The following is a 45,518-nucleotide window of genomic DNA, read 5'->3' as shown; positions in this document are numbered from 1 at the left end:
GGCACCCGGGCCACGCGGTCCCCCGGGGGGGGGCGGGCTCCGACGACTTGCGTGGTGGTGCTGGCGACTACATCCTCAATGGCGGCGCGGGCCGCGACCGGCTGGCCGGCGAGGGGGGCAGGGATGTCTTCGTGTTCGACGCAATTGGGCCGGCGAACTACGACAGGATAGAAGACTTCAATGCGCTCGACGATGTGTTCTGGCTGGACAGCTTCGCATTCGTCGGGCTGTCGGCCGGTTCGCTTTCCGCTGCGGTTTTCGTCGTCGGCAAGCACGCCATCGATGACAACGACAACATCATTTACGACAAGGAGACCGGCGATCTGCTGTTCGATGTGGACGGGGCAGGAGGAGTGGCGACTGTCAAGTTTGCCGCCCTGGACCCGAGCACATTCCTCACAGTGGACGACTTCTTCGTGTTATAGGCGCGCATGGTGGGGGCAGCTACATAGACCGAACGTGATCGCGCCCATGCGCAGGATTTCCTCCCCGATTGCGCAGTAAGGGGCGTCAGGGCTCATCCGAGACCTTGATGACCCGACTGGCTGGTGTCTGCAACGGTGAGGCATGATTTCGACGAACGCGGCTATCTTTTCATCCGCATTGAAAAACCTTGCATTTGACGGATGCAGTGGTGCCACGCGGCAATCCATCGTCGTGAGCCAGCCGATGCTATTGTGCTCGTTTCGCCGCACTGCGGGTGGCCATATCATCCAAGACAGCATGAAGAAGCGTTCCGACTTCCTGTTTCGCAAGCCCGGGTGCAATTCCTGATTCGGCTAATTGAACGAGAATTGTCTTGGCGGTGTTGCGCCAGAAGGCGTTCGCGTCCTCCCCGTTCTTGGACTCCAGGACCAGGGCGATCCCTTGGACCAATTTCCGCCGCCGATGCAGCGGAAATGCGCTTATGTTTGAATCGCACATCGATCACCTCACCTCTTCAGTCGCGCGAATAAGCATTGGCGGGTTAGAAAATTTGGTTAACAGCGCTCTTTTTGACGGTGGTCAGCCATGGAACAAAGCGTCCGCTGGGCTCGATGGTCGGTGCCGCGAATAGCGGCTGGACGCAGCGGCATGGCGAGTTCGAGTCCCTGTTGCAGTATTACTGGCCTAGGCCTGACGGCGCAGGAGTCCGGCATGAGTGCCAGCATGCGGCTCAGCTGACGGCCGATCGACGCCTGAGGCTTACCGGATCGGCGTCTCGCCGCGAAACAGCGGCTGGTGCGCCCTCATCAAGGCGGTAATCCGGTCGGCGACTTTTCGCACCGGCGGCGCGTGACGTTCCTCGTGATGGGTGACGATCCATTGGTCGGTTTCGAGTTCGGGGATAGGCTGAGCGACGCGAACCAGCCGCTGATCGCTGTCACCGACGAAGCACGGGAAGATCGAAAGGCCGGCGCCGGCGGCCACCAGTTCGCGCACCGAATGGGTGTTGTTGCCGCGCACGGCGATGCGGTCGCCGTGATGGGCTTGCAGCCAGCGCGCCGAGGCAATGTTTGCCGCTTCGCCGGTGACGCCGACGAACAACCCGGCGGCGATGCCGTTGATCAGGCGGCGTCCGGAATAAATGGCGTAGGCGACCTTGCCGCTCTGACGGCCGGCCAGCCACTGCTCGGTCGGGCGCTCGCTGCGTATGCCGATGTCGGCGGCACGGCGGCCGATGTCGACACGGTCGGTGGTGGTGACGAGCTCCACCCTTATGCCGTCATCGACCGTCCAGATCTCGCCGATATGGGCGGAAACGAAGGCTGAGGTCCATGGCCCGGCCGAGACGCGGACAATGCGGTCGGGCAGGTTTCCCTCGCGCCAGCGGGTCAGCGACTGCATTGCTGCCTCGACGTCTTCGGCGCGCCGCAGCAGTTCTTCACCGATCGGGGTCAGCCGGTAGCCTGTCTGCTGGCGCACGAACAGCGGTTCGCCGATCTGCTTTTCGAGCGCGGTGACGCGTCGTCCAAGGGTGGCTGCGCTGAGGCGCGTCGTTCCCGTCGCTGCGCTCAAGCCACCCAGCCGCGCAACGTCGAGAAACAGCCTCAGATCGTTCCAGTCGATATCCATTTTGCAGAAATGAAAAACTCCTTGCGAGCGTGGCTGTAGCGCGAAGCGGGCATCACGCGCAAGTATGGAGGCATTGGAGGCGTTGGACAATCCTGCTTGGAGCGACAGTGACAAGCGCCTCTGCTGGCCAAGAAGTCAGCGCAACCCTTGCGAAACGCGCATGCGTTTCGCGCAGATGCTTTGCGTTTTCGACCAACCCAGGCGCGCGGGCTTTCTGTGCGCCAAAGGAGACGATCATGTTGTATAGACTTCGACACCGTTTCGCCCGCTGGCTTGCCTATCGCCAGACGCTTGCGAGCTTGAGGCAGGCCCCAGACAGCACACTGGCCGATGCTGGCATTTCTCGCGAAGAGATCCGCGAGCAGGCCCGCCACGCCAGCCTGCGTCGTTGAGGAGGCGGGGCATGCAGATGATGACGCCCCAGACGGGGCTAACCAACTTCTAACTCACAGCGATGCGCAGGCCTGTGTCATCGAAAAGATGCAGATGGCTGGTATCGAACTTCAGATCCACCGTGTCGCCGGAAGCCACCGGATATTGTCCGGCGACGACCGCAAGCATGGTCTGGCCGCCGCTTGTCTTGGTGTGGACGATTGTCTCGGAGCCGAGGGCTTCCACCAGCGCGACGCGGGCCGCAACGTCTCCGTTGCCGGAATCGGCGAGGCTGATGTGATGCGGCCGCAGCCCGAGCGTCACGTCGCCATTGGCCGCGCTGACGTTCCCGTCGATCTCGAATCCAGCTGAACCGTCCAGCGTGAGGCTTGACCGGCCAGTGCCCCCGGGCGCCACCTTTACCGGCAGGAAGTTCATACGCGGTGCACCGATGAACCCGGCGACGAACAGATTGGCCGGATGATTGTAGAGCTCGAGCGGCGTGCCAATCTGCTCGATGCGGCCGGCGCGCAGCACGACGATGCGGTCGGCAAGCGTCATCGCCTCGATCTGGTCGTGCGTGACATAGACCATCGTCGCCGACAGCCGCTCGTGCAGCGCGGCCAGTTCGGCGCGTGTCGAGATGCGCAGTTCGGCGTCGAGATTGGACAGCGGCTCGTCAAGCAGGAAAGCGGTTGGATTGCGCACGATGGCGCGGCCGATCGCGACGCGCTGGCGCTGGCCGCCGGAGAGCTGGCCGGGGCGCCGGTCGAGATATGGCGCGATTTCCAGCATCCGCGCGGCTTCGGCGATGCGCGCATCGATTTCGGCGCGCGCCATACGGGCGTTCTCCAGTCCGAAGGCCAGATTCTGGCGCACGCTCATGTGCGGGTACAGCGCGTAGGATTGGAACACCATCGCCAATCCCCTGTCGGCGGCCGGAACGGTGGTCACGTCCTTGCCGTCGATCGCAATGACGCCGCCTGTCGGCCGGTCAAGCCCGGCGATGAGCCGCAGCAGCGTGGACTTGCCGCAGCCGGAGGGGCCGACGAAGACGATCAGCTCGCCGTCAAGGATGTCGAGATTTATGTCGTGCAGCACGCCGACCTTGCCGAAAGCCCTCGATACGCCGGTGAGTGTGATCTGGCTCATGGTAGCCTCTATTTCAGACCGGAGCCGGCAATGCCGGTGGTGATGAAGCGCTGAAGGAAAATGAACACCAGCACGACCGGGATCATGGTGACGACGGTCATGGCCAGGATGTAATGCCATTGCACGTTGAGTTGGCCGGCATAGGTGTTGAGACCGACCTGCAGCGTATAGACCTCCTTGCGCGACAGGACGATCAGTGGCCAGAGGAAGTCGTTCCAGCGCCAGACGACGGAAAAGATCGCCAGCACCGCCAGCGCTGGGGCGGTCAGCGGCAGGATGATGCGCCAGTAGATCTGCCATTCCGACGCCTTGTCCATGCGCGCTGCATCGATCAACTCGTCGGGGATCGTCAGCATGTACTGGCGTAGCATGAAGACGCCCGTGGGCGTCGCCACTGTGGGCAGGATCACGCCCCATAGCGAATTGAACAGTCCCATCGCCGAGATCACCGAATAGAGCGGCACCAGAATGACGGAGAGCGGCACCATCAGCGTCGCGACGATGAGCATCATCACGGCAGAGCGTCCCCGAAAATTGTACTTCGACAGTGCGAATGCAGCCATCGAATTGGTCAGGAGCGTAATCAGGGTGGCGACCACGGTGACGAAGACCGAGTTGCGCAGATAGAGAAAGAAGTCAAAGGCGAGGAAAGGCTGGACATAATTGTCGAGCGCGAACGCAATGCTGCGCTTGGGTGTACGGTCCCGGATGTTGACGCGTATGATCTCGCCCGGGTTGGCGGGATCGACCATCTGCGCGACGGTGCCGAGGCGGCGCACTTCGGCGAGCACGCGCGCGCTGCCGTCGTCATTGCGCACTTCGAAGAGCTGCAGCGGCTCCTCGTATCCTTCCACGACAGCTTCGGCGGTGACATACGGCAAAACAGTCGGCGGGAACTCCGCCAGCGCCGCAGGCGTCTTGAACGAGGAGTTGACCAGCCAGAGCGCCGGGCCGAACATGACGAGCAGCCCGCCGATCAGCCAGAACCAGGTGAAAACGTCGGTCCAGTGCCAGCCGGCGCCGCCGCGCCGGCGGAACAGAAATTCCGCAACCCTGCTCATCGCATTTTGCCCCGCTGCTCGTTGCGCCTTGCGATGCCCAGCTGGATCAAGGTCAGCACGACCAGCACCGCTCCCATGAGGATCGAGGCCGCGGAGGCGAGCCCCGGATTGCGCAGCATCGAGGCGAAGCCGACCTCGTAGATGTACTGCGTGAGGAACAGCGTGCTGGTCCCGGGACCGCCGCCGGTCAGCACATAGACTTCATCGAATATCTGCACGGCGCGGATGAGTGTCAGCACCAGCACCACCAGGAGGTTGGGCGCCAGCAAGGGCAGCGTTATGCGCCAGAAGACGCGCATGGGCCGCGTGCCGTCCATCTCGGCGGCCTCATAGAGGTCTTTCGGAATGGCCTGAAGGCCGGCGAGAAGGATCAGCGCATAGAAGCCGACATGGGCCCAGACCGACACCATGATCGTCGCCGCGAAGGCCCAGTTGCGCTCCACCAGCCAGTTGACCGGGGTTCCGCCCGCCTCGAACACCATCAGGTTGAGCAATCCCTGCCGCTGCAGGATCCAGCGCCAGATGAGACCGACCACGACCGGCGACAAAAGCACAGGGAAGAAGAACACGGCGCGCCAGAAACTGCGCGCACGCAACTCACGGTTGAGCACGAGTGCGGTGACAAGCGCCACGGCGACCATCATCGCCACTTGCAGCACGACGAAGGCCAGGGTGTTCCAAACCGCGATCCAGAACAGGTCCTCGGTGCAGCTCTTCGGATCGAGATAGCTGCCGCAACTGAACAGCCGCCCATACTGATCGGCGCCGACGAAGGTGCGCTCGCCGAGGAACAGCGCCCCGCCACCGGTCATCGAATAGAGGATGTTGATGACCAGCGGAAACAGCACGAAAATGCCGAACACCAGCATGTTCGGCGCCAGGAAGAACACGGCCATGCCATTGCTGCCCGTGCGCCGTTGCAACATGCGCAGTGGCGCATCGAAAACATTCGCAAGCCAGCCGACCGGCGCCAGGATCATGGCGCCGGCGCGGGTTGCTATGCTGTTTCGGACGTCTGCCATGACACTGCCGCGACGCTACTTCGAGGCCTCGGCCACCTGTGCCTTGATGTCCTCGTCGATGCGGACGAAAGCCTCGTCGAGCTTCAGCTCGCCGGCCATGACCTGACTGATGCGGGTCACCAGCGCGCCATAGACCGGAGTTCCCCATTTCCATGCCGGCAGGGCGGCGGCATTCGGCGCGATCTTGCCCGATGCCTTCAGGAAGGCTTCGAGCGACGCCTTGACGTTCTCGTCATCGGTCTTGTAATCGATCTTGCCGGCGAGAACGCCCTTATGTGCAGGCAGGAACAGGGTGCGCTCGGTGAATTCGCGCATGATGTCCTCGCGGCCCAGGAAGTCCATCACCTTGCCGACTTCAGCGGCGTTCTTCGTGTATTTGACGGCGACCAGCGCGGCGCCGCCCGGCATGCCGGTGCAGGCGGCGGTGCCGCACGGCGAGCCCGTCGCCACCCAGTCGAAGTTCTTGCCGATCTTGCTGGCCAGGTTGGCAACCTGCCAACTGCCCGAATAATAGTAGGCAATTTGCCCATTGATGAAGTCGTCGGCCCCGGCGCGATAGGTGGTGCCCGACGCCGACACCCAGATTTCCTTGTTCATGCGGCCGTCGGCAACCCAATTGACCAGCTTTTCGGCGAAGGCTTTCGTGCCGGCGTCGATCGGCGCCGGCAGTCGATCACCGCCGATGTAGTTGGCGCCATAAGAAATGTTCGCCGCCGAGATACGATGGCCGCTGCGGTCGATGGCAAAGGCTGCGTTGAGCTGCTGGCTCTGCTGCACCTTGCCGGCGGCATCGACCCATTCGTCCCAGGTTGCGGTGTCGGCCGGGATCGGCACGCCGGCCTGTTCGAAAAGCGTCTTGTTGACGAAGCCGCCGGTCAGCGTGATCTGGGTCATGAAGCCCGGAATGATCTTGGAACCGTCCGGGCGCATCCAGTCGAACTGGTCGCCGAAATTCGTCTGCCAGTATGCTGGATCGGCAACCACAGGCGTCAGGTCGAGCCAATGATCGGCGAGTTCCTTGATGTTGGTGACGCGGGCGATATCGGGACCCCGTCCTGCCTCGAGTTCGACCGGAAGCTGCTCCTGGACAACCTTGTAGGCGACATTGTCGAGAATGACGTTGATGTCCGGATTGTCTTTCATGAAGCGGTTGAGCAGGTCCTGTATAACCTCACCCTCGACGCCGTCCGAGTACCACATCACGCGAACGTCGCCTGCGAACGCGGTCGACGACAGAAGGCCCGCCGAAAGGCCCAGGATTATCGAATTCATTCTCATGGTTCACTCTCCTCCGCTTTTGCGGTCTTCACCGCTTGATTGTCGCTGTCCGAGCTGCTGCTTGTCGGGCTCCTTTCGATCCAATCCTCACCTGGTTGCGATGGCGTCGGCTGTGAAGAACGTGGCTTCGCCGCTGACCTGCCAGTCGGCCGGATCGACGACACGGCCCTCAGCCTCCATGCGGCCATCCGGATGGAACAGCACGTCGCCGTATTCCGGGTCATTGACATGCAGAAGGCCGTTTTTTCCGTGGCCGAGCGCGAGCTGAGAAAACTGCGCCTCGAATTCCTCCAGCGACCCATATTGCCGGCGCCGGCCCAAGCGGATGATCCATACGGTTTGATGGCCCGGCACGCGCAATTCGTTTCCGGCGGTCGGCCCGCGGCCGACGAGCTCGAAGGCGCTGTCGGCCTTCAGCATCGCGAGCCCATCGTCGCCGCGCGCCGAAGAGACGTTTTCCTTGACCCACGCTTCGTCGAACGCGCTCTGTGGGAACCAGGCATGGGTAAAGTCGGGCTGCTCGGCAGCGCAGCTGAACAGCACAACTGCCAGGTCGCGGTATTGATGCACGCGCGGCAGAGATCCGGAGCCGCCCCAGTAGGACGGCCGGCCATAGCCCGAATGAATCGTCTCGCCCGGATGGTTGATCCATATCTGCGCGTCGGGATTGCCGCCGAGGCGAAGGTGCAGCACCGTTTCCTGATAACCCCATTCGTTCCAGCGATAGGCTGCTGCGCTTCCCATGGCGAAATCGCGGGTCTTGTAGTGGTAGAGCTTGGCGATCCGGTTCTGGCCCTGCGCGAAGCACCATTCCTGCGCGTCGTCGCCCGCCATGCAAGCGATGCCGGTCAGTTCTTGCGGGACGTGGAGCCCATGGTCGCGCAGGCAGAGCGCAAGCTGCGGCAGGGCGTGGAAGCGCATGCCGTAGAAACCTTTACCCCACAGCATGCGTGCAATGCCGGAAAGTTCCAGCGAACGGGCGGCGCGCAGCGTGTGTTCGTAGGAGCGGCCCTGCGCGCCGGTAAGCATGCCCTGCTGAGCCGAGCGGGCGACGATCTCGAGCAGGCGGTTGATCGCAGCCCCGGCACGCCGGCGCACATCGGCGTCTGGCCCAAGCGCGTATAGGATCGTCAATCCCTTGAGATCGATCGGGAAATAAGGGGCGGAATTGAATTCCGCCATTTCCCATGCCTCGAAATGATCGAGCCAGGCGCGCACCCGCGCAAGGCCCACGGTCGACTGCTCCGCGCCGGTGCGCCCGGAGCGGACAAAGCGGGCGTCGGGCAAGAGATGACCGCCGAGATAAGCCGCGGTGTGAAACAGAAGCGCATGGTTTTCGGAGAAGTACCACTGCACGTCGTTACCCGGCTCATCCATCCAATAGCGGTAATTGAGGATCGCCTCGTCAATGCGGTGATGCAGATCGACCGCAATCCTGTCGCCATAGGCACAACGACACCAGAGCAGTGGAACCAGGATGAAATCGGCGCAATCGTGGCAATCTTCGATCGCCGGCAGTGCAGCAGCAATGATGGCGTCGGTTTCGGCGCCGCCGCGGCCGGTCGCCAGCCGCGCCAGCGCCCGCACGGTATCGGCCTCGGCGAAGTTGGAGACCTGTTCCAGGGCTTCGCCGATCCTGTCGGCAAGGATGGCAGGAGCGCGGCCCTGACGCGCCGCATGACAGATCTCGACGCCGAAGACCCGCCGGGCAACAAAGCCTGAAGATGAGAGCGATACGGCAAAATGCCGGAAGTCGGCCGGAAGGTCTTCCGTGGCGGCGATAGTGATGCGTCTTGCCCCCGCTTCGATGTGGCGGCGGAAGATCACGGGCGCCTCGATCGACATGAAGTCGCCCTCGATCACGATCGCTACATCCACCGCAACCGGCAGCGCGACATCCGTCACCAGCGCCACTTCGCCGCCGGAATAAAATGGACGCTCGAAATGCATGGCGTCGAGAGCGGCTTCCATGGCCGCCGCGACGTCGCCTTTGACGGTGGTGGGCAAGACCTGTTCGGCAGCTGGGCCCGACAAATAGTCGAGTTGGAAGAAGTAGCGTGCGTCACGCTCGGCGAGATCGTCGAGCCAGATGCTGATCTCGTTGGCGCCGGCGACGAGATCGACCTCGAAATCCTGGGAAGCCTCGAGATTGCGCCCGTAGGGCGCCATCCAGCCGGCCTCTATTCCGTTGACGAACAAAACGGCGCCGCCGCAGGTGCGCAGCCGCAGCCGCGCCCGGCCGTCCGAGCCTGCGTCGAGCACGGTACTTGCCCAGGTGGCGACCACGGTCGGGCGGAACCAGAAGCCCGACAGGTCGACGCGCGGCGAGCCGAACGGAAGCCAAACACGGTCCGGCTCGAACACGCCCTGCGGCTTGGGCCGTTTCCCGCGGCGTTCGGCGGCAAACTCGGTTCGGCAGGGATATTCGTGCGGGATGAAATTCTTGTGCTTGGTCAGGAAGAAGAAGGGATCCATCTCCCCTTGCATCGGCTGATCCGCAACATCGTAGCGCTGCTCAGACGTCGGGCCGACGAGCCAGTAAACGACAGGGCCGCCGAGCGCGAGCGGCCGGCGCAGCGCAAGATCGTGCGTGATCGGTTCCACGGTGTTCATCGCAGCGTCTCAACGGGCACGGGCGACACGTCGTTATAGGCCTGGTTCTCGCCCGTCATGCCCCAGACGAAGGCGTAGGGGCCGGTTCCGCTGCCCATATGGATCGACCAGGCCGGCGAGATGACACAGTCGCCATTGGCCACGATCAGATGGCGGGTATTGTCCGGCCGTCCCATCAAATGGACCACCCGATCTTCCGCCGCGAGATCGAAATAGAGATAGGCTTCCATGCGCCGCTCATGCAGGTGAGGGGGCATGGTGTTCCAGACGCTGCCCGCAGCGAGATCCGTGATGCCCATCAGCAGCAGACAGGAAGGCGCGACTTCCGGATGAATGTACATGCGCAGTGTGCGCTTGTTGGCGCGTCGCTCCTCGCCGAGTTCGAGCGGCTTCGCCTCGGATTTCGTGATCAGCCGATGCTTGATGTCTGCGCCGGCCGGAACCGAGTTCATATAGAACCAGGCGGGGTGCGCGGCGCTGTCGCTTTCCAGCGTTACTTGTTTAGCACCGCGCCCGACATAGAGCACATCGCGGTTGGCGAGTGCGAAGCGCTGCTGGTCGACGCTCACCGTTCCTGCGCCGCCGAGATTGGCGATGCCCATCTCGCGCGCGGTGAACAGATGAGGCGTGCCGACGTCCGCGCCATCGCCGAAACTCAGCGGCTCTCCGGTTGGGCACGCGCCGCCGACGATCATGCGGTCGACATGGATGTAAGCGAAGGCGATGCGGCCGGGCTCGAACAGCCGCTCCACCAGGAATTCGGCGCGTAGTCGCTCCGTCCCGTAGCCATCGATGTCGCCCGGACCGGCGCCGAAGAGAACGCGCATCGTCATGCCGCCGCCTCGGCAGCTTCGGCATGGATCATCCCCTCGGTGAGGCAGAGGATCGCCAGGGCCTGGCCGTAGCCGGTTGGCTGGATCGGGATGTCGCGGTAGAATTGGAGATCATGGCCCATGCGGGTGCCATACGAAACGTTTCCGAGCACGCCGTTCTCGTCGATGCTGGCCAGCACCGCGTCGAGTGCGCGCCGGCCCGCTGGACCGCACGCCTTGGGCCCGAAGCCCAGGCGCGCAGCTTTCATGAGACCATAGCCGATGCCGGCGGTGGCCGACATCTCCTCATAGGAGGTCGGGTCATCGAGCAAAGTGTGCCATGCTCCCGATGGCGCCTGCAGGCGCAGCAGCGCTTCGATCTGCGCTTCCAGCACGCCGAGCAGATAGGCTTCGACTGGCTTGCCGACACCGCCATTTTCGATCAGGTCGAGGATGCCGACCGTGATCCAGGCGTTGCCGCGGGCCCAGAGAGCGCGGGCAAAATTATGTCGGCCGGCAAATGTCCAGCCATGGAACCACAAGCCGGTTTTCGGGTCGGCGAGATAGCGAGCATGGACGAGGAACTGGCGAACAGCTTCGTCGATGCAAGATTGCCGGCCGGCCGCGCGGCCGTGGAAAGCGAGGAACAGGCCGGCCATGAACAACGTGTCGTCCCACAATTCGTCGTCGTTGATCTTGTCTGAGACATTGTGCTGGAACCCGCCCTCGGGCGTGCGAGGCATGTCGCCAAGCAGCCTTTCGGCCCATTGGCAGAGAGGCGTTTCCCAGCGCGGATCGCGTGTCTCGCCCCAGAGCAATGCCAGCGCCATCATCGGAGCGGTGGTGTTGATGTTCATCGGCGGCAGGCCCGCCCTTAAATGGCGCTCGTACCAGTCTTCGATTGTCTGCAAAAGCTTCGGGTCGCGATTGTGCCGCCAGAGGCAAACGAGGCCGTAGAGGCCCACACCCTGCGGCCATTCCCAGGAATCGAAGCTGATGTAGTCGCCGGCCGTGCCGTCGAGGTTGGGCTCGTCGAAACGGCCGTCATGGCGCAGGCCGGTCATGCCGCGCACGAGCAGGTCGAGCTTTGAGCGCATATCTCTCATGGACGACGCCACTACTCCTCCCAAGTTTGCGCGATGTCGGGCAAATGGGTGCCACAGGAATTTTTATTGCGCAATCTGAAATTTTTTTGCAGCATGAAGGTCTGGTGAGGAAACAGCCGATGGTCGTCAAGGTCGAAAGCGGGAAGCGCGGCACGCCCAGCCGGCGCGTGCGGCTCGAAGACATCGCCGCGCGCTGTGGCGTTTCCGTCAGCACGGCGTCGCGGGCGCTTGCCGGCGGCAAGGGCGTGCGCGGCGACCTTCGGTCGACGATCATCGAAACCGCCAGGAAGTTGAACTACACGATCCCCACGTCGATCGCCGGCCGCAAGGTGATCCTCGCCGCAAGCAACGCTGCGAGGATCGACTATGGCCGCAACCAGTTCACCTTCTATGTGCTCGACGGACTGAACGAGCGCGCAAAAACTCTCGGTGTCGAGCTGGTGTCGCGCTCGATCGCCCACTCCGATGAGCAGATCGCGCTGCTCAATGAGGCAAGCCAGGACAAGAGCGTCGTCGGTTGCCTGTTTCTGACGCTTGACGACGAGGCGGTGCTGACGCTGACCGGCGGTTTCGGCAAGCCGATCGTGCTCATAAACGGCGACGACCCGGCGATGCACCATTCGAGCCTGACGCCATGCAACCGCTCGGCGGCGCATCTCGCGACGGAGCACCTGCTCGACCTCGGCCACCGGCGCATCCTGTTCCTGATGCGACGCGGGCGGCGCACGATCGAGCGTCGCTTCGAGGGCTGGCAGGATGCACTGCGAGAGCGCGGCCTGGCGGCCGGCGACCTGGCCGTGGAGGTGGCGGATTGGCTGCCGGACCTTGCGGCGGAAGCGATTGCGCGGCGCATCGAGGCGCGTGGCCTCGATTTCACAGCTGTGCTCGCCGCGGGCGATAGCCTCGCTATCGGCGCGATGACGGCGATCCGGAAGTCGGGTTACGAGGTGCCTGCCGACGTGTCGGTCATGGGCATGGATGACCTTCCGCAGGCGGCTTTCCAAAACCCGCCGCTCACGACGATGCATATCCCGATGCGCGAGATCGGCGCGGCGTCGCTCGACCTCCTGCTCGCCGATCTCGGCGGGGACCTGCCGCCGCGCCGTATCGAATTCGCCTGCCATATCGTGCAACGCCAGTCGACCGGCCCGGTTCGCGCCTGAGACGTATGGTTCACACCGCTGTCCGGGCCAAGCCATCACTACATCGAAGGGGTCGCGTTCGAACCATCTTCGAAGCGTCCGTAACCTCCGCCGAAGAAAAGCAGAGGTTCGCCGTCTCGCAAGGTCGCGGCGGTTACGCGGGCAACGACGATCAAATGGTCACCGCCCTCATGCCCGGAGATCCGCACGCATTCGAATCGCGACAGGCAGCCACCCAGCAGCGGCACGCCGGCATCGTTCAGGTCGTGCGGGAGGCCGTCGAAAGCTTGACCGGCGCGAGCGAAGCGCTGGCTCAGCTCGATCTGCTCCGCGCCCAAGACATGAACCGCGAAATGCTCGCAACCGGCGAAGGCGGCAAAGCGCCTCGAATGCCGACCGATCGACCAGAGCACGATCGGCGGGTCGAGGGACACCGATGCAAAGCTGTTCGCGGTGATGCCGACGGGACCATCAGGCGTCATCGTGGTGACGACGGTGATACCGGTCGCAAACCGGCCGAGCGCGTCGCGGAACTCGCGCTTGCAGTCGGGGCCGGGCACGAAGCTTTTCATCGGTTGCTGCTCGGGGTTGAGGAAGTGGTACATCAGGCGCCCTCCTGGCCAAGGGCTGCGGTGGAAGCTTCAATCTCGTTGAGGCGCATTCGCAGCATCATCATCATCGCCGCTCCCCGGTTCCGAGCGGAGTCGGCGGGGTGATTTCCGGCACCCGGCCATAGGCATGCGGCAGCGAGCAGGTGTTGATGTTCGGCAGCACGCGCTTGCCGAAGGACAAGGCCTCGTCGAGATGCGGATAGCCGGAGAAGATGAAGGCGCGGATGCCCATTTTCCGGTATTCCTCGATCTCGCACATGACTTGATCGGTCGAGCCGACGATCGCGGCGCCGCAACCGGAGCGTGCGCGGCCAACGCCGGTCCACAGATGCCGCTCGACATAGCCTTGTGCGTCGGCGCCGGCGCGGTTCTTTGCCTGGTGCGCGACGCCCAGGGATGTCGCGTCCAGTGCGCGGGCGCGGATGACTCTGCCCTGCTCGTCGTCGAGTTTCGAAACCAGCTCCTCGGCAAATTCGCGGGCTTCGGCTTCGGTGTCGCGCACAATCACGTGGACACGCAGGCCATAATCCAATGTGCGGCCATGGGCGGCTGCACGCTCGTGAACGTCACGCATGCGGTGCGCCAACACGTCCTTCGCCTCCGGCCACATCAGATACACGTCACACTGTGCGCCGCAGAGTTCGAGCGCGTCGGGCGAATAGCCGCCGAAATAGAGTAGCGGCCCGCCATTCTGTTGGTAGGGCTTTGCGGGGTCGGCGGTTACTTTCCCGAATTGGTAGACTTCGCCCTGATGGTTGATTTCGTCGCGCGTCCAGGCCTGACGCAGGATCTCGATGACCTCGCGCGAACGCTGGTAGCGGAAGCGGCTGTCGGCGACTTCGCCCGGAAAGTCGGAAGAGATGACGTTGATAGTCAATCTGCCCTTCAGCATGTGGTCGAGCGTTGCGAGCGTGCGCGCCAGCATGATCGGTTGCATTTCGCCGCAACGCACCGCCGCGAGAAGGTTGATCCTCGAGGTTATCGGAGCGCAGCCCGCCACGAAGGACAGAGTATCCTGGCCAACCTGATAGGACGAGGGACACAGGATATTGCGAAACCCCAGTCCTTCGGCTGTCTTGACGATATCGGAGCAGTGCTCCCAACTCGACCGCAGCGTGCCATCCGGTACGCCGAGATAGCGGAAATCATCGGAGCACAAAGCGGAAAACCACGACACTTCAGCAGCATCGAGATCTGCGGACGTCACCGGAACGACCGTCAATGTCGGCACTCCCTCGTTGTCAGAGACTGGATTTCCCTGTTGCATATCATTCGTGACTGTGTAGATCAATAGTGTATCAATTTGCGTTGGAGACAATGTGACCACGTCCAGAAACGCCTACGCGCTTCCGATGCATCAGCAGGTCAGCGAAATGCTGATTCGCGAGATCGCGGCTGGCCGGATGATCGAGGGCGAGAAGCTTCCGCCGGAGCGCGACATGGCTGCGGGCCTTGGAATAGCGGTCGGTACTTTGCGCAAGGCGCTTGGCGATCTCGAGCGCAAGGGCTTGCTCAGTCGCATTCAGGGTTCCGGCAACTACGTACGTTCGCAACCCGACGTGGCCAGTGTCTATTCCATGTTCCGGCTGGAACTCCTGGAGGGAGGCGGGCTGCCGACGGCGCGCGTTCTGTCAGTCGATCGGCTGGCGAAACCGATGGACCTGCCGGTGTTCGGGTCGAGCAGCGAGGCCCATAGAATAAGACGGCTGCGGAGCCTCAGCGGCAAGCCGGCGGCGCTGGAGGAGATCTGGCTCGACGGTTCCCGTGCGGAGACGGTTGCTTTCGAAGAACTGTCGGATTCGCTCTATCTCTACTACCGCAAGGCGCTCGGCTTCTGGATCTTGCGTGCAGAGGACCGCGTCGGGGTCGGCCAGGTGCCGGGATGGGCGCTGCCTGAATTCGGCCTCGCGCCAGGCGCTGCCGCCGGCTTCATCGAGCGTACCGGCTGGATGCAGGACGGCGCCAGCGCGGAGTTTTCCAGGACCTGGTTTGATCATGGCGTCGCGCGCTATGTCGCGCGGCTGCGATAGGGAACGGATATGGCGAAGCACATTTCCTACGGCATCATCGGCTGCGGCATGATGGGGCAGGAGCATCTTCGCAATATCGCGCTGCTGCCCGATGTCGGCGTCGCAGCGATCTACGAGCCCGACGCGACAATGCGCGCACGCGCGGCAGACCTCACCCCGCTAGCGTCGATCGCCGGCTCGGTCGCGGAGGTGGCGGCCGATCCGCGCGTCGACTGCTTGCTCATCGCCAGTCCGAACCATGTGCATTTCGCACAGCTCAAGGAAATCGCTGCTATCCGTGCGCTGCCCATCCTGATCGAGAAGCCGCTTTTCACCGATCCGGTCGACGCAGCCGCGGTGAAGGCGTTCGCCGCGACCTATACCGCACCAGTCTGGGTCGCGATGGAATACCGCTATATGCCGCCGGTCGCTCGATTCATCGAGCAGGCGCAGAACGCCACCGGCGGCATCCGGATGCTGACAATCCGGGAACATCGCTACCCGTTCCTGGACAAGGTGGCCCACTGGAACCGCTTCAACCGTCGATCAGGAGGCACGTTCGTCGAAAAATGCTGCCATTTCTTCGATCTCATGCGGCTGATCCTGAAATCGGAACCGGTAAGAATCATGGCGTCGGCCGGACAGGACGTGAACCATCTCGACGAATGTTATGATGGCGAAACACCCGATATCTGGGATTGCGGCTACGTGCTGGTCGATTTCGCCAGCGGCGCGCGCGCCATGCTGGAACTGTGCATGTATGCAGAGGGCAGCCGCTATCAGGAGGAGATCAGCGCCGTCGGTGCGCGAGGTAAAGTCGAATGCCTGGTGCCGGGTCCCGGCCGCTTCTGGCCAGCCCATCTCGGCGCGGCGCCGACGCCGCAGTTGATCGTCAGCCCGCGCTTTCCGCAGGGACCGTACACCGTCGAGATCCCGGTCGACCCACAATTGTTGACGGCCGGCGATCACAACGGCTCGACTTTCTATCAGCATCAGCGGTTCTGCGCCGCCCTGCGAGGCGAAGGGCCGGTTGAGGTGACGTTGGACGATGGCTGGAAAGCTGTCGCCATGGGTATGGCCGCACAATTGTCGGCAAACCAGGGCACGGCCATTTCCAACCCACTCGACGCATCAGTGACCACTTGATCTTGCTGACCAAGTGGTAGCGGAGACGGCTAAATCGCAAGATCCACGGCGTGAGCCGCCTAGTGGGATCAGTCAACCCTTGCCTCCGATTGCCGCTATGGTTCGGACCAGCCTGTCCGCGACACAAGTCGATGCTCCAGCCGCCATGAGCATCTGCGGCAGGATCAACCATTCCAGCGTCCAGGCTGCACCAGAGCGCTCTTGCTCATGGATCAGCGCATGGTGCATTCCCGACAATTGGACTGCGTTGTAGCGGGCAAGCGTCACCAGCATCTCGGCGTCGATGGGATTGCGCTTGTGCGCCATGGCCGACGACGAACCGCCGCCCGCCCGTTGCAGCTCGTCGCCTGCCTGCGCCATCAGTGCAATGTCCTGCCCGAACTTGCCGAGGCCGCCCGTCACAAGCGACAGCCAGTTGGCCAGTTCAGCGATGCGGTCGCGCTGGCTGTGCCATTGCGGCGCGTCGCCAAGGCTTAGCTGCCGGGCCAGCGCGGCACGGATGGCGGCCCCCTTGTCTGCGAACTTCTCGAGTGTCCCGGCGGCGCCGCCGAACTGGACGACGAGAACCGATCCTCGCACCGATTGAAGCCGCTCGTGGTGGCGCACGAGCGGTTCGCACCAGCTTGTGACGCGGTCGGCCACGGAAATCGGAAACGCTGCCTGCATTCGGGTTCGCGCCATCAGCGGGCGATCGCCAAACCGATGGCCGAGATCGGCGAAGGCGACCACCTGTGCCGAAAGCCGTTCTTCCAACAGGTCGATACAGGCGCGAATTCTCAGGATCATGGCCGTGTCGATCACGTCCTGGCTAGTCGCACCGAAATGCACATGCTCCGAATGCGGCTCTCCGACAGCATGCCTGATCTGCCGCACGAGCTCCGGCACCATGACGCCGTCGCGCGCCGTTGCGTCCCTCAGGGCCTGGATTTCCGGCCGGAAGTTGTCGAGGACGCGCCCGATGGCGCTTGCTGCAGCCGCCGGGACGATGCCGAGCGCACCTTCTGCGTCGGCGAGCGCCTTCTCGAATTGCAGCATCGTCGCAAGTTCGGCCTCGACGCCGAGCAGCGTCGCCATCTTCTCATCGCCGAGAAGGCCGGACAGGAGGGGATTGTCGAATGCTGCGATCATATGTCGAAGAAGACCGTCTCGTTGATGCCCTGGAGATGAATGTCGAACTTGTAGATGTCGCCATCGCGCGGCGCGACCAGCGTTGACACCCGCTCTTTCTGCTCAATGCGCATCAGGACGGGATCCTCGGCGTTGGCGGTTTCCTCATCGCCGAAATACATGCGGGTGTGAAGGCCAATGTTGATTCCACGCGCGACGATCCAGACCGTCAAATGCGGCGCCATCTTGCGGCCGTCAAAAAACGGCACGCGACCGGGTTTGATGGTTTCGAACATGCATTCGCCCGTCGTCATGTCGGTGGGCAGCCGGCCCCAGCCGGTAAAATTCGGGTCGGCGGAGCCGCGCAGATCCGAGGGCGAATTGTAGATGCCGGCGGCGTCCGCCTGCCAGATCTCCACAAGTGCGTCGTTCAGCGGCGAGCCGGCGCCGTCGATCACCCGGATATTGACCCTGATGCGTTCGCCCCTGGTCTTGTCGTTGACCATCGCGGTGCCAAGGTCGCGTTCATAGACGCCCGAGATACCGGCAAAGTTGGGCGTCAGCCCGATATGGACATAGGGTCCCGCGGTCTGCGAGGCGCTTTCCTTCAGCCGACCGAGAGCCTGGACCATCAGTTGCCCTCGATGCGGTTTTCGAACAGCGTCGAGCGGCGGCCGCGCAGTACAATGTCGAATTTGTATGCCCGCGCATCCATCGGTATCGTTGCCTCCATGTCGAGCGCGGCGGTGAGGCCTTCAATGGCGCGGCGGTCGTTGATGGTCCGCACGATCGGGCACCTCCAGATCATCGGGTCGCCCTCGAAATACATCTGGGTGATCAGGCGCTGCGCGAAGCCGTGCCCGAAGATCGAGAAATGGATGTGCGCTGGACGCCAGTCGTTGGGTCCGTTGGGCCAGGGATATGGCCCCGGCTGGATCGTGCGGAAACAATAGGAGCCATCCTCGCCGGTGATGGTGCGGCCGCAGCCGCCGAAGTTCGGATCGAGTGGCGCGAGATAAGTCTCCTTCCTGTGTCGATAGCGTCCGCCGGCGTTGGCCTGCCATACCTCCAGCAACGCACCGGCGACGCCGATGCCGCGCTCGTCGAGCAGGCGGCCATAGACGAGGGCGCGTGGCCCGATCGCGCTTTCGCCCGGCCCGGCAAAATTGTGTATGAGGTCATTGTCCAGTTCACCGAGAATACTTTGGCCGAAGACCGGCCCCGTAAGCTCCGACAGCGTGTTGTCGAGGGAAAGAAGCGGCCGTTGCGGCGAGCGCAGAACGGACGTCTTGTAGGCCGGCGTGAAGGCCGGCGGATGCCAGTTGCGGTCGCGCGGAAAGAAGGCGCCGATTTCCGGCGTGCGGTTGGCGGGAAAGCGCGACTTGATCATGATTAACCGGCTTGAGCGTCGATTTCGTCGAACGTCTTCCTGGCGATCTTCATCGCATGATTTGCCGCCGGCACTCCGGCATAGATTGCCACATGCAGCAGCGCCTCGCGTATGTCGTCGCGCGTCGCCCCGGTATTGACGCTGGCGCGGATATGCATCGCAACCTCTTCGTCCTGCTTCAGCGCGGCGAGCAGCGCGATGGTGATCATGGAACGCTCGCGCCTGGTGATGTTAGGCCGCGACCAGACGTGGCTCCATGCAGCCTCCGTGATCAGTTCCTGGAAAGGAATGTCGAATTCGGTCTTGGCCGCCTCTGCGCGGTCGACATGGGCGTCACCCAGCACCGAACGGCGCGTCGCCATCCCTTCGACGTATCGGTCGCCGTGTCGTGGCTTGCTCATTTGCGCTCTCTTGGCATGTCGTTCAGGAAGCCACGGATCAGCCCGGCGAGCCTTTCCGGCTGCTCGACGCATGGGATGTGGCCCGCACCGGAGATGACCTCGAATCGTGCGGCGGGGATTGAGCGGGCCAGCGATTCCACCAGTTCAGGCGGCGTCGATCCGTCCTGATCGCCGACAATGCAGAGTGTCGGCACTTTGATCGCGGCGGTCGTCGCGGTGAAATCGGCGTCGCGGATAGCCGCGCAGGCAGCGGTGTAGCCGGCCGGATCCTGGCGCGTCAGCATCGTTTTATAACCCGCCAGTTCCTCGCCGCGATTCTTATGGAAATCCGGTGTGAACCATTTTCGCATCACGTCGTCGGCAAAGCTGGCGATGCCCTCCGATATGGTCGCGTTGATGCGCCCGTTCCACATCTCGGCCGTACCGATTTTCGCTGCCGTATCGCAAAGGATCAATCCCTCGATCAAATCCGACCGCGTCTTGTAAAGGCATTGCGCAATGACGCCGCCGATCGAAAGCCCGCAGATCACCGCGCGCTTTACGCCAAGATGGTCGAGCAGCCCTGCAAGGTCCGTCGCATGGGTCTCGATTGTTTGCGGCGCGCCACCCAGTTCGCTCAGGCCGTGTCCGCGCTTGTCGAAAGCAACTGATGTACAGTCGTCGGCCAGCCTTCGCTCGACCTCGTTCCAGATGCGCATATCCGTGCCGAGCGAGTTCGCGAAGACGACTGTCGGCCTGCCAGTTTTGGGACGATGCCGGTAGTGGATCGTCGCGCCATTGATGCGAGCAAAGTTCATACTTGTCATAGCTTTGGCATTCCTTTGGGCCGCATCAGCCGTTTTTGCGCGGCGATGCGGAATGGTGCGTTCGGCGCACCATAGCCTGCATACGCGCCGCGCCGTTCAACGAACTCGATAATGAATCCCTCTCCGAATGTCGGCGCATAGAGCTGAAAAAATTCGCCGTTGTCGTCGCGGTCATAAAGGATGTTGGCCGAGCGTAACCGATCGGCGACCTCCGGATCCAGACCGAAGCGCGCTTCTACGTCGTCGTAGTAGTTCATCGATATCTGAAGCGGTTCGAAGCCGTTGGCCTGCAGCTTCGCCGCCGTCGCAAAGATGTCATCCGTCGCGAGTGCCAGATGCTGGACGCCGGAACCAAAGGTTTCGGCGATGAAATGGCCAGCCAGGGTGCGGTGACTCTCGGCGCCGTTGAGCGTGAGGCGGAAGCGCTTGTCCAGACCTTCGATGACCTGGCTACGCACGAGGCCGGCCGGATCGACGATGTCGACCATGGGGGTCTTGGTCGTCCTGAAGATCGACACATAGAACAGCAGCCAACTCGGCATCTCCTCCTGTGCCATGGTCTGCCCGACATGATCGATACGGGTGAGGCCGACGCCATTGCCGGGACTTGCCGGCATGACCGGCGTAAACTCCATGTCCCAGACCTTCGCCAGGTCGGTCTTGGCATCGAGGAAGTAGATCAGTCCGCCGCCGACGCCGCGGATCGCCGGGATCGACAACTCGCCGGGCCCGACCCGCTGGTGAAAGATCTCCGCGCCCAGCGCCTCGGCGCGCGCCACCGTGGCTGCGGCGTCCTCGACCTTCAGGCCCATCGCGTATGCCGACGTGCCATGGACAACAAAGGAAGAATGGGCAAAGCCCTGCCGCTCGGTATTGACGACAATATTGATCTCGCCCTGGCGGTAGAGCGTGACTTCCTTCGAGACGTGCCGACCGGCCTCGACAAAGCCGAGCATGCGCAACAGCGATCCAAGCTGTCCGGCGTCCTGGCGATCGGCCGCGAACTCGATGAACTCGACCCCCGCAACCCCGATGCGGTCGGGCATTGGCGGGATAGCCATGTCAAGTGCCGGTTCTTCACGCCGCACCTGATCCATCAACCATACGAGCGAACGCCGTCCGTCGACGGAGATCGCCTTTGCCGACCCGCCACGGAACTGGTCGTTGAAAATCTCGAGCGACAGATAGCCGTCATAACCGGTTGCCGCGACCGCCTGCATGAACTGTCGCACCGGCAGATCGCCTTCGCCTGGCATGTTGCGGAAGTGCCGGCTCCAATAGAGCAAGTCCATTTCGATCAGCGGCGCGTCGGCGAGTTGGACAATGAAGATCTTGTCCGCGGGTATCGAACGGATGGAGCCGAGTTCAATCCTGCGGGCCAGCGTGTGGAAGGAATCGAGAACCAGCCCGACGTTCGGATGGTCAGTCCTGCGCACGATTTCCCACGCATCGCGATGATCGTTAACGTGACGCCCCCAGGCCAATGCCTCGTAGCCGACGCGCAGACCGCGCTTGGCGGCCCGCTCGCCAAGCTCGTGAAAGTCCATGGCCGCCCGGTCGATCCCGCCAAGCGAGACCGGCGACACCGACGAGCATACCAGCATCAGGTCGGTGCCGAGTTCCTGCATGACGTCGAACTTGCGCTCGGCACGATCAAAGGCGCGGTTGCGCTGGGGCTCCGGCAACCCCTCAAAATCCCTGAACGGCTGGAAGAGCGTTATGGTCAGGCCTGTGTCACCAGCCATTCGGCCGACGTCGCGCGGTGAGCCGTCAAAGGCGAGGAAATCGTTCTCGAAGATTTCGACACCGTCGAAGCCCGCGGCGGAAATTGCCGCGAATTTCTCCGCCAGGTCACCGGCGATCGACACCGTCGCGATCGACGTCTTCAAACGCGCCTCCTCCCTGGTTTATAGTGAACGAACCAGTTCGTACATAACTAAGGCAACGCTGGCAGCACCGCAAGTTTCGGCCCGCTCAGCGTTCTGCGGGAGCTTCGTCCTTGGCGACAAAACGCAACAGCATCTCGACGCTGTTGCGTTTGAGCCGCTCGAGTTGTGCCGGCGCGCCGAAGTCGCGTCCGAAGATCATCGAAAAGGTGGTGCGATTTGAAACGTTGAAGAAGCACAGCGCGCTTACTTGCCAATGGAGTTCGATCGCGTCGAGTCCCGGCCGGAAGACCCCCTCTTCGACACCGCGTGAATAGATGCGAGAGATATGGTCGATCGCAGTCACGTTCAGTTCGCGGATCGCATCCGATTGTTCGAGGTATTGGCCGTGATGGATGTTCTCGATCATCACCATGCGGATGAATTCCTCGTGTCGGTGATGGTGGTCGAACGTGAACTCCACCAGGCGTGTCAGTGCCGCCACGGGGGGCAGACCTTCGATATCCAGTTGAGCCTCGCCCTCGCGCACCTGGCGATACGCGTTCTCGAGCGCGCGCAGGTAGAGGCCTTCCTTGTCGCCGAAGTAGTAGTAGATCATGCGCTTGCTGAAGCGTGTGCGTGCCGCAATCTCGTCTATGCGCGCGCCCGACAAACCGTTCAGGGCAAACTCCTTGGAGGCGATCTCCAGGATGTGGCGGCGCGTGCCCTCAGGGTCCTGGATACGCGTCGTGCTCGTGTCCGGCGCCGGCTTTCGTTCTTTCTTGATAACGGCCATGCAGTTTGAGTTCCCGCCCCGGCGCAGCCGGCATTTGACTAAACTAACCAGTTAGTACATCATTCGCAAATCACGACGGACTCATTTACCGGCGCGTCTGGCGTGAACACAAGGGCGATCCGGGAATTGCCGCGTTTGGGCTGGGAGGCGGCCCGCACAGGGAGGAATTTCGGGAGATGGGCGACAGCCTTGTCGACCTGCTTTGCCGTCTTGCCGACGAGCACAAGGGCGCCGCCAGCGGCGACAGCGAAAAGGTCGTGATTGGCCTCGTCGGACGCGGTATTCAGTCCTCGCGCACTCCCGGCATGCACGAGCGTGAAGCCCGGCGCCTTGGCATCGGCTATTCGTACCTTTTGCTCGATTTCGACCGGCTCGGATTTCCGGACGCGGCGATCGGCGACTTGATCGCGGCGGCGGAAATTGCCGGCTTTCACGGCCTCAACGTCACGCATCCGTTTAAACAGGCTGTCATTCCCGTCCTCGATGCGCTGTCGCCGGAAGCGCGCGCGATAGGCGCGGTGAATACGGTCGTCTTTGCTGGCGGACGCAAGGAAGGCCACAACACCGACAGCTGGGGTTTCGCGGAGAGTTTTCGCGAGGCGATGACAGGCGCATCGATGGGCTGTGTCGCGATGTTCGGCGCCGGCGGAGCGGGCGCCGCAGTCGCAAACGCGCTGATGCAAATGGGCGTTGGCCGGCTGTTCGTCCTCGACAGCCAACCCGGTCGCGCCTCGGATCTTGCGTTGCGCGTGGGCGCCTTGTTCGGCGGTCGCGTCGAGACCTGGCCGGATCCGGCCGCAGCCGTGCGCATGGCAAACGGCATCGTCAACACGACCCCGGTGGGCATGGCGAGATACCCCGGAACACCGTTCGACACGGCTCTTCTGACAGCCGAAAAATGGGTCGCCGACATAATCTACTTTCCGACCGAAACAGAGTTGTTGGTCGCGGCCCGAACGATCGGCTGCAGAACGCTGCCGGGCATCGGCATGGCGATCAATCAGGCCGTCCGCGCGTTCGAACTCTTCACCGGGCGCAAGGCCGACCGCCGCGCCATGGCAGATCACTTCGAGGCCGCCGCATGAAGGCAATGACGTCTGTAACCATATGAAGACCATAGGGAGGAAATCGACATGAAAGCTGAAATCAACCGACGCCTGTTTATGGTCGCGGCAGGCGCACTCGCCGCCGGGACCGCCGTTCCCGCCTTCGCGCAGGACAAGCCGAAGCTGCGTTTCTCGGCCGTGTTCTCGGAACAGGACATCCGGGCCGAGATGATGAAAATGTTCGCCGACGCCATCAAGGACGACTTTGCCTTCGAGGGTTATTACGGCGGCAACCTGTTCAAGCAGGGCACCGAACTTGTCGCCATCCAGCGCGGCAACCTCGAGATGGGCAACGTTGCCCCGCAGGACATCTCCAAGCAGATTCCGGGGTGGTCTATCGTCACTGCCGGCTACCTGTTCCGTGACGCCGCGCACGTGAAGGCGTTCTTTGCCAGCGATGCCGGTGCGGAGCTGAAGCGGATGACCGAGGACCAGCTCGGCGTGAGGGTGCTCGGCCCCACCTATTTCGGCCTGCGCCAGGTCGGTCTGAAGCCGGACAAGGAAATCAAGACTCCCGCCGACATGGCTGGCATCAAGCTGCGTATGCCGGGTGGCGACGCCTGGCAATTCCTCGGCCAGGCGCTCGGTGCGAACCCTACGCCCATGGCCTACGCCGAGGTCTATACCGGCCTGCAGACAGGCGCAATCGACGGGCAGGACAACCCGTTGCCCAACGTCGAGAACATGAAGTTTTACGAGGTCATGTCGCAGATCGTGCTTACCTCGCACCTTGTCGGTTTCGACCTTCTCAGCATCTCGAAAAAGGTGTGGGACGAGATAGGGGCCGAGAAGCAGGCAAAGGTCCAGGCCGCCGCGGACAAGGCGATCGACTTCTCGACAGAGAAACACCTGACGCGCGAGAAGGAACTCGTTGAAACATTCAAGGGCAAGGGCCTGAAGATCTACGAGCCCGATGTCGCAGCATTCCGCAAGCATGTGCAGGAGCAATATCTTGCCTCCGACCTGGCCAAGGAATGGCCTGCCGGGATGGTCGACAAGATCAACGCGCTTTGACGCGACGAACGCGCCGGCCGGTCCGCTTGCGACCGGCTGGCCGGTTTGGCCAGACGCCCGTCAGGGAGGCATCATGAACCCGGGATTGAGAAAGGTCGGCGGCTGGCTCTACCGGCGCGCCGAGAACGCCATCGCCATCGCAATCGGCGCCATGTTCGCGGCGTTTCTGCTGCAGGTTGCCTTTCGCTACCTTCTCAACTGGCCGACCGGCTGGAGCAACGAGCTCACCGTCGTACTCTGGATCTGGGTCGTGCTGTTCGGCGCAGCGTTCGTCGTTCGTGAAGAAGAGGAAATCCGTTTTGATCTCCTCTACGCCACAGTCGGTCCGGACATCAGGCGGGTAATGACGCTTGCCTTCGCAATCGCTCTCGTCGCGCTCTATGGCTGGTCCTTTCCGGCCGTCTTCAGCTACGTGACCTTCATGAAGGTCGAGAGCACCGCCTACCTCAAGATACGCTTCGACTGGCTGTTCTCGATCTATCTCGTCTTCGTGGTCGCCGTGATCGCCCGCTACCTATGGCTGGCGTGGCGTGCTCTGCGCGGCGAAGCACCGGCGGAATTCGACCCCACGAAAGCGAGCTCCGGCGTATGAATCTCGCGAGCCCCTTTTCGCTGTCAGTCGTTGCGATCACAGCGCTGGCCCTGCTTGGCCTGCCGATCGGTCACTCGATGATCGCCGGGTCGATCCTTTATCTCTGGCTTGCAGGGCTGGACATGGGCACGTCGGCCGAGCAGCTCCTCAACGGGCTCTACACAAGCTACATTCTGCTTGCCGTACCGATGTTCATTCTCGCCGCGGAGTTGATGAACGCCGGGACAATGACCGACCGGCTGCTGCAATTCTGCAACGCCGTTGTCGGCCGTTTCCGCGGCGGCCTGGCGCAAGTCAACGTGCTGCAGTCGATCATCTTCGCCGGCATGTCCGGCTCGGCCATCGCCGACGCCGCGGGCACCGGCAAGATGATGCAGCAACTCATGACCAGGGATGGCAAGTACCCGGCGAGCTATGCCGCTGCGCTGACAGCCGTCACCTCGGTCATCGGCCCGATCATTCCTCCGTCGATTCCGCTGGTCATCTACGCGCTGATCTCGGATGCATCAATCGGCTACCTCTTCATTGCGGGTATCGTGCCGGGCCTTCTTCTCGCCCTGTCGCAGATGATCATCGTCGCCATCGACGCGCGCCGGAAAAACTTTCCGGTCGAGAAGCCGGTGCCGCTCAGGGAATTTCCGGGGATCACCTTGCGCGCATTTCCGGCGCTGATGCTGCCGGTCGTTCTGCTGGTCGGCATAAGGGGCGGGGTGATGACCCCGACCGAGGCCGCGGCGGTCGCCGCCGGCTACGCGCTGCTCATCTCGGTCGCAATCTATCGCAGTGTGACGCCGGGCCAGCTCTACCATGCGCTTCTCAACAGCGCCCGCACCACCGCCTCGATCGGCATGCTCATCGCCGGCGCCCTGGTGTTCAACTACGTTGTCACGGTTGAGAACATTCCGCAGTCCCTGTCGGTGATCCTGAAGTCCTGGGATCTTTCGCCGATGGGTTTCCTGATCCTGGTCAACATCCTGCTGCTGCTCCTGGGCTGCGTGCTGGAGGGCACGACTATCCTGCTGGTAATCGTGCCGGTGCTGATTCCGACGGCGCAGGCGCTCGGTGTCGACATGGTGCATTTCGGCGTAATGGTCGTCGTCAACATCATGCTTGGGCTGGTCACCCCGCCCTACGGCTTGCTGCTGTTCATCATGACCCGCATCGCAGAGGTGCCGCTGCGCGACCTGGTGCACGACGTAATGCCGTTCCTCTACGCCATGATTGCCGCCCTGATGCTGATCACCTTCTTCCCATCGCTGGTGCTGTGGCTGCCGCGCCTGCTGGGCTATCAAGGATAGGACCATGACCAAGCCGATCTTCGTTCTCAACGGCCCCAATCTCAACCGGCTCGGCATGCGCGAGCCGGAGATCTATGGGCGGACGACACTCGCAGAAATCGAGGCGATGTGCCGTGACGCCGCCGGCGACCATCCGATCCGTTTTCACCAGTCGAACATTGAGGGCGAAATCGTCAACTGGGTGCATGAGGCGATCGACGACGGCGCGGGCATTCTGATCAATCCCGCGGGTTTGAGTTTTGTTTCGATCCCGGTGCTCGATGCGCTCAAAATGTTTCCGGGCCCGATCGTCGAACTGCATATCTCGAACATCCATCGCCGCGAGGAGATCTATCATCGGTCGCTGGTATCGAAGGTCGCCACCGGCGTGATCGCGGGGCTCGGCGCCGCGGGCTATCCGCTCGCGATCCGCTGGCTCATGGACCAGATAGACGGATAGTTTATCGCCATGCCTGAACCCTGTATCATCGCTGTTGCGATCACCGGCTCGCTGCCGCGCAAGGAAGACAATCCTGCGGTGCCGATCAGCGTGGCCGAACAGATCGAGTCGACCCAGGAAGCCTTTGAAGCAGGTGCGTCGCTGGTGCACATCCACGTGCGCAATGACGATCAGAGTTCATCGTCTGAACCAACGCGCTTCGCTGCCGTTCAGGCGGGGGTGCGTAGGCACTGCCCCGGTATGATCGTCCAGTTTTCGACCGGCGGGCGCGGTCGTGATCCTGCCGCGCGTGGCTCGGCACTTTATCTGAAGCCGGACATGGCCTCGCTTTCGACCGGTTCGGTCAACTTCCCATCCATCGTCTACGAGAACCATCCCGCCCTGATCGGTGATCTCGCAACCGCGATGAAGGCAAATGGCGTGCTGCCGGAAATCGAGATCTTCGACCTGTCGCACCTTCACACTGCCAGGCGGCTGGCCGACGCGGGACTTTTAGGTGAGCGCCCGCACATCCAGTTTGTCATGGGCGTGCAAAACGCACTGCCTGCGGAGGAGAGATTGCTCGATGTGCTCCTCGGGGAAGCGAAACTCCTGTTTCCACAGTCCACCTGGACAGCGGCCGGAATAGGCCGCAACCAGACGATCGTAATGCAATGGGCGTTGGCGCGCGGAGCAGACGCAGTGCGCACCGGACTTGAGGATAACATCAGGATCACCAGGGAACGCCTGGCGCGCAGCAACGCCGAGCTTGTCGAACTCGCGGCGGCCTCAGTCGAGAAGTTTGGCCGGCGCGTGGCCACCGTCAACGAGGCGCGCCAAACGCTGGGCCTGGCGTCAGGATCGTAATTCCTGGGCCGCAACTTCGCGCCCCGCTGTCGGACCTGTTGCGCCTTGGCAACGTCCTGGCACGGCGCTAAGGACGATTTCTTGACTAGCACTCAGCCTTGGTAACGACTTCGTTCCCACAGAGATCGCCAAGGAACGCAGTCGTTGCGTTCCATGGGGAGTACTCGTGGGGCTGAAGGAGCACGGCCGGAGCAGGGCGCGAATTACGGCGACGGTGCACTATTTTCTTTTCCCGGCAGCCGCGTCTTTGCGCCGATTCCACGCGACGGCGGCTGACGCTTCGCTCGTCTGCCGTGCCTGGCTCAACGCGGTCGCCGCAGCATCGGGACGAGCGTCGGCGATGAACCGACCTGGATCGCGCCGAGCGGTTCGAAGCCGTGGCGCCGGTAGAACGGAATGTTGCGCGGGTTCGAGGATTCCAGATAGGCGGGCGCGTGATCGCGATCGCACTGCGCGAGCGCGTACGCCATCAAGGCGTCGCCGTGACCTTCGCCCTGATGCGCCGGGTCGACGCCGATCGCGGGCAAGTACCAATGCGGTTCAGTCGGGTGGTACTTGGCCATCTGCTCGAATATAGCGGCGACTTCAGGGGCAAGGGAGGGCGCAACCGTGCTCTCGACAAGCGCACCAAGCCCTTCCTCGTCGGGATGCACACCGGGCGACAGCCACAGCGCCGTCCCGACATAGCCATCGGTGCAAAAGCCGCTTCCGTTTGAGAATGCCCTGGCCCCGAACGCGCGGACCAGTCGCGGCATGGCCGCAAGGTACTGGTGTGCATGTGGCCAGGTCCATCGCGCCATGGGATCGGCTGCAAACGCCAGCACGATGGTTCCGATCGCCGGATCTTCATCGGCAGCGGCCATCACTCTCACTGTCGGCGATTTCATGCTGCCCTCCAAGCGACGCAAATGGTTCGGCGAGGCGCCCGCGCCGGCAACGGGCGCCGCAAAAAGCGGGCAGGGATCAGTCCATCGGAACCCGCCCCACATCTGGCTACCAGATTTCGCCTCCGGCGTTAAGTTTAACGCCTGACGCAACCAGTTGTTTCGAGAAACGGAAAGGAAACCCCCGAGCAAGGAGACAGCAGCGATGACGAAACACAAGACAGGAACACGCGAGGAATGGCTCGGAGCGCGGCTCGCGCTGCTCGAGGCGGAGAAAAGGCTCATGCGGCAGAGCGACGAGCTGGCGCGACAGCGACAGGAGCTGCCATGGGCTCGGATCGACAAGAAGTATCTGTTGGAGACCGAGGAGGGCAGCGCCTCGCTCGCCGACCTCTTCCAGGGGCGCTCGCAACTCCTCGTCTATCATTTCATGTTCGGCTCCGGGTACCGACTCACCGATGAGCGCCAAGGATGCACCGGATGCTCCTCGATCGCCGATCACTTCGACTGCGTCATCCCCCACCTGAACGGCCGCGACATTACCCTGGTTTGCGAATCGATCGCCCCGTTGCAGGAGATCCAGGATTACAAGCAGCAAATGGGCTGGCGCTTCCCGTGGGTTTCGTCGCTCGGGAGCGATTTCAAATACGACTTCGGCGCCGCCTTCACCGAAGAGCAGCAGAGAGACGGCGCCGAATACAACTATCAGCATGTCGACAGGGCCGAGCCGCAGAAGGAGGGAATGAGCGTCTTCGCGCTCCAGGACGGTGCCGTCTACCACACCTACTCGACCTACGCCCGTGGCACCGAGGCGTTTATGGGGGTCTACCGTTTCCTCGACCTGGCTCCGCGGGGAAGGAACGAGAACGGGCTCGAGTTCCCCCAGGCGTGGTGGCGCCGCCATGACGAGTACGGCAATCGCTGAGTGTCATGGGACGACCGCGAGTTACGGTGACAATGCACTATTTTCCTTTCTGCCTGCCGTGCCTTCGATCCGTAATGCCGCGGTGGGCGCGATCCGCCTCCCGAAGACAGTTTGCGTCCGCCCTGCCGCCGGGCCGGTTTAGCCCAGCGGCATCTTCTCGAAGGTCTTCAGCGCGGTATCGATCTTGTCCCAGGGGAGGGCGCGGCTGCCGTAGGTGACAACGGTCGGATTGAAACGGCTCGGATCGTCGAGGCTTGCGGCATGGACCGTGATCGGCTCCGGCATGGCGGTGTACGTCAGGTAAACCGGGGTTCCGCAGACCGGGCAGAAGGAATGGATTTTGACATTTCCGTTGTCCGCCGCGACACGCCAGTCCGTCGCCGTGCCGGTGATGGCCACGTCCGCTCGCGACGGAAACGTCAGATAGGATCCATGACCGGTGCCGCTTCTTTTCTGGCAGTCGTTGCATTGGCAGTGGTTTTCGAAGATCGGAGCTGCCTTTGCCTCGTAGCGGACTGCGCCGCACGCGCATCCGCCGGTGTAGAGGTTGCTCATCTGCTGGGTCCTTTGTCCTGGGTCAGGCCGCCAGTTCGGACGCGCGCGGCCTGGCGAAGACGTCGATCGCCTGGCCCGTTTCGAGGAAGGATTTCAGGCTGGAAAGGACGATCGGCCAACCCTTTTTGATGCCGTTCGCCATGCCGCTGCCGGCTTCGAGTTCGTCATGGCTGACCGTCAGCCGGACCATGGCCTCGTATTCCTCGAGCTCGAAGGTCACCCGGCTGTAGCTCGCCGGATCGGACGCCTGCGAAGCGTTTGCCCAGGTGATGACGAGACGGGTCGGCGGCGACACCTCGACGACCTTGCCGACGAGCTCGACGGTCCGTTCGTCATTGGCGCGGATGTGCTGCCAGTTCGAGCCGGGCTTCCAGTCGGAGACGTTCTCGTGGCCCCAGTAGCGCCGTGCGAGGTTCGGTTTGGTTATCGCCTCGAACACCTTTCCCGGTGTCGAGACAATATAGGTCGTGTAAGTAAAGCTCATCGTTTCCCTGGTCATTGCTACGCTCCTTTTGTTTCGCGAGCATAGGTAGACGGGGAAACCGGGTTCGTGTGAGTGACAATCTTGTCGCGAATTGCATCTGATATGAAAAAAGGTTGACGCATGACGCGCTGGCAGCTTGCTCATGGACGGCATCTCGATCTTGGCGCGCAATCGTTGCTGATGGGGATTTTGAACGTCACGCCGGACAGTTTTTCCGACGGCGGAGAATTCGACCGGCCGGAGCGGGCGCTGCAGCAGGCGCGGCGCATGATCGGCGAGGGCGCGGCGATCATCGATGTCGGCGGCGAATCCACCCGGCCCGACGCCGGCACCGTTTCGGCGCGCGAGGAACAAGCGCGCATCCTGCCGGTCATCGAGGCGCTGTCGTCCGACGGCGGCAGCCTGGTTTCGGTCGACACCTACAGGGCGGAGACGGCGCGGCTGGCGGTCGCCGCGGGCGCGCATATCGTCAACGACGTGCATGGCCTGCAGCGCGAACCCGACATCGCGCAGGTTGCGGCGGAAACCGGCGCCGGCCTGGTCATCATGCACACCGGGCGCGGCCGCGAAAAACTGGCGGATGTGATCGCCGACCAGTTCCTGTTCCTGAACAGATCGCTGGAGATCGCGCGCGACGCCGGCATCGCGGACGAGCGGATTGTGCTCGACCCCGGCTTCGCCTTCGCCAAGGACGGCGACGAAAACCTCGAGCTCATGGCTCGCTTCGGTGAATTGCGCGCGCTCGGTTTTCCATTGCTCGTCGGCACGTCACGCAAGCGCCTTGCCCGTCACCTGGTCGGCGGAAGTGACGAGGGGCGAGACGTCGGCACAGCGGCAACAAGCGTCATCCTGCGGCTGAAGGGCGCTTCGATCTTTCGCGTCCACAACGTCGCCGTCAATCGCGACGCACTGGCATTCGCCGACGCGGTGCGCGAGCGCGAGACCGGGGAAGAGATCAGGCGGGCTCGGTGACGACGCCGATCCGCCGATAGACGAATTGTTCGTCGTTCGAAGGAATTGCCGCAGCACGTTGGGCTTCGTCGATCAGCATGGCCATGCGCGCATGGATCGGCGATTTCGCGCAAGCCGGGTCCGTCGCGGCGGCGTCGCCGGCGATCGCCATCGCCTGGCAGCGGCAGCCGCCCCAGTCGATCTCACGCCGTTCGCAGCTGCGACAGGGCTGCTGCATCCAGTCGGTGCCGCGAAAGGCGTTGAATGCCGGCGAATCGGTCCAGATTTCGGCCAGGCTGCGCGGTCCGAAACGCTCAAAACTGAGCGACGGGATGGTCTGTGCGGCATGGCACGGCAGCACGGTGCCGTCCGGCGCCACCATGAACGCGTCGCGCGCCCAGCCGCCCATGCACGGCTTGGGATAGATGGCGAAATAATCCGGCGTGACGAAATCGATGTTCATGATGCCGGTGAGCCGTTCGCGCGCCGCCGCGACGATCTCCGCCTGACGGTCGACCGCAGCACGCTCGGGCATCAGTTGATCGCGATTGGTCAGCGCCCAGCCGGCATACTGCACGTTGGCGATCTCAAGCCGCTCCGCGCCGAGCGAGAGCGCCAGGTCGATGAATTCCGGCACTTCCTCGATGTTGTGGCGATGGATCGGCGCGTTGATGGTAAGCGGCAGGCCGGCTGCGCGGGCGCGGCGTGCCGTCTCCAGCTTCTTTTCGTGGCCGCCTTTGTGATTGCCGATGCGGTCGGTGGTCGCCGGCCGTGCGCCTTGAAAACTCAGTTGCAGATGGTCGAGCCCGGCTTCGGCAAATGCCTCGATGCGGCCTTCGGCAATGCCGACGCCGGCGGTGATCAGGTTGGTGTAGACGCCGCGCGCCGAAAGCCCGGCGATCAATTGCTCGAGGTCGCGGCGCAGCGTCGGTTCACCGCCCGACAGATGCACCTGGAGAACGCCGAGATCGGCGGCCTGCGAGAACAGATCGAGCCAGGTCTGCGTATCGAGTTCGCGATTGGCCTTCAGCAATTCGAGCGGATTGGAGCAATACGGGCATTGCAGCGGGCAGCGATGCGTCAGTTCCGCCAGCATGCCGATCGGAGGGAGAAGGGGCTCGCTCATAGTTTTACCAGCAGCTTGTCCGACCATTCTTGCAGGAAGGCGACGACGTCGGCCGCCACCGCCTCCTGTTCGGCGTCATAATCCGCGGCAAGCTCGGCGATGATGTGGCCGACCGTGGACCGTCCATCGCAGCGGCGCAATATATCGAGGCTAATGTCGTTCGGCCAAAACACCTTTTCCGGCGAGAGCACGGCGAACGCCTGCCGCACGGGATCGTACTGTATGCGCACGTGCTTCGGCAGCGACGGCACCGATCGCGACGACACCAAAGCTCTTTCGCGTAGCGCCATCATTGGGCTGGCTCCGGACGGAAGGCGCCGGGCGGGATGTTTCCGGGCTCGCCATAGGCGTGTTGAAGCGCGTCGAGCATGACCCACAGTATATCGCATTTGAACACCAGCGCATCGATCGCCTGCTGCTGGCGTTCCGCCGTGTCGGCATGGCCGAGCACGTAGGCGAGGGCGAAGTCGGCGTCGCGCGAGGCCTGTTCGGGCCGTCGGCTGAAATAGGCCAGCGTATCCTCGGTGATGTAATCGTATTTGGCCAGCATCGCCGGAACCCGTTCGCCGATGATGAGCGGCGAGAACATCTCGGTCAGCGACGATGCGACCGCCTCGAACAGCGTCCGGTTCGTGCAAAAGGCGAGGTAGGCGCCGACCGCGAAACGTGTCGCCGGCAGCGCCAGCCTTTCGCTCTTCACGTCATCGGCATCGAGGCCGAGCGAGGTCGCCAGATGCAGCCAGCGCGCGATGCCGCCGCTCCAACCGTCCTCGCCATCATGGTCTTCGATGCGTTTGCGCCAGGCGGCGCGAAACGCCGGATCCTGCGCATGTGCGAGGATCATGGCGTCCTTGCGCGGGATGACGGCTTGGTAGCTATAGCGGTTCAGCGCCCAGGCCTGCATCTCGGTCCTCGACAGCGCACCGCTGGTCATCCTGTGATGGAAAGGATGGCGGTTGTGATAGCGCTCGGCGCCGACCTGCCGCAGCACGGCTTCGAGCTCGCTGGAGGACAAGCCGTTCCTGGCCGCGTCGTGGAAATCGCTCAAAATTCCATCTCCATACCGTCGCGGGCGACTTCCCAGCCAGCCGCTTTGACCGCTGCGTGTTCGGCGGAATTCTCGTCGAGAACCGGATTGGTGTTGTTGATGTGGACGAAGACACGGCGGCCGATCCTCAACTCGGCCAGGCCGGCGATCGACCCATCGTCTCCCGACATGGCCAGATGCCCCATGCGCGCACCGGTCTTTTGGCCGACGCCGGCGGCAATCATCTCGTCGTCGGTGTAGACCGTGCCATCGAACAGGACGCAGGCGGCATCGGCCAGGCGCTTGCGCAGGGCCGCATCGATGCGCGCGCAACCCGGGATATAGAAGACGGAGCCGCGACTGCCGGCACCGCCGATACGGACGCCGATCGTGTCGCCGGCGTCGGAACTGAAATTGGCTTCCGGCCGGCTTCTTTCCTCGAGATAGAGGGCTATCTTGCCGGGCACGGGAAAACTCTCGACAGTCACGCCGGTGTCGTGGCCGTCTGCGTCGCAGATCGCCAGTTCTTCCGCCGGCGGCAAGGTGCGTCGCGGCACGAGCGCCGGATCGAGGACATTGAAGATCGAATTCGCCTCCAGCGTCGCCAGCACCTGTGTCGTTGCGTAGATGGCGAAGGGCTGCCGCTCACGCAGGCTGAGCAGGCCGGCGACATGATCGACATCGGCATTGGTCAGCACCACCGCGCGGATGGGCGTCGAACGCAACGGCGCATCATGCGCCGGCTGCAATTCAGGCGTTTGCGCAATCTGCTGGCGAATATCGGGCGAGGCGTTGAAGAGAACCCAGCCGGCCCCATCCACTGATGCGGCGATGCTTGATTGGGTTCGCGAATGCACGCCAGCCGTCCCGGTGCGAGCCGCGCGGCTCAGGCGAAAGTTGCAATTCCACTGCGGAAAGCCGCCGCCTGCCGCCGAGCCGATGATCTTCAAGCGCATTGCAATGCCCGCTCTGCGGCTTGTTCAACCAACAGCAGATCTTCGACCGCGAATGGATTCGCGCCCGCATTGAACGCGTCAAAGCCTTTCACGAAGACCTCGCGCGGCAAGACAGTGCGTGTCCCCGTTGCCGGGGACACGCACCTCTGCGGCCTACTTCTTGGGAGTAATTTCAGCAGGCAGATACCGCGAAATCTCGAAGCCCGCAGCAACTTGGCACATGGTCGGTTTTGTCCAGCTCTTCTTCATGGCATATCTCCTCTTCTACCAGCCCGAAGGGGCCGATCCTTTTCTCAGTCAACCATTGCTGGGCACCATTGCAATGGCTCGTCCATCAGCTCTCAAAATGGACAAATGAAACGGCAGGTTCTGAAAAGTCGAAAAACAAGAAAATAACAATGCTCATGCTCAATTGCTAATCACATAAGGCTTCCTTTCCTCCAGCGGAAGGTTGGCACGTTCCCATCCATCGGCGCCGGGCGGATACCAGATCACCGAACTGTAGCCCCATTCGATGGCCCGTTTCGCAGCATTCCACGACATCCAGCAATTCGTCATGCAATAGAACAGAATGGCACGCGACTTGTCGGGACCGGCTTCGGCCGCGAGGCCTTGGCGAAAATAGTTGGCGGTCTCCTCGGAGATAGCACCGTAACCGACATTGGCCAGCCAGGTGCTGCCTGGGATGTCCTTTCTGATCTTGGCTCTCCAAATCGTTCCCGCCGGCAAATTAGCCGGCTTCGGCGTGTTAGGCATGACGTCGAAGAACACCGCCTTCTTCTCCCGCCACAGCGCCTCCGCCTCCGCCGTCGTCACGACCTTCGCGCCCTGCAGCGTCTGCGGCACCGGCGCCCGATAGTCGTCCATCCGGTAGCCACCGGGCTCGGCGATATCGCCAGCCCACATCGGTTCGGTCAGACCGAGAAGGCTCGCGGCAACCAGCAAAATCGTCTCCTTTCCCTTCATGCGTTTCTCGTCATTGCGTGATCGGATTATCGTGTTCGTCGATCAGCGGCACATCGTAGTCCAGCAGGATCCTGGTGATCTCCGCCTGGTTTTCCCTGATCACCCGGTTGAGCGTCCGCTTCCATTCCTGGTCGGATGGACGCACGCCCATGGTGATGCGGTATGACATGCGCGAGCCGGTCTTTTCCTTCACCAGCGGAACGATCGTGAGATCGGCGCCGAGTTGCTTGGCGTAGTAGCCTGCCATCGGTCCCCACATGACCGCCGCATCGATCTTGCCGGCGAGCATGTCCTTGATCATGACTTCCCCCATTGAAGGGGTGAGGCGGGTATCCACCGCAAGCGGATAGATCTTTGCCGTTCGCATGAGCTTGTTGGCGGCCATGTTGGCAGTCGGCGGTGTGCTTTCGACGACGCCGATCCTCTTGCCAGTGAGTTTCGGATCCTCGATGGTCTCGACGCCTTCCATGCCGTTGCCCTTCGGGTGCACCAGCACATAGGACGAGCGATAGTAGGCGTTGGTGTTCTGCACCAGTTCATCGCCCTGGGCATAGCCCATGATAATGTCGCATCGGTTGGCGGCCAGCGTGTTGCGCACGAAGCCGGCGACAAGAGGAAACCATGTATAGGCGACGGACTTTCGGCCGGTTTTCGCGGCAACCAGGTCGGCCAGCCGGTTTTCGAAGCCTTCGCCGCTCTCGTCGGTGAACGGCATATTCGAAGGATCGGCGCAGACGCGCAGAATGTCTGGGTCGACAAGTTCGCCCGCGGCACCAAGGCCGGCGTCCTGCGCCTGGGCGTTCGCAGGCAGCAAGGCGAGTGCGCCGAGCATCGGCAGGACAAAACACAGCTTCAACGCGTCACGGCCAATCATATCATCCACCCATACAGGATGCTTCGGCATCCTTCGCTGCCTGTGGCTTGTCTGCTTTCTTCGGCGGCCTGCCGCGCGGCGCCGCACCGTCGGCGCGGGCACGCAGATAGACGTAGAGATCATCCATGTAGCAATAGACGTTCTTGTTGTCGCCAAAGGCAGGCATGACATTTTCCTTGCCGCCGCCGACATTCTTGCGGCCCTCGGCGACGATCGAGATGAAGGTGGCGTAATCCATTGTTTTCAGGCTGTTGAGCAGGGCCGGCGCATAGCTCGAACCGGTGCCGTCCGGTCCGTGACAGACATGGCAATCGGAGTGATACCGGCGGTAACCGCTGAACGTATACCAGTCGACGGCTCCGTTTTCGATCTTGAAGGTCGGATTTCCGTCCGCGTCGAAATGCTTGCCGCCTTCTTCCGTCACCGCCTTGGCTTTTTCAGCGCTGTCCTGGGCATGCGCGAGGCTTGAACTTGCCAGAGGCAGCGCCAGGGCGAGAGCGGAAATTACAATGCGAACGGACATTCAGCTACTTCCTTGATTTCTTGATTTCGCCTGCACACGGTTTTGCTGTCGTGAAGCGGCATGGATCGATGTGGGTGCGCGGCGAAATTGAGAGCCCGGTCCTGGCTTCCCGGTGATCCGGGCTCTCGCTTTTCAAGCCTTGGTCTTCTCAAAAAACCGAGGCGTGCCTATGGTTCCCGTGTTTCAGTCGTTCCCGTTTTTATCAGTCCGGGAGACCGAAGACGGTGAGCTGGCCGCCCAGCGTCGTGTAGTCGGCAAGTGCTGCGTAGCCACCGACCGCGCCCAGACCAGCAGTCCCAACAACCGCAGCCTCGTCGCCTTGCGCACGGCCCTGATCGACGGCGCCATGCCAGGCAGCGGCGTTGTCGGGCGAAAGCAGTCCGCCTGCCAGACCGATACCGGCCCATCCGCCGACGCCGGACAGAACGGCGATATACTGCTTGCCGCCATGCTCGTAGGCCGTGATGTTGCCGATGATGCCGGACGGGGTCTTGAACTTGTAGAGTTCATTGCCGTCATGATCGACTGCCTTGATGTAGCCCTCGAGCGTGCCGTAGAAGACGACGTCGCCGTCGGTCGCCAGCGCGCCCGACCAGACCGAGAACTTCTCGGGCTTGGACCAGACGATCTCGCCCTTGGCAGCATCCCAGGCAATGAAGTTGCCCATGTGGTCGGCTCCGGGGGGAGGATACATCGACACGGTGGCGCCCACGTAAGGCTGACCGGCGGTGTAGCTCACCTTGTAGGGCTCATAGTCCATGCAGACATGGTTTGTCGGCACGTAGAACAGACCGGTCTTCGGCGAATAGGTCGCCGGCTGCTGGTCCTTGGTTCCAAGCGCGGCCGGGCAGATGCCCGTCGAGTTGGTGTCTTCGCCGTTCTGCTGGGTCGAATATTTGGCGACCACCTGCGGGCGGCCGTACTGGTCGCTGCTGGGGTCCATGTTGACTTCCGTCGCCCAGTTCACTGCCGGATCGTATTTCTTGGCGACGAGAAGCTCGCCATTGGCGCGATCCATGGTGTAGGCAAAGCCATTGCGGTCGAAGTGCACCAGCACATCGCGCTTGGCGCCCTTGATGTCCATGCCGTCGACAAGGATCATCTCGTTGACGCCATCATAATCCCACTCGTCATGCGGGGTCATCTGGTAGAGCCACTTGGCCATCCCGGTATCCGCATCGCGAGCCATGATCGTCATCGACCAGCGATTGTCGCCGGGCCTCTGGACCGGGTTCCAGGTCGATGGATTGCCGGTGCCGTAGTAGATCAGGTTAAGCTTGGGATCATAGGCGTACCATCCCCAAGTCGTGCCGCCACCGGTCTTCCACTGCTCGCCTTCCCAGGTGTTCGTGCCCGAGTCCGCGCCGACTGGTTTGCCAAGATGGGTAGTCTTTTCGGGATCGATCAGGGTTTCTGCATCGGGTCCCGTCGAATAGGCCCGCCAGGCAAGCTTGCCATCCGAAAGATTGTAGGCCGAGAGGTGGCCGCGAACACCATATTCGGCGCCAGAGATGCCGACGATAACCTTGTCCTTGACGACCACAGGCGCCGACGTGCCGGATTCGCCCTTTCCGCCGTCGATCTGATCGCCGTTCTTGACCGTCCAGACGACTTTGCCGGATTTGGCATCGAGCGCCACGACGGTGGTGTCGGCCTGGTTGAGGATGATCTTGCCGTCACCATAGGCAACGCCACGGTTGACCGTGTCGCAGCACATGATGCCAATAACATTCGGGTCTTGCTTGGGCTCGTATTTCCAGAGGATCTTTCCGTCATTCTTGAGATCGAGAGCATAGACGGTGTTCGGGAACGGCGCGTGGACATACATCACATCGCCGATGACCAGCGGCCCGCCTTCATGGCCGCGCAGCACGCCAGTGGAGAAGGTCCACTTGACCTGCAGGTTCTTCACATTGTCCTTGGTGATCTGGTTGAGCTTGGAAAAGCGGGTGTTGGCGTAGTCACCCGTCTGCATCACCCAGTCCTTGGGATTCTCGGCCATTTTCATCAGTTCTTCATTGGCCGACGTCATGTGGACCGCGCCGAACGACATGAGCGCCGCGGTCGTTAGTAGGTAGGCAGTTTTCGCTAATACACGCATCAAAGTCCTCCCAGGGTGCACAATGACGAATCGTCCGTTGAGCCCACCAGGGCTTGCCCAAGCGATTCATGTGGGGGAAGTATTTCCGGCAGCGTGTCACGACCTAAGCCGAATGAGCAGAGGGCACCGTTACTGCCCATCCCACCTGGCCTACGAAAGACTGTCGCCGCTCCCTAATTGACGGTGACGCCCTTGAAGCCGGAAACAGGATGAAGCTATGTCATCCCCAGAAGGAAGGCAAGAAAAATCACTTCCACCTATGTTGCACTGCAATATAGAGAAATAGATATGAAAAAATCAGGACGGAAAGCTATTGATCGACTGTGGATGAAGCGCGATTTATATAAGTGGTTAAATTTTACGTATTTTTTGGGCGAAATGTATTGATTTTTATTTAGGAATATTCGTTGGAGCGTATGGTTTTAAGTATGCGGGCGTCGCTTCGGTTGCCGATAGTGGAGGAGACCTGAAATCAAGCTCAGCAGCAGGATTCGGAGCCGATGTTCGTGCTGTGGGGGAGGCCTTTTGCCGGCCGGGACGGCCCTGTCCTTTGGTACTATATGGCCTGCATGAGAACTTGACGGGCGTGGCGGCAGGAGGCCAACTGGTGCGGTGATCCGTCTCGATCCAAAGGGCTCGATCTGTCACGTTCCGGGCCAATCGGAGGTTCCCCATGATCAGATATGTTGGCTTTTCGAGCTTGCCGCTGTTGCTCACGTCGGCCCTGGCCTTCGCCAATCCCGCTGGCGCCGCCTCGGATTATCCGACGGTGACGGTTGTCGACTATGTGCTCGGCTGCATGCAGACGAATGGCCAGACACGTCAGGCGCTGGAGAGCTGTTCCTGCTCGATCGACGTCATCGCCTCGATCCTGCCATTCGAGGATTATGAAAGGGCCGAGACCTTCAAGAGCATGTCCCTGACGACAGGGGAGCGTTCGGGCCTGTTCCGCGAAAGCGCGCCGGCAAAAGCCGCAAGCACCGGACTGAAGCGCGCGCAGGCAGAAGCCGACGTGCGCTGCTTTTAGACGCCGTGTAAGACCGCCGACGGCGGCTGCATGCGGCTTCGAGGGTTCAAAGCCCCGTAGCCTCCAGCGGCCATTGATTGCGAAATACCTTGCCATCCGTATCGATCGCTTCGACCTGGATCTGGCCAGTGCCGTGCGCGGTGAAATCGAACCGGAAATTGGGATCTTCCGAAATCGATATCCCCCCTTCCATCGACAGGATCAGCCGGTCTGCCTGCGAGACCGACAGTTTCTGAACGAAATGCGCGGGGATGAAATACTGGGTCAAGGGGTTGCGCTGCAGGCCCGAATTGTTCGGGTGGCGGATCATCAGCTGCAATTCCTGCGCCTTTGTCATCGTCTCTTGCGGCGGGAATTGGCGCAGCTTCATCTGCCCCATCGTCGCCATCGCCTCGTCCTGGTTCTTGAGCGCCGGGGCGGAGCATCCGCCTGACGCCTTGACGAAGGTCTGGGCCATGTGAAGCTCGCCGCCCTGCGTCTCTGCTATGGCACGCAGATAGGAATAGTCGTCGACCCGCACGCGCGTCGACAGATGCGTCACGCCGGCGTCCTTGCCGATCTCGAACGTCGCCGCCACCGGCGCTGGATTGACGTCGATGATCAAGGTGACGGATTTGATGCCGGCGGGCGCCCTGGCCGGGTCGATATAGATGTCGACGGGCACGATGGCGGCATCCTGCGCCCGCTTCGGCGCCTCGATCCTGACGACGCCGCTATCGACCAGAATTGCCCGATCGCCGAACACGTCGCCTTTCAGATCCTGCCAGATCCTGTCCGAAGAGGCGGTTGTCTGCTGGGCGCTGGCGGCGCCGGAGGCGCCAAAGAGCGCGCCGATGGCCAGAGTGATCGCAGCGAAGATGGCTGCGAGCGGCAAGCCGAGCTGCCGGCTCCGGTAATCGTGGTTCTGCATTTCGATGCCTCCACCAATGTCAGAGAGGTGGTGCCCAGGCCGACGTCGAGAATAGACCCTTGACGATGCGTTTGGCAAATCGATCCACATGCGCTTGTCGCTGTGATCTATTCCCATTCGAGTTCGGCAAAGGCGGCTGTTGCATTGCGTTCGTTGTAGTCGTCGAACAGATGCCAATTGCTTCGTTCGCTTGCGCCGGCGGCCTTGACGGCGTCGCGGAGCGGCGTCCCGTCGGCAATCGCCTTGCGAATATCGCGCGCCAGAATTTCGAAATAGCGCCGCTCTCCCGTCAGCGCCGCCGGCCAGTCGGCCGGCACCGGGCCATGACCCGGCACGACGCGCACGGCGCCGATCGCGGCGAGCGCATCCATCTGGCGAAGCCAGCCGAGCAGCGATCCGTCCAGCGTCGGCAAGGAACCGATGAAAACCAGATCGCCGGCAAACAGCGTGCGGGTCGCGCTGTCGAAGACGGTCAGGTCGTTGTCGGTGTGAGCCGCCTTCCATGCCTGCAATTCGAGCACGCGTCCGCCAAGGTCGAGCTGCAGGCGATCGTCGACCAGCATCGTCGGCGGTATGATCTCGACCCCTTTGATGAGCGCGTCGCCGATCTGTTCGCGAAAGCTCTGCAGGTAGAAGGCGCCGCGCGCCTCGAGGCCGCGCGGCAGATTGTGGTGGCCGACGATGGTGGCGCCGATCTGCCGGAACGCCGCGTTGCCGAATACATGGTCGGGGTGCATGTGGGTGTTGATCAGGTAGCGGACCGGCTTGGGGCTTATCTTGCCGATCGCGGCGATGAGGGCGTTCGCCTCGATCAGGCTGCCGCCGCTGTCGATGACGGCGACGGCGTCGGTGCCGACGACGACGCCGAGGTTGGAGATCGCGCCCTGGTTGGCGGCGCTCATCAATTCATCGACGCCCTGGAAAGCGAAGACGCCGTCGGCGACTTTCCTGAGCTTGAATACGAGGCCGTAGGCTGCGGCGAGAGCGGCCCGCCCGCGGCAACAGGGCAGCATCGCGGCGCTGACCGCGGTGCAGGCGAAGCCGTTCACAAGCTTGCGTCGTGTCCTGTCGATCGGCATGGCTTCCTCCCGATTCCGAACTGTAAGGCGATCAGGCCACGCCCGGAAATTTTTGCTGGAACGACCGCAAAAGGTCGCTCATCACCTGTGGATTGCGATAGTGCCGCGGCAGCCTTACGTCGAACATGCCAAGCACATGCGCCGGCCGCTGCGCGAGCACGATGATGCGGTCCGACAGCATCAAGGCCTCGCGCAGATTGTGGGTTACCATCAGGGCGGTCGTGGGCCGCGCCGACCACACGGTCAAAAGCAGGTGCCGAAGCCGCTCGGCGGTCCGTTCGTCGAGTGAGGCAAAGGGTTCGTCCAGGAACAGCACCGCCGGTTCGGTGGCGAAGGCCCTGGCAAGCGCTGCCCTACGCGCAAGGCCGAGCGAAAGCTCGGCCGGATAGAGCGAGCGCATGCCGGCGAGGCCGAGCGTGTCGAACAGCCCGTCGAGGTTCTTCGTTCTCAGGCTTTTCGGCAGCGCCAGCCTGACATTCTGCTCCACCGTCCGCCACGGCAGCAAGACCGGCTCCTGGAATACGGCGGCGATCCGGTCGGAGCCGCCTTCAGGCAGCTGGAACGAGCCGGAAAAGTCCTTGTCCAACCCAAGCAGGATGCGCAGCGTCGTGGTCTTGCCGCAGCCGGACGGCCCCAGCAAGCAGGCGAATTCGCCTTGCCGGACCTCGAAGGAAAGGTCCTGGAGCGCCGTGATCGAGACGCCTTGCGCGGACCTGAAAGTCTTTTCGGCGATGTCGACCCTAAGCGGGACGACGGCGCCAACGGGTTGCATGTCGTTCAACGGGCTGCACCAGAAAGAGTTCGATGACTAGCATCACCGCCACGAAAGCCAGGGTGTAGGCAAGGATGGCGGCGACGTCGAAGAGCTGGAAATAAAGATAGATCTGGAAGCCGACGCCGTTGGAGCGGCCGAGCAGCTCGACCACCAGGACGATCTTCCAGATGAGAGCGATGCCGGATCGTGAGGCGGCGGCAAGATAGGGCTGCAGTTGCGGCAGCAGGACGTGGCGGGCGCGGTCGAGGAGACCGAAGCGGTAGACGGCGGCCATTTCGGCGTAACCCGGATCAAGCGCCCTGGCGCCTTCGCGCATCGTCACCACGACATTCGGGATCTTGTTGACGGCAACCGCGCCAATCGCCGCCGCTTCGTTGAGGCCGAACCAGATGTAGGCGAGGACGATGACGACCAGCGCGGGAATGTTGAGGAACAGAACCACCCAGGGAGCGAAGAACCGGTCTGCGCGGCGGTGGCTGCCGAGGAGGACGCCGATGACCGAGCCGACAACCATCGCGACGACATATGCCGCGGCAACCCGGCCGAGCGTCGCGCCGAGATGGTAGAAAAGATCGCCGTTCGCCGCCTCTGCGAGCAGCACCTGCCAGACCTGTCCCGGCCCTGGAAAGGCACGGCTCGGCCAGGCATTTGCCGCAAGGGCCCACAGCAGGCCAAGCCCGAGCAGAGAGGTCGCGACCGTCAGCACCGGTGTCAGCGCCGCTGCCAGGCCGGATTGGCTGGACATGCCGGCCGCAGCGCCAGGCGGGCGATCGCCGGAATCAGGTGCGCTCATTGCGGGGGTACCTGCCAGAACGTGCCGGGCGCCATCTCGGGCGCGCGGCCGACCAGCTTTTCGCCGCCGATCTCGGCCAGCACGCGGTAGAGCTTGCCGGCGTCGGCCGCATCCTCGGCGACGGGGCGTCTGGGAATGCCCTCGCGATAGCGGTCACGCAGTTTGGCCAGTTCCTCGCCTTGCGCGCGGATATCAGGCGCAAGGCGCAGCCACTCATCGTCGGATCTGGCCAGCAAGTCCTTGGACTGCGCCGAAGCCTTGATGAAGCCGCTGATAGCGTCCGGATGGTCGTTCGCCCATTTGTCATGAAAGACATAGCCGAGCGCCGATACGGCGCCCGCGGCCCCGAGCGCTTTCGCCGCAGCATCGGCGCCGATCAGCCGACGAAAGCCGTTGGCCTCGAGGCGGGCGCAAAAATGCCAGAAATTGAGCACCGCATCGAGCTCGCCCTGCATCGCCTTTTCCGAAATCAGCGGCGGCGCGCCAAAGACGATGTCGCTGGTTGCCGCCAGGTCGAGGTCGTGATCGCGTCTGGCCAGCGCCTGGATCAGCAGCCAGCTTTTGTCGAGAGGTCCGCCGGCGACGCCGATCTTTTTTCCCCTGAGATCGGTGATCGTGCGGAGCGGCGCTCCCTCCTTCACCATGATCGCCCCGACGGCGGTCGAATAGGGGACCAGTGTGAGGTCGACTCCTTCGGAGCGCTGGCGCGAGACCCACAGCCAGTCGGAGACGATCATGTCGATCGCGCCGGCCAGCAAGGCGACGTTGGTTGCATCCTCGCCGGCGAAATCGACGACCTCCAGATCGATGCCGTTTGCTGCGTCGAATCTGTGGTGCTTCAGCGTGTCAAGTGCCCAGCTCACGGTGCCGAATTTCAGCACACCGATGCGAACCCTGTTCGTGGCGAAGGAGGGCTTTGGGACAAGTGCCGCGGCTGTTCCAAAAGCCGCCAGCCGGAGCATTCCTCGACGCGAAATCATCATGATGTCTCCTCCCGGGGCCGCAACCGGCCGGGCGCCGATCAGATCGCACGGTCTTTGTTCGGGAAAGCGCATTTCCAGCGCTTGACCTTGAGGGTCGAGTGTTCCTGAGACCATTTCGCGATTTCGGTGGGCGCCAGCATCATGCATTGGAACAGAGAGCCGCGGCTCTCGAAATAGAGATGTTCGTCTCGGCAATTGCCCGGATTGGCAATCAGGCAAACCGTCAATATGAGGTCGACCATATCCATTCAGCACCTCTTGCGCGCTTGAAGACGCCCGCTTTGACGAGATCCGGCCCGATCCGCGAGCCTGGACAAAATCGCCAACTGCCGGAGTCCCGAGGTGCCCATGGAAAACCGGAATGATTTGAGGCTACGCGTTCGCCCGATGGCCGTCAACAACGGCGAATGGATTGGGTCGACCGGAGCCGAGTTGAAACTACCTACAAGACAATCGAGTCCGTTTGCGCTGCCCCTCATTGCCCTGCCGGGCATTTCTCCCCGTATAGTGACGGGGAGAAAGACGCTATCACCGATGATT

Annotated in this window: 49 protein-coding genes and 1 pseudogene; 15 read left to right on the top strand and 35 right to left on the bottom strand. The window is 62.5% G+C overall.

What is annotated here, in order from left to right:
* A pseudogene (locus AC0L15_RS21015) lies at positions 1-425 on the top strand (Ig-like domain-containing protein); the annotation flags it as partial.
* 247 nt (positions 426-672) lie between these two features.
* On the opposite strand, the gene AC0L15_RS21010 reads toward AC0L15_RS21015, so the two are convergent.
* Together AC0L15_RS21010 and AC0L15_RS21005 are read right to left on the bottom strand one after the other, a co-directional pair.
* Positions 673-924, bottom strand: coding sequence for a DUF6074 family protein (locus AC0L15_RS21010; RefSeq protein WP_287249852.1), 252 nt, complete (start codon positions 922-924; stop codon positions 673-675).
* A gap of 261 nt (positions 925-1,185) precedes the next feature.
* Positions 1,186-2,169, bottom strand: coding sequence for a LysR family transcriptional regulator (locus AC0L15_RS21005; protein ID WP_287249854.1), 984 nt, complete (start codon positions 2,167-2,169; stop codon positions 1,186-1,188).
* A gap of 122 nt (positions 2,170-2,291) precedes the next feature.
* Here AC0L15_RS21005 and AC0L15_RS21000 point away from each other — a divergent pair, with 122 nt between their 5' ends.
* Positions 2,292-2,447 carry a YjiS-like domain-containing protein gene (locus AC0L15_RS21000; RefSeq protein ID WP_287249857.1) on the top strand — a complete coding sequence of 52 codons (156 nt, stop codon included), beginning with the start codon at positions 2,292-2,294 and terminating at the stop codon, positions 2,445-2,447.
* A 49-nt stretch (positions 2,448-2,496) separates the two neighbouring features.
* Here the strand turns inward: AC0L15_RS21000 and AC0L15_RS20995 are convergent, their stop codons facing one another.
* The 7 genes from AC0L15_RS20995 to bglB form a co-directional block, all read right to left on the bottom strand.
* The gene (locus AC0L15_RS20995; protein ID WP_287249860.1) at positions 2,497-3,579 is read right to left on the bottom strand and encodes an ABC transporter ATP-binding protein; all 1,083 of its coding nucleotides are present in this window, start codon (positions 3,577-3,579) and stop codon (positions 2,497-2,499) included.
* Positions 3,580-3,587: 8 nt separating this feature from the next.
* Positions 3,588-4,640: a carbohydrate ABC transporter permease gene (locus AC0L15_RS20990; protein ID WP_287249862.1), complete on the bottom strand. Its 1,053-nt coding sequence runs from the start codon at positions 4,638-4,640 to the stop codon at positions 3,588-3,590.
* Positions 4,637-5,662 (bottom strand): carbohydrate ABC transporter permease, encoded by a 1,026-nt coding sequence (locus AC0L15_RS20985; protein WP_473496921.1) that lies wholly within the window; start codon positions 5,660-5,662, stop codon positions 4,637-4,639. Before AC0L15_RS20985 ends, AC0L15_RS20990 begins: the two co-directional genes overlap by 4 nt.
* 15 nt (positions 5,663-5,677) lie before the next feature.
* Positions 5,678-6,940 (bottom strand): ABC transporter substrate-binding protein, encoded by a 1,263-nt coding sequence (locus AC0L15_RS20980; protein ID WP_027151261.1) that lies wholly within the window; start codon positions 6,938-6,940, stop codon positions 5,678-5,680.
* Between the two features lie 87 nt (positions 6,941-7,027).
* Positions 7,028-9,553, bottom strand: a complete 2,526-nt coding sequence (locus AC0L15_RS20975; RefSeq protein WP_287249863.1) for a hypothetical protein — start codon at positions 9,551-9,553, stop codon at positions 7,028-7,030.
* Positions 9,550-10,386 carry a 5-dehydro-4-deoxy-D-glucuronate isomerase gene (gene kduI, locus AC0L15_RS20970; RefSeq protein WP_287249865.1) on the bottom strand — a complete coding sequence of 279 codons (837 nt, stop codon included), beginning with the start codon at positions 10,384-10,386 and terminating at the stop codon, positions 9,550-9,552. Before kduI ends, AC0L15_RS20975 begins: the two co-directional genes overlap by 4 nt.
* Positions 10,383-11,471 carry a beta-galactosidase BglB gene (bglB, locus tag AC0L15_RS20965; protein ID WP_287249867.1) on the bottom strand — a complete coding sequence of 363 codons (1,089 nt, stop codon included), beginning with the start codon at positions 11,469-11,471 and terminating at the stop codon, positions 10,383-10,385. The genes kduI and bglB overlap by 4 nt, the downstream gene beginning before the upstream one ends.
* 119 nt (positions 11,472-11,590) lie before the next feature.
* Here bglB and AC0L15_RS20960 point away from each other — a divergent pair, with 119 nt between their 5' ends.
* A complete protein-coding gene (locus AC0L15_RS20960; RefSeq protein ID WP_473496919.1) occupies positions 11,591-12,634 on the top strand; it encodes a LacI family DNA-binding transcriptional regulator in 1,044 nt (347 codons plus the stop codon).
* Positions 12,635-12,672: 38 nt separating this feature from the next.
* On the opposite strand, the gene AC0L15_RS20955 is transcribed toward AC0L15_RS20960, so the two are convergent.
* Together AC0L15_RS20955 and AC0L15_RS20950 are read right to left on the bottom strand one after the other, a co-directional pair.
* Positions 12,673-13,218 (bottom strand): flavin reductase family protein, encoded by a 546-nt coding sequence (locus tag AC0L15_RS20955; RefSeq protein ID WP_287249871.1) that lies wholly within the window; start codon positions 13,216-13,218, stop codon positions 12,673-12,675.
* A gap of 70 nt (positions 13,219-13,288) precedes the next feature.
* The gene (locus AC0L15_RS20950) at positions 13,289-14,446 is read right to left on the bottom strand and encodes an LLM class flavin-dependent oxidoreductase (protein WP_473496917.1); all 1,158 of its coding nucleotides are present in this window, start codon (positions 14,444-14,446) and stop codon (positions 13,289-13,291) included.
* Positions 14,447-14,576: 130 nt separating this feature from the next.
* Here AC0L15_RS20950 and AC0L15_RS20945 point away from each other — a divergent pair, with 130 nt between their 5' ends.
* The gene (locus tag AC0L15_RS20945) at positions 14,577-15,254 is read left to right on the top strand and encodes a GntR family transcriptional regulator (protein WP_287249916.1); all 678 of its coding nucleotides are present in this window, start codon (positions 14,577-14,579) and stop codon (positions 15,252-15,254) included.
* A gap of 9 nt (positions 15,255-15,263) precedes the next feature.
* The gene (locus AC0L15_RS20940; RefSeq protein WP_473496915.1) at positions 15,264-16,379 is read left to right on the top strand and encodes a Gfo/Idh/MocA family protein; all 1,116 of its coding nucleotides are present in this window, start codon (positions 15,264-15,266) and stop codon (positions 16,377-16,379) included.
* Positions 16,380-16,451: 72 nt separating this feature from the next.
* On the opposite strand, the gene AC0L15_RS20935 is transcribed toward AC0L15_RS20940, so the two are convergent.
* From AC0L15_RS20935 to AC0L15_RS20905, 7 genes are all read right to left on the bottom strand, one after another.
* The gene (locus AC0L15_RS20935) at positions 16,452-17,507 is read right to left on the bottom strand and encodes a 3-carboxy-cis,cis-muconate cycloisomerase (RefSeq protein ID WP_287249875.1); all 1,056 of its coding nucleotides are present in this window, start codon (positions 17,505-17,507) and stop codon (positions 16,452-16,454) included.
* Positions 17,504-18,118 carry a protocatechuate 3,4-dioxygenase subunit alpha gene (pcaG, locus tag AC0L15_RS20930; protein WP_287249876.1) on the bottom strand — a complete coding sequence of 205 codons (615 nt, stop codon included), beginning with the start codon at positions 18,116-18,118 and terminating at the stop codon, positions 17,504-17,506. Before pcaG ends, AC0L15_RS20935 begins: the two co-directional genes overlap by 4 nt.
* Entirely contained in the window at positions 18,118-18,876 is a 759-nt protein-coding gene (gene pcaH, locus AC0L15_RS20925; RefSeq protein ID WP_287249878.1) for a protocatechuate 3,4-dioxygenase subunit beta, read from the bottom strand. Before pcaH ends, pcaG begins: the two co-directional genes overlap by 1 nt.
* Positions 18,877-18,878: 2 nt before the next feature.
* Positions 18,879-19,277 carry a 4-carboxymuconolactone decarboxylase gene (gene pcaC / locus AC0L15_RS20920; protein WP_128166359.1) on the bottom strand — a complete coding sequence of 133 codons (399 nt, stop codon included), beginning with the start codon at positions 19,275-19,277 and terminating at the stop codon, positions 18,879-18,881.
* Positions 19,274-20,074, bottom strand: a complete 801-nt coding sequence (pcaD, locus tag AC0L15_RS20915; RefSeq protein WP_287249919.1) for a 3-oxoadipate enol-lactonase — start codon at positions 20,072-20,074, stop codon at positions 19,274-19,276. The genes pcaC and pcaD overlap by 4 nt, the downstream gene beginning before the upstream one ends.
* Positions 20,075-20,079: 5 nt before the next feature.
* Entirely contained in the window at positions 20,080-21,972 is a 1,893-nt protein-coding gene (locus AC0L15_RS20910) for a bifunctional sugar phosphate isomerase/epimerase/4-hydroxyphenylpyruvate dioxygenase family protein (RefSeq protein WP_287249879.1), read from the bottom strand.
* An 85-nt stretch (positions 21,973-22,057) separates the two neighbouring features.
* Positions 22,058-22,744 carry a TetR/AcrR family transcriptional regulator gene (locus AC0L15_RS20905; RefSeq protein WP_287249880.1) on the bottom strand — a complete coding sequence of 229 codons (687 nt, stop codon included), beginning with the start codon at positions 22,742-22,744 and terminating at the stop codon, positions 22,058-22,060.
* A 176-nt stretch (positions 22,745-22,920) separates the two neighbouring features.
* Between AC0L15_RS20905 and AC0L15_RS20900 the strand changes: the two genes are divergently transcribed.
* From AC0L15_RS20900 to AC0L15_RS20875, 6 genes are all read left to right on the top strand, one after another.
* Positions 22,921-23,829: a shikimate dehydrogenase gene (locus tag AC0L15_RS20900; RefSeq protein ID WP_287249881.1), complete on the top strand. Its 909-nt coding sequence runs from the start codon at positions 22,921-22,923 to the stop codon at positions 23,827-23,829.
* Positions 23,830-23,877: 48 nt separating this feature from the next.
* On the top strand, positions 23,878-24,864 hold the full coding sequence (gene dctP / locus AC0L15_RS20895) for a TRAP transporter substrate-binding protein DctP (RefSeq protein WP_287249882.1): 987 nt from the start codon (positions 23,878-23,880) through the stop codon (positions 24,862-24,864).
* Positions 24,865-24,937: 73 nt separating this feature from the next.
* The gene (locus AC0L15_RS20890) at positions 24,938-25,456 is read left to right on the top strand and encodes a TRAP transporter small permease (protein WP_091595709.1); all 519 of its coding nucleotides are present in this window, start codon (positions 24,938-24,940) and stop codon (positions 25,454-25,456) included.
* Positions 25,453-26,754 carry a TRAP transporter large permease gene (locus AC0L15_RS20885; RefSeq protein WP_287249884.1) on the top strand — a complete coding sequence of 434 codons (1,302 nt, stop codon included), beginning with the start codon at positions 25,453-25,455 and terminating at the stop codon, positions 26,752-26,754. The genes AC0L15_RS20890 and AC0L15_RS20885 overlap by 4 nt, the downstream gene beginning before the upstream one ends.
* Positions 26,755-26,758: 4 nt before the next feature.
* Positions 26,759-27,193 (top strand): type II 3-dehydroquinate dehydratase, encoded by a 435-nt coding sequence (locus tag AC0L15_RS20880; protein ID WP_287119359.1) that lies wholly within the window; start codon positions 26,759-26,761, stop codon positions 27,191-27,193.
* A gap of 9 nt (positions 27,194-27,202) precedes the next feature.
* On the top strand, positions 27,203-28,039 hold the full coding sequence (locus tag AC0L15_RS20875) for a 3-oxoadipate:acetyl-CoA acetyltransferase (protein WP_287119360.1): 837 nt from the start codon (positions 27,203-27,205) through the stop codon (positions 28,037-28,039).
* 302 nt (positions 28,040-28,341) lie between these two features.
* Here AC0L15_RS20875 and AC0L15_RS20870 read toward each other — a convergent pair whose 3' ends face one another.
* A complete protein-coding gene (locus tag AC0L15_RS20870) occupies positions 28,342-28,926 on the bottom strand; it encodes a GNAT family N-acetyltransferase (protein ID WP_473496911.1) in 585 nt (194 codons plus the stop codon).
* Positions 28,927-29,128: 202 nt separating this feature from the next.
* Here AC0L15_RS20870 and AC0L15_RS20865 point away from each other — a divergent pair, with 202 nt between their 5' ends.
* The gene (locus AC0L15_RS20865; RefSeq protein WP_473496909.1) at positions 29,129-29,848 is read left to right on the top strand and encodes a DUF899 domain-containing protein; all 720 of its coding nucleotides are present in this window, start codon (positions 29,129-29,131) and stop codon (positions 29,846-29,848) included.
* A 138-nt stretch (positions 29,849-29,986) separates the two neighbouring features.
* On the opposite strand, the gene AC0L15_RS20860 is transcribed toward AC0L15_RS20865, so the two are convergent.
* Entirely contained in the window at positions 29,987-30,403 is a 417-nt protein-coding gene (locus tag AC0L15_RS20860; RefSeq protein WP_287225647.1) for a GFA family protein, read from the bottom strand.
* A 22-nt stretch (positions 30,404-30,425) separates the two neighbouring features.
* Entirely contained in the window at positions 30,426-30,902 is a 477-nt protein-coding gene (locus tag AC0L15_RS20855) for an SRPBCC family protein (RefSeq protein WP_287249889.1), read from the bottom strand.
* A 105-nt stretch (positions 30,903-31,007) separates the two neighbouring features.
* Here AC0L15_RS20855 and folP point away from each other — a divergent pair, with 105 nt between their 5' ends.
* Positions 31,008-31,859, top strand: a complete 852-nt coding sequence (gene folP / locus AC0L15_RS20850; RefSeq protein WP_287249891.1) for a dihydropteroate synthase — start codon at positions 31,008-31,010, stop codon at positions 31,857-31,859.
* Here folP and pqqE read toward each other — a convergent pair.
* Genes pqqE through pqqB form a run of 4 tightly spaced genes read right to left on the bottom strand, consistent with a single transcriptional unit; the run spans position 31,843 to position 34,947 of the window.
* Positions 31,843-32,964 (bottom strand): pyrroloquinoline quinone biosynthesis protein PqqE, encoded by a 1,122-nt coding sequence (pqqE, locus tag AC0L15_RS20845; protein WP_128173354.1) that lies wholly within the window; start codon positions 32,962-32,964, stop codon positions 31,843-31,845. The genes folP and pqqE overlap by 17 nt on opposite strands.
* A complete protein-coding gene (gene pqqD, locus AC0L15_RS20840) occupies positions 32,961-33,257 on the bottom strand; it encodes a pyrroloquinoline quinone biosynthesis peptide chaperone PqqD (RefSeq protein ID WP_023797669.1) in 297 nt (98 codons plus the stop codon). The genes pqqE and pqqD overlap by 4 nt, the downstream gene beginning before the upstream one ends.
* Positions 33,254-34,012, bottom strand: a complete 759-nt coding sequence (pqqC, locus tag AC0L15_RS20835; protein WP_287062251.1) for a pyrroloquinoline-quinone synthase PqqC — start codon at positions 34,010-34,012, stop codon at positions 33,254-33,256. The genes pqqD and pqqC overlap by 4 nt, the downstream gene beginning before the upstream one ends.
* Entirely contained in the window at positions 34,009-34,947 is a 939-nt protein-coding gene (pqqB, locus tag AC0L15_RS20830; RefSeq protein WP_287249893.1) for a pyrroloquinoline quinone biosynthesis protein PqqB, read from the bottom strand. The genes pqqC and pqqB overlap by 4 nt, the downstream gene beginning before the upstream one ends.
* Before the next feature lie 220 nt (positions 34,948-35,167).
* Here pqqB and AC0L15_RS20825 point away from each other — a divergent pair, with 220 nt between their 5' ends.
* Positions 35,168-35,305: a hypothetical protein gene (locus AC0L15_RS20825; protein WP_023797673.1), complete on the top strand. Its 138-nt coding sequence runs from the start codon at positions 35,168-35,170 to the stop codon at positions 35,303-35,305.
* 50 nt (positions 35,306-35,355) lie between these two features.
* Here the strand turns inward: AC0L15_RS20825 and AC0L15_RS20820 are convergent, their stop codons facing one another.
* The 4 genes from AC0L15_RS20820 to AC0L15_RS20805 all read right to left on the bottom strand — a co-directional run bounded on the left by AC0L15_RS20820 (position 35,356) and on the right by AC0L15_RS20805 (position 39,411).
* Positions 35,356-35,913 carry a PQQ-dependent catabolism-associated CXXCW motif protein gene (locus AC0L15_RS20820; RefSeq protein ID WP_287249896.1) on the bottom strand — a complete coding sequence of 186 codons (558 nt, stop codon included), beginning with the start codon at positions 35,911-35,913 and terminating at the stop codon, positions 35,356-35,358.
* Positions 35,914-35,923: 10 nt separating this feature from the next.
* Entirely contained in the window at positions 35,924-36,787 is an 864-nt protein-coding gene (locus AC0L15_RS20815; RefSeq protein ID WP_051407715.1) for a quinoprotein dehydrogenase-associated putative ABC transporter substrate-binding protein, read from the bottom strand.
* 1 nt (position 36,788) lies between these two features.
* Positions 36,789-37,310 carry a c-type cytochrome, methanol metabolism-related gene (locus AC0L15_RS20810; RefSeq protein ID WP_128173349.1) on the bottom strand — a complete coding sequence of 174 codons (522 nt, stop codon included), beginning with the start codon at positions 37,308-37,310 and terminating at the stop codon, positions 36,789-36,791.
* A gap of 202 nt (positions 37,311-37,512) precedes the next feature.
* Positions 37,513-39,411 carry a methanol/ethanol family PQQ-dependent dehydrogenase gene (locus tag AC0L15_RS20805; RefSeq protein ID WP_353685229.1) on the bottom strand — a complete coding sequence of 633 codons (1,899 nt, stop codon included), beginning with the start codon at positions 39,409-39,411 and terminating at the stop codon, positions 37,513-37,515.
* Positions 39,412-40,084: 673 nt separating this feature from the next.
* Between AC0L15_RS20805 and AC0L15_RS20800 the strand changes: the two genes are divergently transcribed.
* Positions 40,085-40,438, top strand: coding sequence for a hypothetical protein (locus AC0L15_RS20800; RefSeq protein ID WP_128166403.1), 354 nt, complete (start codon positions 40,085-40,087; stop codon positions 40,436-40,438).
* A 46-nt stretch (positions 40,439-40,484) separates the two neighbouring features.
* On the opposite strand, the gene AC0L15_RS20795 is transcribed toward AC0L15_RS20800, so the two are convergent.
* The 6 genes from AC0L15_RS20795 to AC0L15_RS20770 form a co-directional block, all read right to left on the bottom strand.
* The gene (locus AC0L15_RS20795) at positions 40,485-41,348 is read right to left on the bottom strand and encodes a quinoprotein dehydrogenase-associated SoxYZ-like carrier (protein ID WP_287249903.1); all 864 of its coding nucleotides are present in this window, start codon (positions 41,346-41,348) and stop codon (positions 40,485-40,487) included.
* A 107-nt stretch (positions 41,349-41,455) separates the two neighbouring features.
* Positions 41,456-42,427: a quinoprotein relay system zinc metallohydrolase 2 gene (locus AC0L15_RS20790; RefSeq protein ID WP_287249905.1), complete on the bottom strand. Its 972-nt coding sequence runs from the start codon at positions 42,425-42,427 to the stop codon at positions 41,456-41,458.
* Between the two features lie 31 nt (positions 42,428-42,458).
* Positions 42,459-43,199 (bottom strand): ABC transporter ATP-binding protein, encoded by a 741-nt coding sequence (locus AC0L15_RS20785; RefSeq protein ID WP_128173417.1) that lies wholly within the window; start codon positions 43,197-43,199, stop codon positions 42,459-42,461.
* Positions 43,168-43,947 carry an ABC transporter permease gene (locus tag AC0L15_RS20780; protein ID WP_473496939.1) on the bottom strand — a complete coding sequence of 260 codons (780 nt, stop codon included), beginning with the start codon at positions 43,945-43,947 and terminating at the stop codon, positions 43,168-43,170. The genes AC0L15_RS20785 and AC0L15_RS20780 overlap by 32 nt, the downstream gene beginning before the upstream one ends.
* A 44-nt stretch (positions 43,948-43,991) precedes the next feature.
* Positions 43,992-44,978, bottom strand: a complete 987-nt coding sequence (locus AC0L15_RS20775) for an ABC transporter substrate-binding protein (RefSeq protein ID WP_287249910.1) — start codon at positions 44,976-44,978, stop codon at positions 43,992-43,994.
* Between the two features lie 38 nt (positions 44,979-45,016).
* Complete coding sequence (locus AC0L15_RS20770; protein ID WP_287249911.1) at positions 45,017-45,226, bottom strand: hypothetical protein; 210 nt, start codon at positions 45,224-45,226, stop codon at positions 45,017-45,019.
* Positions 45,227-45,518 lie beyond the last annotated feature (292 nt).

The organism is Mesorhizobium sp. WSM4846 (assembly GCF_055811415.1).
The sequence above is the reverse complement of the archived record's forward strand: the minus strand, read 5'-3'. Positions and strand labels throughout refer to the sequence as shown.

What these genes read in the sequence shown, in the direction of transcription:
- AC0L15_RS21010 (WP_287249852.1), bottom strand. Translation starts at nt 924, where the DNA reads ATGTGCGATTCAAACATAAGCGCATTTCCGCTGCATCGGCGGCGGAAA.
- AC0L15_RS21000 (WP_287249857.1), top strand. Translation starts at nt 2,292, where the DNA reads ATGTTGTATAGACTTCGACACCGTTTCGCCCGCTGGCTTGCCTATCGC.
- AC0L15_RS20995 (WP_287249860.1), bottom strand. Translation starts at nt 3,579, where the DNA reads ATGAGCCAGATCACACTCACCGGCGTATCGAGGGCTTTCGGCAAGGTC.
- AC0L15_RS20990 (WP_287249862.1), bottom strand. Translation starts at nt 4,640, where the DNA reads ATGAGCAGGGTTGCGGAATTTCTGTTCCGCCGGCGCGGCGGCGCCGGC.
- AC0L15_RS20985 (WP_473496921.1), bottom strand. Translation starts at nt 5,662, where the DNA reads ATGGCAGACGTCCGAAACAGCATAGCAACCCGCGCCGGCGCCATGATC.
- AC0L15_RS20980 (WP_027151261.1), bottom strand. Translation starts at nt 6,940, where the DNA reads ATGAGAATGAATTCGATAATCCTGGGCCTTTCGGCGGGCCTTCTGTCG.
- AC0L15_RS20975 (WP_287249863.1), bottom strand. Translation starts at nt 9,553, where the DNA reads ATGAACACCGTGGAACCGATCACGCACGATCTTGCGCTGCGCCGGCCG.
- kduI (WP_287249865.1), bottom strand. Translation starts at nt 10,386, where the DNA reads ATGACGATGCGCGTTCTCTTCGGCGCCGGTCCGGGCGACATCGATGGC.
- bglB (WP_287249867.1), bottom strand. Translation starts at nt 11,471, where the DNA reads ATGAGAGATATGCGCTCAAAGCTCGACCTGCTCGTGCGCGGCATGACC.
- AC0L15_RS20960 (WP_473496919.1), top strand. Translation starts at nt 11,591, where the DNA reads ATGGTCGTCAAGGTCGAAAGCGGGAAGCGCGGCACGCCCAGCCGGCGC.
- AC0L15_RS20955 (WP_287249871.1), bottom strand. Translation starts at nt 13,218, where the DNA reads ATGTACCACTTCCTCAACCCCGAGCAGCAACCGATGAAAAGCTTCGTG.
- AC0L15_RS20945 (WP_287249916.1), top strand. Translation starts at nt 14,577, where the DNA reads ATGCATCAGCAGGTCAGCGAAATGCTGATTCGCGAGATCGCGGCTGGC.
- AC0L15_RS20940 (WP_473496915.1), top strand. Translation starts at nt 15,264, where the DNA reads ATGGCGAAGCACATTTCCTACGGCATCATCGGCTGCGGCATGATGGGG.
- AC0L15_RS20935 (WP_287249875.1), bottom strand. Translation starts at nt 17,507, where the DNA reads ATGATCGCAGCATTCGACAATCCCCTCCTGTCCGGCCTTCTCGGCGAT.
- pcaG (WP_287249876.1), bottom strand. Translation starts at nt 18,118, where the DNA reads ATGGTCCAGGCTCTCGGTCGGCTGAAGGAAAGCGCCTCGCAGACCGCG.
- pcaH (WP_287249878.1), bottom strand. Translation starts at nt 18,876, where the DNA reads ATGATCAAGTCGCGCTTTCCCGCCAACCGCACGCCGGAAATCGGCGCC.
- pcaC (WP_128166359.1), bottom strand. Translation starts at nt 19,277, where the DNA reads ATGAGCAAGCCACGACACGGCGACCGATACGTCGAAGGGATGGCGACG.
- pcaD (WP_287249919.1), bottom strand. Translation starts at nt 20,074, where the DNA reads ATGAACTTTGCTCGCATCAATGGCGCGACGATCCACTACCGGCATCGT.
- AC0L15_RS20905 (WP_287249880.1), bottom strand. Translation starts at nt 22,744, where the DNA reads ATGGCCGTTATCAAGAAAGAACGAAAGCCGGCGCCGGACACGAGCACG.
- AC0L15_RS20900 (WP_287249881.1), top strand. Translation starts at nt 22,921, where the DNA reads ATGGGCGACAGCCTTGTCGACCTGCTTTGCCGTCTTGCCGACGAGCAC.
- dctP (WP_287249882.1), top strand. Translation starts at nt 23,878, where the DNA reads ATGAAAGCTGAAATCAACCGACGCCTGTTTATGGTCGCGGCAGGCGCA.
- AC0L15_RS20890 (WP_091595709.1), top strand. Translation starts at nt 24,938, where the DNA reads ATGAACCCGGGATTGAGAAAGGTCGGCGGCTGGCTCTACCGGCGCGCC.
- AC0L15_RS20885 (WP_287249884.1), top strand. Translation starts at nt 25,453, where the DNA reads ATGAATCTCGCGAGCCCCTTTTCGCTGTCAGTCGTTGCGATCACAGCG.
- AC0L15_RS20880 (WP_287119359.1), top strand. Translation starts at nt 26,759, where the DNA reads ATGACCAAGCCGATCTTCGTTCTCAACGGCCCCAATCTCAACCGGCTC.
- AC0L15_RS20875 (WP_287119360.1), top strand. Translation starts at nt 27,203, where the DNA reads ATGCCTGAACCCTGTATCATCGCTGTTGCGATCACCGGCTCGCTGCCG.
- AC0L15_RS20870 (WP_473496911.1), bottom strand. Translation starts at nt 28,926, where the DNA reads ATGAAATCGCCGACAGTGAGAGTGATGGCCGCTGCCGATGAAGATCCG.
- AC0L15_RS20865 (WP_473496909.1), top strand. Translation starts at nt 29,129, where the DNA reads ATGACGAAACACAAGACAGGAACACGCGAGGAATGGCTCGGAGCGCGG.
- AC0L15_RS20860 (WP_287225647.1), bottom strand. Translation starts at nt 30,403, where the DNA reads ATGAGCAACCTCTACACCGGCGGATGCGCGTGCGGCGCAGTCCGCTAC.
- AC0L15_RS20855 (WP_287249889.1), bottom strand. Translation starts at nt 30,902, where the DNA reads ATGACCAGGGAAACGATGAGCTTTACTTACACGACCTATATTGTCTCG.
- folP (WP_287249891.1), top strand. Translation starts at nt 31,008, where the DNA reads ATGACGCGCTGGCAGCTTGCTCATGGACGGCATCTCGATCTTGGCGCG.
- pqqE (WP_128173354.1), bottom strand. Translation starts at nt 32,964, where the DNA reads ATGAGCGAGCCCCTTCTCCCTCCGATCGGCATGCTGGCGGAACTGACG.
- pqqD (WP_023797669.1), bottom strand. Translation starts at nt 33,257, where the DNA reads ATGATGGCGCTACGCGAAAGAGCTTTGGTGTCGTCGCGATCGGTGCCG.
- pqqB (WP_287249893.1), bottom strand. Translation starts at nt 34,947, where the DNA reads ATGCGCTTGAAGATCATCGGCTCGGCGGCAGGCGGCGGCTTTCCGCAG.
- AC0L15_RS20825 (WP_023797673.1), top strand. Translation starts at nt 35,168, where the DNA reads ATGGTCGGTTTTGTCCAGCTCTTCTTCATGGCATATCTCCTCTTCTAC.
- AC0L15_RS20820 (WP_287249896.1), bottom strand. Translation starts at nt 35,913, where the DNA reads ATGAAGGGAAAGGAGACGATTTTGCTGGTTGCCGCGAGCCTTCTCGGT.
- AC0L15_RS20815 (WP_051407715.1), bottom strand. Translation starts at nt 36,787, where the DNA reads ATGATTGGCCGTGACGCGTTGAAGCTGTGTTTTGTCCTGCCGATGCTC.
- AC0L15_RS20810 (WP_128173349.1), bottom strand. Translation starts at nt 37,310, where the DNA reads ATGTCCGTTCGCATTGTAATTTCCGCTCTCGCCCTGGCGCTGCCTCTG.
- AC0L15_RS20805 (WP_353685229.1), bottom strand. Translation starts at nt 39,411, where the DNA reads ATGCGTGTATTAGCGAAAACTGCCTACCTACTAACGACCGCGGCGCTC.
- AC0L15_RS20800 (WP_128166403.1), top strand. Translation starts at nt 40,085, where the DNA reads ATGATCAGATATGTTGGCTTTTCGAGCTTGCCGCTGTTGCTCACGTCG.
- AC0L15_RS20795 (WP_287249903.1), bottom strand. Translation starts at nt 41,348, where the DNA reads ATGCAGAACCACGATTACCGGAGCCGGCAGCTCGGCTTGCCGCTCGCA.
- AC0L15_RS20790 (WP_287249905.1), bottom strand. Translation starts at nt 42,427, where the DNA reads ATGCCGATCGACAGGACACGACGCAAGCTTGTGAACGGCTTCGCCTGC.
- AC0L15_RS20785 (WP_128173417.1), bottom strand. Translation starts at nt 43,199, where the DNA reads ATGCAACCCGTTGGCGCCGTCGTCCCGCTTAGGGTCGACATCGCCGAA.
- AC0L15_RS20780 (WP_473496939.1), bottom strand. Translation starts at nt 43,947, where the DNA reads ATGTCCAGCCAATCCGGCCTGGCAGCGGCGCTGACACCGGTGCTGACG.
- AC0L15_RS20775 (WP_287249910.1), bottom strand. Translation starts at nt 44,978, where the DNA reads ATGATGATTTCGCGTCGAGGAATGCTCCGGCTGGCGGCTTTTGGAACA.
- AC0L15_RS20770 (WP_287249911.1), bottom strand. Translation starts at nt 45,226, where the DNA reads ATGGATATGGTCGACCTCATATTGACGGTTTGCCTGATTGCCAATCCG.